Source organism: Sphingomonas faeni (genome assembly GCF_024273235.1).
Classification (GTDB): Bacteria; Pseudomonadota; Alphaproteobacteria; order Sphingomonadales; family Sphingomonadaceae; genus Sphingomonas; species Sphingomonas faeni_A.
In genome coordinates, this window is the sequence record NZ_JANBVH010000012.1 from 57,672 (window position 1) to 115,342 (window position 57,671).

At 65.6% G+C, this 57,671-nt stretch carries 44 protein-coding genes (2 of these 44 cut by a window edge); 22 read left to right on the forward strand and 22 right to left on the reverse strand.

The genetic code is table 11. The annotated features are described in order from the left end of the window. Both NLI89_RS08585 and NLI89_RS08590 read left to right on the forward strand, forming a co-directional pair. Positions 1-579, forward strand: partial view of an MFS transporter gene (locus tag NLI89_RS08585; protein ID WP_254686660.1) — the end only. The gene continues 804 nt to the left of window position 1, outside the view; only the last 579 of its 1,383 coding nucleotides appear in the window; its start codon lies beyond the left edge, outside the window; the stop codon is at positions 577-579. Further along, the gene (locus NLI89_RS08590; protein ID WP_254686661.1) at positions 569-1,600 is read left to right on the forward strand and encodes a Gfo/Idh/MocA family protein; all 1,032 of its coding nucleotides are present in this window, start codon (positions 569-571) and stop codon (positions 1,598-1,600) included. The genes NLI89_RS08585 and NLI89_RS08590 overlap by 11 nt, the downstream gene beginning before the upstream one ends. A gap of 233 nt (positions 1,601-1,833) precedes the next feature. On the opposite strand, the gene NLI89_RS08595 is transcribed toward NLI89_RS08590, so the two are convergent. From NLI89_RS08595 to leuC, 3 genes are read right to left on the reverse strand one after another with little or no spacing between them, the layout of a single operon-like run. Continuing rightward, positions 1,834-2,463, reverse strand: a complete 630-nt coding sequence (locus NLI89_RS08595) for an isochorismatase family protein (protein WP_254686662.1) — start codon at positions 2,461-2,463, stop codon at positions 1,834-1,836. Continuing rightward, positions 2,460-3,083: a 3-isopropylmalate dehydratase small subunit gene (gene leuD, locus NLI89_RS08600; protein WP_254686663.1), complete on the reverse strand. Its 624-nt coding sequence runs from the start codon at positions 3,081-3,083 to the stop codon at positions 2,460-2,462. Before leuD ends, NLI89_RS08595 begins: the two co-directional genes overlap by 4 nt. Next, positions 3,080-4,501: a 3-isopropylmalate dehydratase large subunit gene (gene leuC, locus NLI89_RS08605; RefSeq protein ID WP_254686664.1), complete on the reverse strand. Its 1,422-nt coding sequence runs from the start codon at positions 4,499-4,501 to the stop codon at positions 3,080-3,082. The genes leuD and leuC overlap by 4 nt, the downstream gene beginning before the upstream one ends. A 404-nt stretch (positions 4,502-4,905) precedes the next feature. Between leuC and NLI89_RS08610 the strand changes: the two genes are divergently transcribed. The 3 genes from NLI89_RS08610 to NLI89_RS08620 all read left to right on the forward strand — a co-directional run bounded on the left by NLI89_RS08610 (position 4,906) and on the right by NLI89_RS08620 (position 11,810). Beyond that, positions 4,906-7,146: a beta-glucosidase family protein gene (locus tag NLI89_RS08610; protein ID WP_254686712.1), complete on the forward strand. Its 2,241-nt coding sequence runs from the start codon at positions 4,906-4,908 to the stop codon at positions 7,144-7,146. A gap of 156 nt (positions 7,147-7,302) precedes the next feature. Then, the gene (locus NLI89_RS08615; protein ID WP_254686665.1) at positions 7,303-8,214 is read left to right on the forward strand and encodes an ABC transporter ATP-binding protein; all 912 of its coding nucleotides are present in this window, start codon (positions 7,303-7,305) and stop codon (positions 8,212-8,214) included. Positions 8,215-8,219: 5 nt separating this feature from the next. After that, positions 8,220-11,810: an ABC transporter permease/M1 family aminopeptidase gene (locus NLI89_RS08620; RefSeq protein WP_254686666.1), complete on the forward strand. Its 3,591-nt coding sequence runs from the start codon at positions 8,220-8,222 to the stop codon at positions 11,808-11,810. 192 nt (positions 11,811-12,002) lie between these two features. On the opposite strand, the gene nhaA is transcribed toward NLI89_RS08620, so the two are convergent. Together nhaA and NLI89_RS08630 are read right to left on the reverse strand one after the other, a co-directional pair. After that, on the reverse strand, positions 12,003-13,202 hold the full coding sequence (gene nhaA, locus NLI89_RS08625) for a Na+/H+ antiporter NhaA (protein WP_254686667.1): 1,200 nt from the start codon (positions 13,200-13,202) through the stop codon (positions 12,003-12,005). Positions 13,203-13,434: 232 nt separating this feature from the next. After that, a complete protein-coding gene (locus tag NLI89_RS08630; RefSeq protein WP_254686668.1) occupies positions 13,435-14,457 on the reverse strand; it encodes a potassium channel family protein in 1,023 nt (340 codons plus the stop codon). Between the two features lie 193 nt (positions 14,458-14,650). Between NLI89_RS08630 and NLI89_RS08635 the strand changes: the two genes are divergently transcribed. From NLI89_RS08635 to NLI89_RS08645, 3 genes are all read left to right on the forward strand, one after another. Further along, entirely contained in the window at positions 14,651-16,741 is a 2,091-nt protein-coding gene (locus NLI89_RS08635; protein WP_254686669.1) for a putative bifunctional diguanylate cyclase/phosphodiesterase, read from the forward strand. Between the two features lie 308 nt (positions 16,742-17,049). After that, positions 17,050-18,114 (forward strand): cupin-like domain-containing protein, encoded by a 1,065-nt coding sequence (locus NLI89_RS08640; RefSeq protein ID WP_254686670.1) that lies wholly within the window; start codon positions 17,050-17,052, stop codon positions 18,112-18,114. 398 nt (positions 18,115-18,512) lie between these two features. Continuing rightward, positions 18,513-21,905 (forward strand): TonB-dependent receptor, encoded by a 3,393-nt coding sequence (locus NLI89_RS08645; protein WP_254686671.1) that lies wholly within the window; start codon positions 18,513-18,515, stop codon positions 21,903-21,905. 85 nt (positions 21,906-21,990) lie between these two features. Here the strand turns inward: NLI89_RS08645 and NLI89_RS08650 are convergent, their stop codons facing one another. Further along, positions 21,991-23,196 carry an endo-1,4-beta-xylanase gene (locus NLI89_RS08650; RefSeq protein ID WP_254686672.1) on the reverse strand — a complete coding sequence of 402 codons (1,206 nt, stop codon included), beginning with the start codon at positions 23,194-23,196 and terminating at the stop codon, positions 21,991-21,993. 247 nt (positions 23,197-23,443) lie between these two features. On the opposite strand from NLI89_RS08650, the gene NLI89_RS08655 reads away from it, so the two are divergent. The 5 genes from NLI89_RS08655 to NLI89_RS08675 all read left to right on the forward strand — a co-directional run bounded on the left by NLI89_RS08655 (position 23,444) and on the right by NLI89_RS08675 (position 31,260). Next, a complete protein-coding gene (locus tag NLI89_RS08655; protein ID WP_254686673.1) occupies positions 23,444-24,145 on the forward strand; it encodes a DUF6445 family protein in 702 nt (233 codons plus the stop codon). A gap of 446 nt (positions 24,146-24,591) precedes the next feature. Then, complete coding sequence (locus NLI89_RS08660; RefSeq protein ID WP_254686674.1) at positions 24,592-27,798, forward strand: TonB-dependent receptor; 3,207 nt, start codon at positions 24,592-24,594, stop codon at positions 27,796-27,798. 146 nt (positions 27,799-27,944) lie between these two features. Continuing rightward, complete coding sequence (locus NLI89_RS08665; RefSeq protein ID WP_254686675.1) at positions 27,945-28,715, forward strand: SapC family protein; 771 nt, start codon at positions 27,945-27,947, stop codon at positions 28,713-28,715. After that, on the forward strand, positions 28,712-29,761 hold the full coding sequence (locus tag NLI89_RS08670) for a cupin-like domain-containing protein (RefSeq protein WP_254686676.1): 1,050 nt from the start codon (positions 28,712-28,714) through the stop codon (positions 29,759-29,761). The genes NLI89_RS08665 and NLI89_RS08670 overlap by 4 nt, the downstream gene beginning before the upstream one ends. An 8-nt stretch (positions 29,762-29,769) precedes the next feature. Beyond that, positions 29,770-31,260: a tryptophan halogenase family protein gene (locus NLI89_RS08675; RefSeq protein WP_254686677.1), complete on the forward strand. Its 1,491-nt coding sequence runs from the start codon at positions 29,770-29,772 to the stop codon at positions 31,258-31,260. A gap of 49 nt (positions 31,261-31,309) precedes the next feature. On the opposite strand, the gene NLI89_RS08680 is transcribed toward NLI89_RS08675, so the two are convergent. From NLI89_RS08680 to NLI89_RS08705, 6 genes are all read right to left on the reverse strand, one after another. Continuing rightward, on the reverse strand, positions 31,310-32,362 hold the full coding sequence (locus tag NLI89_RS08680) for a LacI family DNA-binding transcriptional regulator (protein WP_254686678.1): 1,053 nt from the start codon (positions 32,360-32,362) through the stop codon (positions 31,310-31,312). Between the two features lie 10 nt (positions 32,363-32,372). After that, positions 32,373-33,872, reverse strand: a complete 1,500-nt coding sequence (locus NLI89_RS08685) for a tryptophan halogenase family protein (RefSeq protein WP_254686679.1) — start codon at positions 33,870-33,872, stop codon at positions 32,373-32,375. Continuing rightward, a complete protein-coding gene (locus tag NLI89_RS08690) occupies positions 33,869-34,900 on the reverse strand; it encodes a cupin-like domain-containing protein (RefSeq protein ID WP_254686680.1) in 1,032 nt (343 codons plus the stop codon). Before NLI89_RS08690 ends, NLI89_RS08685 begins: the two co-directional genes overlap by 4 nt. Next, complete coding sequence (locus NLI89_RS08695) at positions 34,893-35,603, reverse strand: SapC family protein (RefSeq protein ID WP_254686681.1); 711 nt, start codon at positions 35,601-35,603, stop codon at positions 34,893-34,895. Before NLI89_RS08695 ends, NLI89_RS08690 begins: the two co-directional genes overlap by 8 nt. Then, on the reverse strand, positions 35,603-37,183 hold the full coding sequence (locus NLI89_RS08700) for a tryptophan halogenase family protein (RefSeq protein WP_254686682.1): 1,581 nt from the start codon (positions 37,181-37,183) through the stop codon (positions 35,603-35,605). Before NLI89_RS08700 ends, NLI89_RS08695 begins: the two co-directional genes overlap by 1 nt. A gap of 130 nt (positions 37,184-37,313) precedes the next feature. Continuing rightward, entirely contained in the window at positions 37,314-40,361 is a 3,048-nt protein-coding gene (locus NLI89_RS08705; protein WP_254686683.1) for a TonB-dependent receptor, read from the reverse strand. A 338-nt stretch (positions 40,362-40,699) separates the two neighbouring features. On the opposite strand from NLI89_RS08705, the gene NLI89_RS08710 reads away from it, so the two are divergent. Continuing rightward, a complete protein-coding gene (locus NLI89_RS08710) occupies positions 40,700-41,920 on the forward strand; it encodes an MFS transporter (protein ID WP_254686684.1) in 1,221 nt (406 codons plus the stop codon). On the opposite strand, the gene NLI89_RS08715 is transcribed toward NLI89_RS08710, so the two are convergent. The 4 genes from NLI89_RS08715 to NLI89_RS08730 form a co-directional block, all read right to left on the reverse strand. Continuing rightward, the gene (locus NLI89_RS08715) at positions 41,917-42,735 is read right to left on the reverse strand and encodes a glycoside hydrolase family 16 protein (RefSeq protein ID WP_254686685.1); all 819 of its coding nucleotides are present in this window, start codon (positions 42,733-42,735) and stop codon (positions 41,917-41,919) included. The genes NLI89_RS08710 and NLI89_RS08715 overlap by 4 nt on opposite strands. A 231-nt stretch (positions 42,736-42,966) precedes the next feature. Beyond that, entirely contained in the window at positions 42,967-43,638 is a 672-nt protein-coding gene (locus tag NLI89_RS08720; protein WP_254686686.1) for a DUF6445 family protein, read from the reverse strand. Positions 43,639-43,772: 134 nt separating this feature from the next. Then, positions 43,773-44,237 carry a hypothetical protein gene (locus NLI89_RS08725; RefSeq protein WP_254686687.1) on the reverse strand — a complete coding sequence of 155 codons (465 nt, stop codon included), beginning with the start codon at positions 44,235-44,237 and terminating at the stop codon, positions 43,773-43,775. A 74-nt stretch (positions 44,238-44,311) separates the two neighbouring features. Next, positions 44,312-45,484 carry a zinc-dependent alcohol dehydrogenase gene (locus NLI89_RS08730; RefSeq protein WP_254686688.1) on the reverse strand — a complete coding sequence of 391 codons (1,173 nt, stop codon included), beginning with the start codon at positions 45,482-45,484 and terminating at the stop codon, positions 44,312-44,314. Positions 45,485-46,094: 610 nt separating this feature from the next. Here NLI89_RS08730 and NLI89_RS08735 point away from each other — a divergent pair. Then, positions 46,095-46,652: an HAD family hydrolase gene (locus NLI89_RS08735; protein WP_254686689.1), complete on the forward strand. Its 558-nt coding sequence runs from the start codon at positions 46,095-46,097 to the stop codon at positions 46,650-46,652. A gap of 168 nt (positions 46,653-46,820) precedes the next feature. On the opposite strand, the gene NLI89_RS08740 is transcribed toward NLI89_RS08735, so the two are convergent. After that, entirely contained in the window at positions 46,821-47,042 is a 222-nt protein-coding gene (locus NLI89_RS08740) for a hypothetical protein (protein WP_187503705.1), read from the reverse strand. Between the two features lie 123 nt (positions 47,043-47,165). Then, entirely contained in the window at positions 47,166-47,408 is a 243-nt protein-coding gene (locus NLI89_RS08745) for a hypothetical protein (RefSeq protein ID WP_254686690.1), read from the reverse strand. A 193-nt stretch (positions 47,409-47,601) separates the two neighbouring features. On the opposite strand from NLI89_RS08745, the gene NLI89_RS08750 reads away from it, so the two are divergent. From NLI89_RS08750 to NLI89_RS08760, 3 genes are all read left to right on the forward strand, one after another. Beyond that, positions 47,602-48,297, forward strand: coding sequence for a hypothetical protein (locus NLI89_RS08750; protein ID WP_254686691.1), 696 nt, complete (start codon positions 47,602-47,604; stop codon positions 48,295-48,297). Positions 48,298-48,421: 124 nt separating this feature from the next. Continuing rightward, on the forward strand, positions 48,422-48,847 hold the full coding sequence (locus tag NLI89_RS08755; RefSeq protein WP_254686692.1) for a fasciclin domain-containing protein: 426 nt from the start codon (positions 48,422-48,424) through the stop codon (positions 48,845-48,847). Positions 48,848-48,918: 71 nt separating this feature from the next. Further along, positions 48,919-49,854: an NAD(P)/FAD-dependent oxidoreductase gene (locus NLI89_RS08760; RefSeq protein ID WP_254686693.1), complete on the forward strand. Its 936-nt coding sequence runs from the start codon at positions 48,919-48,921 to the stop codon at positions 49,852-49,854. Between the two features lie 9 nt (positions 49,855-49,863). Here the strand turns inward: NLI89_RS08760 and NLI89_RS08765 are convergent, their stop codons facing one another. The 3 genes from NLI89_RS08765 to NLI89_RS08775 all read right to left on the reverse strand — a co-directional run bounded on the left by NLI89_RS08765 (position 49,864) and on the right by NLI89_RS08775 (position 52,544). After that, positions 49,864-50,781, reverse strand: a complete 918-nt coding sequence (locus NLI89_RS08765; RefSeq protein ID WP_254686694.1) for a Brp/Blh family beta-carotene 15,15'-dioxygenase — start codon at positions 50,779-50,781, stop codon at positions 49,864-49,866. A gap of 37 nt (positions 50,782-50,818) precedes the next feature. Continuing rightward, complete coding sequence (locus NLI89_RS08770; protein ID WP_254686695.1) at positions 50,819-51,586, reverse strand: bacteriorhodopsin-like; 768 nt, start codon at positions 51,584-51,586, stop codon at positions 50,819-50,821. Positions 51,587-51,860: 274 nt separating this feature from the next. After that, positions 51,861-52,544, reverse strand: coding sequence for a PAS domain-containing protein (locus NLI89_RS08775; RefSeq protein ID WP_254686696.1), 684 nt, complete (start codon positions 52,542-52,544; stop codon positions 51,861-51,863). Between the two features lie 264 nt (positions 52,545-52,808). On the opposite strand from NLI89_RS08775, the gene NLI89_RS08780 reads away from it, so the two are divergent. Genes NLI89_RS08780 through NLI89_RS08795 form a run of 4 tightly spaced genes read left to right on the forward strand, consistent with a single transcriptional unit; the run spans position 52,809 to position 56,909 of the window. Further along, a complete protein-coding gene (locus tag NLI89_RS08780) occupies positions 52,809-54,578 on the forward strand; it encodes a tryptophan-rich sensory protein (protein WP_254686697.1) in 1,770 nt (589 codons plus the stop codon). Then, positions 54,575-54,934, forward strand: a complete 360-nt coding sequence (locus NLI89_RS08785; RefSeq protein ID WP_254686698.1) for a thiol-disulfide oxidoreductase DCC family protein — start codon at positions 54,575-54,577, stop codon at positions 54,932-54,934. The genes NLI89_RS08780 and NLI89_RS08785 overlap by 4 nt, the downstream gene beginning before the upstream one ends. Next, positions 54,931-55,425 carry a DUF427 domain-containing protein gene (locus tag NLI89_RS08790; RefSeq protein ID WP_254686699.1) on the forward strand — a complete coding sequence of 165 codons (495 nt, stop codon included), beginning with the start codon at positions 54,931-54,933 and terminating at the stop codon, positions 55,423-55,425. The genes NLI89_RS08785 and NLI89_RS08790 overlap by 4 nt, the downstream gene beginning before the upstream one ends. After that, positions 55,419-56,909 (forward strand): deoxyribodipyrimidine photo-lyase, encoded by a 1,491-nt coding sequence (locus tag NLI89_RS08795; RefSeq protein ID WP_254686700.1) that lies wholly within the window; start codon positions 55,419-55,421, stop codon positions 56,907-56,909. Before NLI89_RS08790 ends, NLI89_RS08795 begins: the two co-directional genes overlap by 7 nt. 194 nt (positions 56,910-57,103) lie before the next feature. Here NLI89_RS08795 and NLI89_RS08800 read toward each other — a convergent pair whose 3' ends face one another. Beyond that, positions 57,104-57,671: the end of an O-antigen ligase family protein gene (locus tag NLI89_RS08800; protein ID WP_254686701.1), read on the reverse strand. 779 nt of this gene lie beyond the right edge of the window; 568 of the gene's 1,347 nt are visible here — the last part of the coding sequence; its start codon lies beyond the right edge, outside the window — the gene reads right to left on this strand; the stop codon is at positions 57,104-57,106.

Genomic DNA, 57,671 nt, shown 5'->3' on the forward strand with positions numbered 1-57,671 from the left:
ACCGACGCGTTCGTGCAGATCGGTATCATCTCGACGATCATGGCCGTCGTCGTGATGACGGGGTCGCCGCTCTGGGTGTATGTCGCACGCAGGATCGGCAAGAAGAACGCGTACGTGGCCGCCGCTGCCGGTCATGCGCTGACGATGCTTCTCTGGTCTCTGTCGGCCGATGCACCGATCGGGTTGGTCTATGTGTTCGGCGCGGGTGTGGGCTTCTTCAATACCGGCTGGGGACTCGTCGTGCTGTCGTTGCTCGCCGACACGATCGCGCGGTCGCGCGCAGAGCGCGGCGACGATCGTGCAGGGTCGTTCTCCGCGGTGTGGACGATCATCGAGAAGTCCGGGATCGCTCTCGGCGGCACGTTGATCGCAGGTTTCGTGCTGTCGGCGATGGGGTTCAGCGCTGCGGTCGCCAGGCAGGGGGGTGTGCAGCCCGCCTCTGCGCTGGCTGGCATCGCGTTTGCGTATGGTGTCCTGCCCGGCATTCTCAAGCTGATCGCCGCGATGATCGTCTGGCGCTTCGTTCCCTCGGACGAAGTGACGATCTCTCCCGTCAGGGTGCACGTCCATGCCGGCTGATCCGATCCGCGTCGCGGTGGTCGGGTGTGGCCGGATCGCGGAGGCGCATCTTGCCGCGATCGCCGCGCAGCCTGACCACATGGTGCTGGTCGCGGTGGTCGATCCCGATCCCGCGCGGGCTACAACGGTAGCGGTGGAGCGCGGCGCGGCACATGCGTTCACGACGCTGGCCGAGGCGCTGGCGCTCGACGCAGTGGAGGCCGTGATCCTCTGTACGCCCAATGATTGTCACGCATCGCAAACGTTACAGGCGCTCGAGGCCGGCAAACACGTCCTCGTCGAAAAGCCGATGGCCGAAAACGCGGCGGATGCGGCGGCGATGGCGAACGCTGCCGTAGCGGCCGGACGTGTACTCGCGATCGGTCATACCTTCCGGCACGGCGCCGCGGTCCGCCATCTCCAGGATCATCGCGCCGATTTCGGCACTTTGCGCGCGATCGAGGTGTCGCAATGCGTTTTCTGGGACGGGCCGCAGGCCCCGTGGTGGGCGACGCGTGCGCCCGAGCAAGGCCTGATCCTGTCGCTGTTCGCGCCCCACGCGCTCGATTTCGTCCAACTCGTGATGGGCGATGATCCTTTGCGCGTCCATGTCGAGGCCGCGCGCCATCAAGACGGCTGGCGGGGCGAGGACGAGGCGATGATCCTGCTGGCCTATCCGGGCCGGCGGATCGCCAGCCTTCACCTGAGCTACAATCAGCCTCAAATAGTCGATCGCAAGACGTTGTTCTTCGACCGCGGCGTGCTGCGGATCGAGGATGGCGAGTATCTCTACTGGAACGACGTGCTGCTAGTGGAGCCCGATGCTGGCACGATCGGGGACCCGCGCAGCATGGGCGGGCGCGACCTGTCGGGCTATTTTCGCACGCAACTCCTCGAATTCGCGGCTGCGGTGCGTGGTCGGCCCCATCGCAGTCCGCTTCATGACGAGGGGCTGAGGCTGATCGCACTGATCGACCGCGTCCGCGCCTCCGCCCGAGCCAATGCCGCCGCCATGATCGACGGGCCCTTCCGGGGCTCGTAGACGTTCGGCCTTGCCGCAAATCCCCTGGGTGAAATCGTTACCTTCTGAGAATTTTGCAGGGGCCCTCGGTCGTGTCGCCCGACCGATCCCGTTTCCACACTATGTCGGAAATTCGCGCACATTGGTGCGGCCGTCGGCCCAATGATAGAATCTACTTTCCGTCGCGTGGATCTGTTCGGGCCTATTCCCCCCTCGACCACTTGCATCTGCCCGCTCTGACGGAGTGTCGGTGTTCAGCGTGTCAGGGTCTCCAGAAACGCCACCGCGTCGGTTTCACTCACCACGTCGGCGTATTTGGCGTTCATGTCGAACAAATTGGCCTCGTGCGGCGCGGCGTGACGATCGCCGCAGGCGTCGGCGATCACCGCGGTGCGGAAGCCGTGCGACATCGCATCGACGCAGCTGGCGCGGATGCAGCCGCTGGTGGTGAGGCCCGTCAACAACACGCTGTCGACGCCGAGCGCGGTCAGCGTCGAGGCAAGCGAGGTGCCGAAAAACGCGCTGGGATATTGTTTCGAGATCACCAGTTCGTCTGCTTCCGGCACCAGTCCTTCCGGCCAGGCCCCCATCGGGTTGCCCGCCACGAAATGGCGGAGTGGCGCGGCCTTTTCGAAGAAGCGCCCGCCGTCGATCGCGCTGGGATGATAGACGACGTTCGTCAGGATCACCGGTACGCCCGCCGCTCGGGCCGCAACCCGGATGCGCAGGGCCGAGGCCAGCGCATCCTCGACCCCCGAATACAGGTCGCAGGTCGGATCGAAATAGCCTTGGCAGAAGTCAATCATCAGAACCGCAGGCCGCGCGCCGAAGCCGATCCGCTTGCCGTAGACACCCGCATAGTTCGCCGCCAGATCGTCGCTCATGCCGCAGTCTCCGTGTCGTACAGCCAGGGCTGAATGCGCTTCTGTCGATCCTCGAACGCGGCGATGTCAGCACCGCGCGCGTTGAGGATCAGGTCGGTTTCGTCCCAGCCGTTGAGCAAGGCGAGCCGCTGTTCGGCGTCGATCGGGAAGGACAGCGTGGGCAAGCCCTCGCTCGCGATCACCTGTGCGTCGAGATCGACGACGAAAATCCGCCCGTCCTGCGCCGCCGCCATCAACGCGCCGACGACCGCCTCGGGCAGGACGATCGGCAGCACGCCGTTGCGGAAGCAATTGCCGTGGAAGATCTCGCCGAAGCTCGGTGCGATCACGCAGCGTATGCCGTGCCCGAGCAATGTCCACACTGCCTGTTCGCGGCTCGATCCGGAGCCGAAATTGGCCCCGGCGATCAGGATCGGCGAACCACGCCACGGCTGGCGGTTGAGTACGAACGTCGCGATCTCCGACCCGTCGGCGGCGAAACGCCGATCGTGGAATGCGTAGCGGCCGAGTCCGTGTCGCTCGGTGATCAGCAGGAAACGTGCCGGGAAAATGATGTCGGTGTCGACATTTTCCTCGGGCAAGGGCGCTGCGGTCCCGGTCAGGCGATCGAAGGCTATCATGCGCCATGCGCTCCCAAAGTGCGGATATCGACGAGATGGCCGGCAATTCCGGCGGCTGCGGCCATCGCAGGGCTCATCAGGTGCGTCCGGCCGCCGGGCCCTTGGCGGCCCTCGAAATTGCGGTTCGAGGTCGAGGCGGAGCGCTCGCCCGGCGCCAGCCGATCGTCGTTCATCGCGACGCACATCGAACAGCCGGCATGGCGCCATTCGAACCCGGCCGCACGGAAGATCGCGTCGAGCCCCTCGGCTTCGGCCTGATGCTTGGTCGCGGTCGATCCGGGTACGACGATCGCGCTAACGCCCTCGGCGACGTGTCGTCCGTCGACGACGGAGGCCGCGGCGCGCAGATCCTCGATCCTGCCATTCGTGCACGAGCCGATGAACACCCGGTCGATCGCGATCGCGTCGAGCGGCGTACCGGGCGTCAGGTCCATATAGGCGAGCGCCTTTTCGAGCCGCCGCCTGGCACTCATATCCTGTACCTTTGCGGGGTCGGGCACGCTGGCGGTGATCGGTGCGCAATCCTCCGGGCTGGTTCCCCAACTGACATGCGGGGCGATATCGCCGAGGTCGATCGCGACGGACGTGTCGAACACCGCGTCGGCGTCCGAGCGGAGCGTCCGCCAATACGTGACCGCCTGCGTCCAGCGCGTACCGTGCGGGACGAGCGGGCGGCCCTCGAGATACGCGAAGGTGGTGTCGTCGGGCGCGATCAACCCGATCCGGCCGCCCGCCTCGATCGTCATGTTGCACAGGGTCATGCGCGCCGCCATCGACAGGGCAGCGACACTTGGCCCGGTATATTCCACCGCATGCCCCGCCGCGCCCGTCGCGCCGATCCGGGCGATCAGCGCCAGTGCGAGGTCCTTTGTCGAGACATGCGGCGACAGCGTGCCGGTCAGTTCGACCCGCATCGTCCTGGCGCGTTTCTGCCTGAGGCATTGCGCGGCCATCACCGTCCCGCATTCGCTCGCGCCGATCCCGAACGCGAGCGCCCCGAAGGCGCCGTGCGTGGTGGTGTGGCTGTCGCCGCAAACCAGCGTAATGCCGGGCAGGGTGAAGCCTGCCTCGGGGCCCATGACGTGGACGATGCCCTGGCCGTCGCCATCGAACCGGCGATAGGGCACCGCGAACTGCGCGACGTTCGCTTCCAGTTCGGCGACCTGTGCGGCGGCGAGCGGATCGGCGATCGCGCCCCGGCTCCGCGTCGGCACCGCATGATCCGCGACGGCAAGATGCGTCTCGGGCCGCCGCAAGCGCCGCCCGGCGTCGCGCAATGCCTGAAACGCCTGCGGGCTGCTCACCTCATGGACGAGGTGGCGATCGATATACAGCAGCGCATCGCCGCCGGGTTGCTGGGGAGACAGGTCGGCGACGACGTGGCTGTCCCATAGTTTTTCGTACAATGTCCTTGGCATGACGTTTCCTAGACTGCGTCGCGCCGCAAGCGTCTCGGTCTGGAGCGGTTGTCCGCTTGGCGGCTAGGCTCCGCCTGTCCCGGCAGTCTCCCAGACCGCATCGAGAAGCATGCCCGGTGTGTCGAGCAGTGCCGATCGCCTCTCATGCCGAGCCCGTTCCCGAAGACCCTTGGGCCGCGGGTTTAGGCAGCGCGGGAGTGGTTTGAGCGACGGGACAATCCGCCTGACGATCATATGCACACCGGCCACCGCATGATTCCCGAGCATGCCTAGGCTGCGATCCAGGACGGCCGCCGGGACGCGGGCAGGGGCGGTAACCGTCGATCTGTCGCTCCCCCGCTGAAAGGGATCGAGACGTGAACAACCGGATCGCAGGATATCTGGCGGGCATCGCCCTGGCGACGATGCTGCCGATCGCCGCACGGGCGCAAACCGCGCCGGCTACCGCGCGGGCGTGGAGCGACACGTCGTTGTCCTCGGATGCGCGGGCCGCGCTGGTGGTGAAGGCGATGACCCTCGACGAGAAGATCGCGATGCTGCACGGGACGTTCGGATCTTCGGTGCGCAAGGCCAATCCGGCGGACAAGCGGGTCGGGGCGGGGCATGTCCCCGGCGTGCCGCGCCTCGGGATCACCGACCTGTACGAGACCGACGCCAGCCTCGGCATCGCCAATGGCGGCAGCATGCGCCCGGGCGACGTCGCCACCGCCTTGCCGTCCAGCCTGGCGACCGCAGCAAGCTTCGATCCGGCGATCGCCTATGCCGGCGGCGCTATGATCGGCGCGGAGGCGCGGGCGAAGGGCTTCAACGTGCTGCTCGCAGGCGGGGTCAATCTGACACGCGATCCGTGGAACGGTCGAAACTTCGAATATCTCGGCGAGGACGTGCTGCTGAGCGGCGTGCTGGCGGGCGAGAGCATTCGCGGCGTGCAGTCGAACGGCATCGTCTCGACGATCAAGCATCTCGCGCTGAACGCGCAGGAGAGCGGCCGCTATGTGCTCGATGCGCGGATGCCCGAGGCCGCGTTGCGCGAGAGCGATCTGCTGGCATTCCAGATCGCGATCGAGCGCGGTCGGCCGGGATCGGTCATGTGCGGCTACAACAAGGTCAATGGCGATTGGGATTGCGAGAACGATCACCTGCTCAATCAGGTGCTGAAACGTGACTGGGGCTTCAAGGGCTGGGTGATGTCCGATTGGGGCGCGGTCCATTCGACGGCGAAGGCCGCCAATGCCGGGCTCGACCAGCAATCCGGGCAGGAACTCGACAAGGCGATCTATTTCGGTGCGCCCCTCAAGGCCGCGGTCGAGGCGGGAACGGTATCGCGAGCCAGGCTCGACGACATGGTCGCACGTATCCTGCGGACGATGTTCGCGCACGGCGTGATCGATACGCCGTCGCCTGTCGTACCGCAGCCGATCGACTATGCCGCGCATGGCCTGATCGCGCAGAAGGCCGCGGAGGCGGGCATCGTCCTGCTGAAGAACGACCGTGACCTGCTGCCCGCCGCCAGGACCGCCAAGCGGATCGTCGTGATCGGCGGTCATGCCGATGTCGGTGTGCTGTCGGGCGGCGGCTCCTCGCAGGTCGCGGCGGTCGCCGGCACGCCGATCCGCTTGCCGATGCCGAACGGCCCGGCGAACCTGGGGTTCATCAAGGTGACCTATCACGGCTCCTCCCCGCTCGCCGCGATCAAGGCGCGCGTCCCGGATGCGGTAGTGACGTATCTCGACGGCAAGGACGTTGCCGCCGCCGCCGATGCAGCGCGGGCCGCCGATCTGGTATTCGTGTTCGCGACGCAGTGGCGGACCGAGGCGATCGATCTCGCGACGCTGGCGCTGCCGGATGGGCAGGATGCGTTGATCGAAACGGTCGCGGCGGCCAATCCGCGGACGGCGGTCGTGCTCGAAACCGGCGGCGCGGTGCTGATGCCGTGGCTGTCGAAGGTCGGCGCGGTGATCGAAGCCTGGTATCCCGGCGAGCGCGGCGGCGAAGCGATCGCGCGCGTCCTGTTCGGCGAAGTCGACGCGACGGGACGCCTGCCGCTGACCTTTCCGGCCAGCGACCGGCAGATGCCACGTCCCGATATTCCCGGCCTCGACAAGGTGAACGAAGCGGCGGCCCGGCAGGCGAGCAAGCCGCCCACCGTCGGCGCGACGACGATCGACATCAGCGGCGGCGTCGAGTCCTTCCCGGTCGACTATGTCGAGGGCGCCGATGCCGGCTATCGCTGGTATAGCCGCACCGAGGCCAAGCCGCTGTTCCCGTTCGGCTATGGCCTGTCCTACACGCGGTTCGCCTATTCGGACCTGACCGTGACCGGCGGCATCGCGCCGCGTGTGAGCTTCACGGTCACCAACGGCGGCAGGCGGGCAGGGTCGGATGCGCCGCAGGTCTATGCATCGGTTGCCGGCGCGGATGGCGTGTCGGTTCAACGGCTTGTCGGGTTCGAGCGGGTGACGCTCCGATCGGGCGAGAGCCGCAGGGTGTCCGTCTCGCTCGATCTCCGCCTGCTGGCACGGTACGATGTGACGAAGCCTGGCTGGCGTATCCCGCCCGGTGCGGTTCCGATCATGGTCGGCCACAATGTCGAGACTCCGACGTTGAACGGGATGCTGGACCGGCTTCCTCACCGCGTGAAATAGCAAGTGCTTCCGAACGGGCGATATTCGGCTCGGTCATGGTGCACGACCGCCCGGATAGCCCGTCCCTCGATCCCGGTCGCGGATCGATAAGCGAAATCTGGCTGCTTTACATCGGCAATACACCTGATAGCTTGGTCTCCGGATGGGGGATCAACGATGCTCGAACTTGCCAAGGTCACGCATGTGTACGCCAATGGTACCCGGGCACTCGACGATGTGACGCTCAGCGTACCCAACGGCATGTTCGGGCTGCTCGGGCCCAACGGCGCGGGCAAGTCGACGCTGATGCGGACCATCGCCACGTTGCAGACGCCGACTGCCGGCACGATCCGCTTCGGCGACATCGACGTGATCGCGAACCCCGAGGCGCTGCGCGAGACGCTCGGCTATCTGCCGCAGGACTTCGGCGTGTACCCGCGCGTATCCGCCTATGACATGCTCGATCACATGGCCGTGCTCAAGGGCATAGCCTCGGCGCAGGAACGCAAGGAGACGGTCGAGACGCTGCTCAACCAGACCAATCTCTGGAGCGTCCGCAAAAAGGCGATCGCGGGCTTTTCGGGGGGCATGCGCCAGCGCTTCGGCATCGCGCAGGCGCTGATCGGCAATCCCGCGCTGATCATCGTCGACGAGCCGACCGCAGGCCTCGATCCCGAGGAGCGCAATCGCTTCCTCAATCTTCTCGCGGAGATCGGCGAGAACGTCGTCATCATCCTGTCGACGCACATCGTCGAAGACGTCGCCGACCTGTGCCCCCGCATGGCCGTATTGGCGGCGGGACGGATCCAGCTCGAGGGTGCGCCGCTCGACCTGATCGAACGAACCCGCGGCAACGTCTGGGCAAAGACGATCGGACGGGACGAACTGGACGAAAGCCGGCAGCGCTACGAGGTGATCTCGACGCGGTTGTTCGCCGGCCGGACGATCATCCATATCCTGTCGCCGGACGATCCTGGCGATGGCTTCACGGCCGCGCGGGGCGGCTTGGAGGACGTGTATTTCTCCACGCTCGCACGATCGCGGCGTGAGCCGGCGACGGAAATCACCTCCTCGACCATCGCGGCCTGAACGCCATGTTCGGCCAGATCGCCCGCTTCGAACTCCGCTATCAACTGCGCAACCCGGTCTTCTGGACCGTCGCGATCCTGTTCTTCCTGCTGACCTTCGGATCGATGACGATCGACCAGATCAAGATCGGCAGCGGTGCGAACATCCACAAGAATGCGCCGGTGGCGATCGCGCAGGTCCACCAGATCATGTCGATCTTCTTCATGTTCGTGACGACCGCGTTCGTCGCCAACGTGATCGTGCGCGACGACGAGAGCGGGTTCGGGCCGATGGTGCGATCGACCCGCGTCGGAAAGTTCGACTATCTGATGGCGCGCTTCCTCGGCGCGTTCGCGGCGGCGGCACTGGCGTTCGCCGCGATCCCGCTGGCGATCTGGCTCGGATCGCTGATGCCGTGGGTCGATCACGAGACGCTCGGGCCGAACCGGCTGCACGACTTCGCTTATGCCTATTTCCTGCTGGCGCTGCCCAACGTCTTCCTGACCTCGGCGATCTTCTTCGCGGTGGCGACGATGACGCGGTCGATGATGTACTCCTATCTCGGCGTCGTCGTGTTCCTGATGCTGTATCTGGCGATGACCTCGATCCTGCGCGCCAAGCCGGAATGGCGGTTGACCGGCAGCTATTTCGAGCTGTTCGGGATCAGCGCATTCCGCGCGACGACACGGTATTGGACCGCAAGCGAGGCCAATGCCGGGATGCCCGTCTTTACCGGCGTGCTGTTGTGGAACCGCGTGATCACGATCGGCGTCGGGCTGGTGGCGATGACCGTTGCCTATGCGCGCTTCTCGTTTACCGAGCGGGGCGTGTCCAAGCGCCGATTGCGCAAGCAGCAGCGCGCCACCACGAAGCTGGCGGCGACGGCGCCGCTGATCGTCGAGCGCCTGCCCGCCGCCAGATCGAACGAGGCGAACTGGACGCGGATGATCGCGCGGTGCCGGTTCGAGATGGCGCTGGTGTTCCGCAGCCCCGCGTTCGTCGTGCTGCTGTTGATCGGGCTGTTCAACACGCTGGGCGGAATGCTGTTCGCCAACGAGATGTACGGTGCGCCGATCCGCCAGCTGACGTTCGCGGTGATCGCGACGCTGGAAGGCACCTTCAGCATCATCCCGCTGATCATCGCGATCTATTATTCGGGCGAACTGGTCTGGCGCGATCGCGAGCGCGGCATGCACGAGATCGTCGATGCGACCTCGCTGCCGAACTGGGCGTATCTGGTGCCGAAGGTGCTCGCGATCACCGGCGTCCTGTTCGCGACCGCGGTGACGGCGGCGCTGACCGCGTGCGTCGTCCAACTGGCACGCGGGCAGACAGACCTCGCGCTCGGGCATTATCTCGCCTGGTGGGTGCTGCCGATGACGGCGGACGCGGTCATCCTTGCGGTCCTTGCGGTGTTCGTCCAGGCGCTCAGTCCCAACAAATACATCGGTTGGGCGATCATGGTCGTCTATCTCGTCGGCACGATCACGCTGACGAACATGGGCTTCGAACACCCGCTCTATCAATACGGCACCGCCGGTGAGGTCCAGCTGTCCGACATGAACGGTGCGCAGATCGGCGGACCCCGCGCATGGTGGCTCAGGCTCTATTGGGGCTCGGTCGCGCTGGCATTGTGCGTCTTCGCGCATCTGCTCTGGCGGCGCGGTACTGAGACTCGGCTCAGGGTCCGCCTCGCGCAGGTCCCACGCCGGTTGCTCGGGGCGCCTGGCCTCGTGTTGGCCGGCGCGCTGATCGCGACGGCGGCAAGCGGTGCGTGTCTGTATCACGACATGAACGTCATCAACCGCAATCGCACCACGCAGGACGGCGAGGCGCGGCTGGCCGCGTATGAGAAGAAGTATCTCCAATACGCCAAGCTGAAACAGCCCTCGGTCACCGACATGCGCCTGACCGTCGCGCTCTATCCCGATCAGCGTCGGATGCAGTCGAGCGGCACCTATGTCTTCGTCAACGATACCGGCGCGCCTTTGTCCGACCTGCACGTCCGGCTGATGAACGACCAGACGCGCCTTGGCAAAGTCGTCATTCCCGGCGCGCGGCTGGTGATGAACGACGGCGACCTGCAATATCGGATCTACCGGTTCGCGTCGCCGCTCGCGCCCGGCGCACGCGGCACGATGGCGTTCCAGGCGACGCGGTGGCAGCGTGGGCTGGTCGCGAACAACGACGATACCCGCGTCGTCGGCAACGGCAGCTTCCTGCAGAACAGCGAGTTCGCACCGCAGTTCGGCATGGACCAGAACGGCCTGTTGCAGGACCGTGCCAAGCGGCGCAAATACGGCCTGACGCCCGAACTCCGCCCCGCCAAGCTGGAGGATCGTTCGGCGCAGGCGCGCAACCTCATCAACAACGCGCCGTGGGTCCGCTCGGACATCACCGTCTCGACGATCGCCGGCCAGGTCCCGGTGGCGCCGGGCCGCAAGGTCTCGGACACGACGGCAGACGGACGCCGGACGGCGCGGTTCGTATCGACCGCACCGATCCTCGCCTTCTTCTCGGTCCAGTCGGCCGCCTATGCGGAGCGCTCGCGGGCCGTCGACGGCACGCATTTGACGGTGTTCTACGACCCCCAACACGCCTTCAACGTCGATCGCATGCTCGACGCGATGCAGCGCTCGCTCGCCTATTACCGCGCCAATTTCGGGCCCTATCAGTTCGACTATGCGCGCATCCTCGAATTCCCGGGCTATGCGAGCTACGCGCAGGCGTTCGCGGGGACGATCCCCTATTCGGAACGCATCGGTTTCGTCGCGGACACGCGGGACCCCGACAAGATCGACTATGTCAGCTATGTCACCGCGCACGAGCTGGGGCATCAATATTGGGGCCACCAGCTGGTCGGCGCCGACATGCAGGGCGGAACGATGCTGGTCGAGACCATGGCGCAATATTCCGCGCTGATGGTGATGAAGCACCAATATGGCGACGACAAGATCCGCCGTTTCCTGAAATACGAGCTCGACATCTATCTGCGGTCGCGCGGCGGCGACGTGGTGGAGGAAATGCCGCTCGATCGGGTCGAAAACCAGGGGTACATCCATTACCGCAAGGGCTCGCTGGTCATGTACCTGTTGCAGGACCGCCTGGGCGAGGCGCGCGTTAACGCCATGCTGCGCGGTCTGCTCGCCCGCTATCGCTTCAAGGGAAAGCCCTATCCGCGGTCGCTCGATCTGGTCGCCGGCTTCCTCTCGCTGGCTCGCACGCCCGCCGAACGGCAGCTCGTGCTCGACCTGCTCGATCGCATCACGGTGTACGACCTGAAGACGACCGGCGCGACCACGCGGATGCTGCCCGACGGCAGTTTCGAGACGATACTGACGATCGACGCCGCCAAGGCCTATGCGAACGGTACTGGCGTCGAGAAGCCCGCGCCGCTGGCCGACACGATCGACGTCGGCGTGTTCGACCAGCGCCCCGGCCTCGGCAGCTTCGCCGCACGGGACGTGATCCTCAAGGAACGCCGCCCGATCGTCTCGGGCGTGCAGACCGTCCGTATCGTAACGCGCCGCAAGCCGGCCTTTGCGGGGATCGATCCGTACAACATGTATGTGGATCGTAACGGCGACGACAATGTCGTGGCCGTCACATCCTTGTGAGGACCTGCTCGTCGTCGGCTTTCGCCGACGACGTTAGCCTTTTGTATCTTTCCCCCTCGATCGAGTACGATCTCTCGTGTTGCAGTCCTGAGACGGACGCACGGATCGAGGGGTGCGATGTCCCAGCCTGCAAGACATCACCGTAGCGAAAGGCGGCGACCCGCGCCGCCGATCGACCCCACCAGGACTGACTTACACCGATCGGAGTACCGGGCTTGCCTTTGGCGGGACGGTGCTGACGCTCCGAAGCAGCAAATAGCCCAGCAACCCCGATACGAACGAGCCGGCAAGGACGCCCAGCTTTGCTTCCGCCTGCAGGATCTGGCTGCCTGGGAAAGCCAGCAAAGTGATGAAGATGCTCATCGTGAAGCCGATCCCGCACAACAGGGCGAGGCCGAGCAATTGCCGCTTTCCCGCATGGGCCGGCATATCCGCCAGGCCGAGCCGCACGGCCAGCATGGAAAAGCCGAACACGCCGGTTACCTTTCCGATCAGCAGCCCCAGCGCGACCCCCAGCGTGACCGGCGCGACCAGGGCTTCGGCAGGCAATGCGAGCACTGCCACGCCGGCATTGGCGAGGCCGAAGATCGGGACGACGATAAACCCGACCGGCAGGTGCAGCGCATGCTCGAGTCTGTGCAACGGGCTATCCGAGTCCCCGTCCGGACGGCCGGGCGTGCACTGCATCGGGATGGTGAAGGCAAGGACGACCCCGGCCAGCGTCGCGTGGATGCCCGAACGGAACACCAGCACCCACAGGATCGCGCCCACCAGCAGATAGGGCGTCAGGCGACGGACGCCGAGGCGGTTGAAGCTCACCAGGACCATGATCGCGACCGCTGCCCCGGCCAGGTCCGGTATCGATAGCTTCGCCGTATAGAACACCGCGATGATCAAGACCGCGCCGAGGTCGTCCAGGATCGCCAATGCCGCCAGGAACACTCTCAGCGATGCGGGAACACGGTTGCCGAGCAATGCGATCACACCGAGCGCGAAGGCGATGTCGGTGGCCGCCGGTATCGCCCAACCCGCTGCGGTCGGACCTTGGTTCAGGGCGAGATACACTAGGGCGGGAACCAGCATGCCGCCAGCCGCGGCGATTCCCGGCAGGACACGCCGCGGCCAAGTCGAGAGCTGGCCGTCGAGCATCTCGCGTTTGATCTCCAGGCCGACGAGCAGGAAGAACACGGCCATCAGCGCGTCGTTGATCCAATGCCCGACCGACAATGGCCCGACATATGCGTGGAGAATGGTTTCGTAGCGTGGCCCGAGCGGCGAGTTCGCCAGCACGAGTGCCAACGCGGCGGCCCCCATCAGCACGATGCCGGCCGAGGATTGGCTCTCCAGAAAACGGCGAATGGCGCTTGGCCGTTCAAGGCGCAAATGGCCCATAGCTGATGTCTCCAGACACGGAATTCCGCCGCTGGCGGCCCGACCAACGCAAAAACCTGCCCGCACATCAACGAACACCCGAGCGGCTCTATGGCATCCCGGTTTTGCCCGAACAACCCGGATTGCCCGAAGTCTTTCCCGACATGTCGCCCGACATGTCGCCCGACATATCGCCCGACATATCGCCCGACATATCGCCCGACATATCGCCCGACATATCGATTGCACCGGTTCAGCGGCGGGGAATCACCTCGACGATCAGGTCGCCTGCTTCCAGGCGGTTCGCTTCGGGCTCCCAGAAGCCGAAGCTCTGCTGCCCGCGGTAGATGCGGTGGCCCAGCCCGGTCGCGATCCCGGATAGCGGCCTGCCGACTTCGTCCGCGGTGACGATGCGCTCGTGCAGCGCCACCCGGCCGCCGGTCGCCGCCAGGTCGGCCATGTAATCGGCTATGCGCGGACCGTGCGTCGAACCGGCGAGCAGCAGCCCGGCGAAACTGGCCGGGTTGATGACCACGGTCGCGCCCGCCTGATGCGCGATCGCTTCATTGTCCTCGGACCGGATTACCACGCTGATCGGCAGGTCGGGCGCGATCCGGCGCGCCGTCAGCACGATCAGGATCGAAGTGTCGTCACGGCCCGCAGAGACGATCAGCGCCCGCGCGCTGGCGATGCGGGCGGCTTCGAGCGCGACGTTGCGCGTCGCATTGCCCTCCATCACGGTGGTGCCACATGCCTCGGCCGTGCGGAGCGCCGCGGCATTCTCGTCGACCACGACGATCATGCCCGGATCGGCGCCGCGCCTGACCAGTTCGCTGACCGCCTCGGACCCGCTCGTGCCGAAACCCGCGACCACGACATGGCCCTTGAGGTGTCGCTGGATCACCGACATGCGCCATTTCTCCCAAACACCCTTGAGCAGGAAATCATACGCCGTTCCCAGAAAGATGAGCCACACGAACAGCCGGATCGGCGTGACCACGAAGGTATCGAACATCCGCGCCTGCTGAGTCACCGGCACGATGTCGCCATAGCCGACCGTCGTCACGGTGATCATGGTGAAATACAGGATGTCGGCGAAGGTCACGGGCGCACCGGAATTCTGCCGCAGTCCTTCTCGGTCGAACCAGTGGACTGCCAGCGCGATCCCGATCAGACCCAGCGCGACCAGCGCACGCCAGGACAAGGCGAGCCAGGCCGGGGTCCGGCTCTGGCGACGCAGGCGGTAGTGCACGGTATCGGCATCGTCGGCGGGCATCCGGTGCTTCTGCTACGCCGGGGGTCTGTTGTGAAGCCACTCGGTACCGGAAGGATTGTTCGGGAAATCTGCGACGATCCTGCCGGGCGCCCCGGTCGTCGAACGAACGACGGCTTGTCATGAGATGCGCGACGTATCCGGTTCTAACCATTACGTAACGCTTTGCCGTCAATCGGGATTTGAGGAGGAGCCTGTGCGACTATCGATATCCGCGCGCGTCTCTATTGCCTGTACGTCGGTCATCCTGATGGCGTTGACCGTGCTCGCCACCGGCCTTTCGGTCGGTAACAAGATCCATGACGCCGATCTGCGCATCACGCTCCTCAGCGAAGCGCTGCATCTCGAGAACCGGCTGGATCAGATGCAACGCCAGCTGCGCCAGGACATCGGTCGCGTGACACGCGACGCCGAGCGCGGTGCAGTGGTATCCGCCGTGCGCTGGGGGGAGTTGAACGATGGGATTGCGGCATTCAGGCAGCGCTCGTCGTCCACGGCCCAATTCCTCGCGAGCAGGCCGGAGGCGGGATGGGTCCCCGTGCGGGAGACGCAACGAGCCGCTGCCGATTTCGCCACGGCGGCGGATCGGCTGATCCAGATCGGTCGGACCCGGCCGTCCGGGATCAAGTCTGCCATGCCGCGCTTCCTGAGCGCGCTGACGGCCCTGGAGAACAGCCGAAGCCGCGCGCGGCAGGACCTGACCTTCGCCATATCGAAGGCCGCCGAAAGCAACCGGCGAGAGAGCCGCCGGGATATCATATCGGTGCTCCTGGGCGGCCTCGTGATCGTCGCGATCATATTCAGCATGACCATCTGGCTCCGTCGCAGGCTGGTATCGCCGATCACCATCCTGGCCGCGCGACTGCGTGAATTTCGGGTCGGCGACAGCGATGGCGACATTCCCGGCGTGGAGCGTGCCGACGAGCTGGGTGACCTGGCGCGCGGATTGTACGAATACCGGAACGCCGTGGAGAGCCGCCGGACTGCCGAGCGCCGTGCCGAGTTCCTGGCCAACCACGACATGCTGACCGGGCTGGCGAACCGGCTGCTCTTCGAGAACCGGCTTGCCCACGAACTTTCGCGCAGCGGGCGGACCGGCGACGTCGTCGCGGTGTTCGCGATCGATCTCGACGCGTTCAAGGCCATCAACGATCGACTGGGGCATGCGGGCGGCGACCGAGTGCTCAAGCGCACCGCACGACTGCTGTCGTCGTCGGTCCGCGGCGATGATCTGGTCGCGCGGATCGGCGGGGACGAATTCGCCATCATCCAGGTGGCGCATGCCCAGCCGGCCGCCGCGGAAGCGCTCATCTCGCGCATCTTCAAGACCGCCTCCGCCCCATCGGACGAGGGCGTCGCGATCCGGATGAGTGTCGGGGTCGCCCTGTCGGAACCCGGCCAGACCGGCGACGAGCTTCACGAACTGGCCGACCTCGCGCTGTATCGTGCCAAGGCCGACGGACGGAACACCGCGCGCATCTTCAACAAGCACCTGAAGGACGAGGAGAGCCAGCGTGTGCGGCTCGGCCGGGACCTCGAAGATGCCGTTTCGGCAAACGAACTCCACCTGGCGTTCCAGCCGATCGCCGATACCGCCTCGCTGGAGATCGTCGCGTATGAGGCGTTGCTTCGCTGGCGGCATCCCATCCTGGGCGACATCCCGCCGGACGTCTTCGTACCCATCGCCGAATCCACGGGACTGATCGGGACGATCGGTTCCTGGGTGATCGACCAGGCCCTTCGTGCCGCATCGGCCTGGGATCCGAAGCTGTCGCTGGCGATAAACCTGTCGCCGATCCAGTTCCGCTCCGCCGGGCTCGCAGACGAGATATGCGACGCCGCCCGCCGTTGGGGCGTGACGTTCGACAGACTGGAACTCGAGGTTACCGAAGGCGCGACCCTGTTGGGTTTTCAGCGCGACAACGTTCTCGCCACGCTCAAGACGTTGCAGGAATACGGCGCCCGGGTCGTGATGGACGACTTCGGAACGGGGCATTCCTCGCTCAGCAATCTGAAGGAATTCACCTTCGACAAGATCAAGATCGACCGGAGCTTCGTCGCGACGATGCACAGCCATGCGTCGTCGTCGTCGATCGTCAAGGCGACGATCGGTCTGGGTCAGAGCCTGGGTCTCACCATCGTTGCCGAAGGGGTCGAGGCCGAGAAGCAACTGGCCGATCTGCGCCGATGGGGGTGCGATCAGGTTCAGGGGTTTCTGATCGGCAAGCCGGCGGATGGCGGGGTGATCCGGCAGGCTCGGATGCCGGCCCACGGGATTGACCGGTAATCCACCCCGCGTAGGAAGAACGAAGCACCCGGTTTTGGCGGTATCCTTCTCCGACAGGCAGCTCTGTCATCCCCGCGGAGACGGGGACCAGATGCTCAAGAGACGCGGTTATGTCGCGGGGTTTGCCAGTATAGGTTCCCGGCTGCGCGAACGGCTGCGGGGCACAGCCCGGAGCGAGTGCAAAACCGGCCGTCGGAAAGTGCAGCCCGCTGCCGACCACCGCGCATTCCGTAAATTTGCCCTTCCGATCAACATCTTTCGGAGCGTGACCCGTTGGCACCGGGCTTTGGGTTGGGTAGCCTGTGGTTATGAAGGACCGGATCAGTGGCGCCGCCAGCGCGAGCTTTAGTGCTGAGGCCAGCACCCGTGTCGAGGAGCGCGACTGCGTCGATTCGGCGACGTTCGCGCGCGAAGTCGCCACCCGATCGACGCCTTTGGTGCTGCGCGGGCAGGTCGGGCACTGGGCGAGCGTAGCGGCGGGGCGATCCGGCGACCAGGCGATCGCCCGGTATCTGATCGGGCTCGGCGATGCGGGCCGACCGCTGGACGTGTTGGTCGGCGGCCCGGAATTCGGTGGTCGCTTCTTTTATCGCGGCGACAACCTGGAGGGGTTCAATTTCCACCGCGAGAAGGCGCCGCTGAAGCTGCTCCTCGGCGAACTTCTCCGTCTCGCCGCCGTACCGGAGCGCGAGCGGCACATCCTCTATGCCAACGCCGCAACGGCGAACGAGCATCTGCCGGGATGGGCCGCGGCCAATCCGCTCGACCTGCCGCTCGGGGGCGCGGCGCCCCGGTTGTGGATCGGCAACGGATCCCAGACCGCGACGCATTATGACGGCTCGACTAATCTTGCCTGCGTCGTCGCCGGACGGCGCCGCTTCACGCTGTTTCCGCCCGGGCAGGTGGGCAACCTGTATATCGGCCCGCTCGATCGCACGCTGGCCGGCCCGCCATCGAGCATGGTCGATCCACTGGCACCCGATTTCGACGCGTATCCACGCTATGCCGAAGCCCTTCGGCATGCGCTCGTCGCCGACCTGGGTCCGGGTGATGCGCTCTTCATTCCGGCGATCTGGTGGCATCATGTCCAGGCGTTCGGCACGTTGAACGTGCTGTGCAACTATTGGTGGGCATTCGATGCGAGCGTCTCGCCATTCCACGCGATGGTGCACGCGATGATGGCCGTACGCGACCGCCCCGCCGCGGAAAAGGAAGGCTGGCGGGCATGGTTCGAGCATTATGTGTTCGGCGACGATGCCCCCGCGGCGGGTGATCACCTCCCCGAAGCCGCGCGCGGCGTGCTGGGGCCAGCCAGTGCCGAACGCACCGAACGGATCCGAGCCTATCTGATGAAATCGCTACAGCGCCGCTGATCGGTCGGCGACCGTCGAGACAGGTGGCTCGCGGGCGATCGGCCCAGTCGTGGATACCCGATCTTTGATCGGCGGCCCCGCTCGATCCAAGGTTGGCCACGCCGTCGACCGCACGATCGATCGCGCCGGCCGTGATCGAGATTAGTGGGGTAGGTGCTTGCCGGGAAACCGGCGGCAGGCCTCACCATTGCGGTACCGCCACCAAAAGTGGAGTGGCGCGGTGACCTTGACCATTCGCGACCACTTTGATGACAGTGTTGTAACAAAGCCACGGTCGATTAAATCAATCAAAAACTAGTATTTTCCGCCTAGCTGCAAACACTAAGCCTCGCTACCACTTCGGGCAGATAAAGCGCATCGACAAATGATAGCGCTAACAAAAGGGGAGGCGGGGCGTTATGCGACAGTCCGACATCATCGTTAACGGACGGCGTATCAGCATTCTGAAGGGCGGGGCGTCGCTGCTCGCGGTTTGCCTGGCAACTGCACCGCATGCCGCCTTTGCCATGCAGGCCGATCCCGCCGTCGGTCAAACCACGCCGACGCCGAATGCCGTGAAGCGTACCGCACCTTCAGATCGCGCCGAGCAGGCGGCAGCGGCAGAGCCGCAGACGGGGCAGCCACAGACCGGGCAGGCACAGCCCTCGGCGAACGCCCAGGTGCCGACCGGCGGTGCCGAAGTGACCCCGGCCGAGCAGGCGACCGCCACCCCGCAGGATGAAGCTGCGGATCAGGACATCGTCGTCACGGGTATCCGCCAGAGCCTGCAAAGCGCGCAGGCGATCAAGCGGAATTCGGAAGTCGTCGGCGACTCGATTTCTTCGGAAGATATCGGTGCTCTGCCCGACAGGTCGGTCACTGAAGCCTTGCAGCGCGTTCCCGGCGTGTCGATCAGCCGGTTCGCGGCAGGGTCCGATCCCGATCACTTCGCGACCGAAGGCTCGGGCGTTACGGTCCGCGGCCTCAGCTATACGCGATCGGAGATCAACGGCCGCGACTCGTTCAGCGCCAACAACGGCCGCGGCCTGTCGTTCGCCGACGTCCCGGCGGAACTTCTCGGCGGCGTCGACGTGTTCAAGAGCCCGTCGGCGGACATGATCGAGGGTGGCATCGGCGGGTCGGTCAATTTGCGCACGCGTCTGCCGTTCGACTCCACCGGCCTGGTGCTCGGCGGCACGCTCGAGAATAACTACGGCGATTTCGTCAAGCGGTCGGCGCCGACCATCTCCGTCCTCGCCAGCGATCGCTGGGAAACGGGCATCGGCGATTTCGGCCTGTTGGCCAGCTTCGTCCGGTCGCAGGTGCGCAGCCGCGCCGACAGCGTCCAGATCTCGAACTGGGGAGAGCGGGTGATCAGCGCGGACGGCTCGCTGCTCCAGCCGGTCGACACGACGACGGGCGTCGTTAACACCGGTCGGACCGTCTACGTCCCGCGCGGCGCCGCGATCCGCAGCCAGGATTTCAACCGCACGCGCTATGGATATTCGGCCGCAGGCCAGTGGCGCAGCCCCGACAAGTCGATGACCGCGACTGCACAGTTCCTGCGCACCGATTCGCGCGAAGCCTGGACCGAGAACTCGATCGAGGTCGCGACCGACAACGTGTTGGCGGCGGGCGATTCACAGCCGTTTCCCGGCACCGATTTCACCTATGACGACGACAATGTCTTCACGAGCGGGCTGATCACCGGACCCAATGGCTACCGCGCCGACAACGTGGAGGGCGGCGACTTCCGAAGCCCCACCAATGGCTTGCAGAGCAACAACATCGCACGCGGCAACCAGTCGCGGTTCCGGACCAACGATGCCAGCTTCAACCTCAAATGGCAGGCGACGAACCGCCTCGGCATCAACGTCGATTATCAGCATGTCTGGTCACAGGTGAAGGTCACCGATCTGACGGTCTGGGGAACGACCTACCAGAATGCGGACATCCGACTGAACGGGAACGACCCCGCATTCGTCAATTTCATTCCGGTGACGAACGGCGCGAACAATTATCAGAATGCTGACCACCCAAGCTATCTCGATCCGTACAACACCTTCTACCGGTCGGCGATGGATCACATCGAGGACAGCAAGGGCAACGAGGACGCCGCGCGGATCGACCTCGATTATTCCTTCCCGGAGGATAGCTGGCTGACGTCGGTTCGGGTCGGCTACCGTTTCGCCGATCGCCAGAACGAGGCGCGGTCGAGCGCGTACAACTGGGGCGTGCTGAGCGAAATCTGGGGCGGTGGCGATGGCAGCGGTGCCGGCGCGGGGAATGCGGGCGGTCCTGTCTGGTTCGACCGGCCGATCGATGGAAACCCGAGCACGCGGACCAGCGGCACCCCGGGACCGCAGCAGGCGTTCCTCTACGACAACTTCTTCCGCGGGCAGGCGAACGACGCCTCGAACGGCGGTCGCGTGTTCGTGCCCGGTTCGTTCCTGCAGGATTACGGCGCAGCGACGCAGGCGATCAGCCAGATCGCGCGCGAATGGCGCAATTTCACGAGCAACCTCTCGGGCGCGGACTCTTGGGTGCCGCTCGCCCAGCGCGCGGGCGTCATCGCCGGCACGCCGTTCCTGCCGGGCGAGGTAAACCCGGTCAGCGAACGCAACAACGCGGTCTACGCGATGGCGCGGTTCGGTAACGACCTATCGAACGGCTGGAATCTCAGCGGCAACATCGGTGTCCGCTACACCAAGACGCGACGCGTCTCGTCCGGGTTCTTTGCGTTCCCGCAACAGTCGTTCAATTGCGTGCCACCCGCCGATGGACAGGCGGTGTCACGCTTCTGCGCCCTGCCGCAAAGCGTTCGCGACTCCGCGGCGGCGTTCCAGAACGGCGCCCTGATCGCCAACGACGCCAAGCTGACATATGATTACTTCCTGCCGAGCTTCAACGTGAAGCTGGCCGTCGGTGGCGGGCTACAGTTCCGCGGCGCCTTCACCAAGAGCGTCGCGCCGCCCGAGTTCGGCCTGACGCGCTCGTTCTACAATGTCGGCCTGACCACCAACGACCAGACGATCCTGTTCAACGGCGCACCGGTCGCCATCTTCCAGGTCGGCAATCCGTATCTGAAGCCGGTGCGCGCGGACAATTACGACGTCACGGCCGAATGGTATTTCTCGAACGTCGGACAGCTGACGTTGTCGCTGTTCAAGAAGAACCTCTACGGCGTCCAGACCAACAGCCTCCAGCGGCAGAACTTCACCAACAATGGTGCGACGTTCGAAGGCATCATCACGACGCCGCTGAATTCGACCGAAACCGGGCGGGTGAAGGGGTTCGAGGTCGGCTATCAGCAGACCTACGACTTCCTGCCCGGTGCGTTGAGCGGCTTCGGTCTGGCGGCCAACTTCACCTATGTGAAATCGTCGGGCGTGTCCCAGCAGAACCTCGACCAGGACGATCCGAACGTCGCTGCGGGGATCATATCGAACGTCGATACCAGTGGGTTGCCGCTGCAGGGCCTGTCGAAATACCAGGTCAATTTCGGGCCGTTTTATCAGGCGAACGGCCTCGAAATTCGCGCAGCCTATAACTGGCGCTCGAAGAACCTGCTGACGATACGCGACGTGATCGTGCCCAATTCGCCGGTCTATGCGGAGGCCTATGGACAGCTCGACGCATCGATCTTCTATGCGATCACGCCGTCGATCAAGATGGGGTTCCAGGGCGTCAATCTGAGCAATTCGATCACGCGGACGTCCTATGTGATCAACGACGACCTGCTGACGCGTCCGCGCAACTGGTTCATCAACGACCGGCGCTTCACCTTCTCGATACGCGCGTCGTTCAAATAGGCGAGTGCAAATAGGCGAGCGGCGCTCGGCTATGTCCAGTCGACAGTAAGGGCGCCCCGCTCCGGTGGGGCGCCCTTTCTGGTTTTCAGCGCCTCGCCGGAGCGGCTGCGAGCGCCGCCGCAATCGCGCTACGCATGGGCTTCGGCGCGAAGGCATCGTCATAGGGGCAGGGGCGGCGCCGGGCCTTGTCCGGGCACGGTTCGAACCCCTCGATCCAGCTGTATCGATCGCTCATGCCCCATAGCAGCACGTCCTTGAGCGACGGATAGGCGAACATCAGGTCGAGATAGCCCTTCGTGAAATCGGCGACGGCGCGATCGCGCGGGGCGATGTCTGCAGGCAATCCGTTGTCGCGAACGTCGAGTTCGGTGATGACCAGGTCGTATCCCATCGCCGTCACGTCATCGAGGAACCGGCGCCAGTCGCCTTCGAGTGCGGCGATGCTGCCGCGGGTATCCGGCGATTGCGTGACGATATGCGACTGAACGCCGAGCGCATCGACGGGTATCCTGCGCGCCCTGAAGCCTTCGAGCAGCCTCAGCACGCCGGCGCGGTGCTTCGCGTTCCCCGGCTCCCAGCTCATATAGTCGTTATAGACGAGTTGCGCCAACGGTGCCGCCGCGCGCGCCGTGTGGAAGGCGAGGTCGAGCGTCGCCTCGGGCCCACCCAGCGCACGCGACAACGCGGTCTGGTACAGGGTCGAGTCGGTAGGGTTCACCGCCTCGTTCACGACGTCGTAGCTGGCGATCTTCGTTCCATATCGTCGGCAGACCGTGTTGATATGGTCGACCAGCAGGCGTTCGGCCGCCTGTCTGGGGTTCGCGCCGAAATCGTGGTTCTCCTCCCAACGCGGCATCCACTTCGGCTGGTGCCAAAGCAGGTTGTGGCCTCGCATTGGCAGGTCGTTCGCCACGGCCCACGCCATGATCGCATCGAACCGCGTGAAGTCGAAGCTGGTGGCCGTCGGTCTGAGCGCCTGCCACTTCATTTCGTTTTCCGCCACGAGCAGGCCGCAATCGCGCTTCAGCAACGCGGCATAATTCGGATTGGCAAACGATCCGCGATCGGCGCCGTCCGCACCCCAAGCGACGCACGACCCTATGCGGAGACCCTTCGATCGCGCGACCGCCTGAAGGCTGTCGGGCGCGACTCCGGAGGGGGGCATCGAAGGCGAGGCGGGCGAGGCGGGCAAGGCGGGCAAGGCCAAACCCGTGGTGCCGCCCGCGCTGGCGCACGCCGATACGGCAAGACCGGCAAGCATCGTCAGTCCGCTGCGCCGCGTTATTTCCATGATGACCTCGCCTGTCCTTTTTTGTAGCGTTAACATCGACATAGGCCGCGGTGATGTCAATTTGTCTTTGGCGAGTACGGATATCGATGTGCATCGGCATCTTGCCGCGTACGCGGTTAACTGCTTGTTCGGAGGAGTTTCTTTCGCGGTTAACGCTCGACCAGCAGATCGGGCTGTCTTCTCGGGAGAAACGATCTTACGCTCCGACGGCCATGACAGACGAGCGACACACTCAAAGCTATTCGTCGTGACCGCCTTCACGCTGGCCCGGCGCTCGAAATTGACCGCGATGTATGTCGGAGCCGAGGGCGAGGCGGTGCTGGAATCCCCCGCTGCTTTCGAGCATCCGGAGCATCTGGTCGATCTCGCCGCCTCGATCCCATTCGCCCCGGCCTACACCTCCACGGATGGCTACCCAGGCCTGAGGGCGAGCCTGCCGGACTACTATATAAGGACGGTCGTCGAGGCTCTTGCGGGCCCCATTTCCGAGGCGTTTTCACTGGGGCGTATCCGACCCGTCAAGGCGGAAGGCGCGTTCTCGCTGGTGACCCTGCCCGGCGATGCGCTCTCCACTGCGCAGCGCGCGCCGCACGTCGACTCGACCAACCCACACCAGTTCGCGATCCTCCACTATCTCTGCGACGAGGCTTTTGGCGGCACCAGTTTCTTCCGGCATCGTGCGACGGGCTTCGAGACGTTGAGCGAGCACCGGCTGGCGACGTACAGGACGCACAGAGCGACCGAGGGCGTGGCCGCCGGATATGTCGACGACGGCGCTCCCTGGTTCGAGCCGACGGCACGGGTCTCGGCCGGTTTCAATCGACTCGTCGCGTACCGAAGCTGCGTGCTCCATTCGGGACACGTGCCTGCATCGACGATGCTGAGCCCGGATCCCCGGTCGGGCCGACTGACCGCCAACGTGTTCGTGACGTTCGCCTCGGTATCCTAGCCGGACCGGTCCGTTCGATCATCACGCCGACATCGGCCAACACGCCATTCTTGCAGCCTGCCTGTAACCCTCTTCGGTTCCAGTCAAATAGTACGTTTGGAGGGCTGGCGACGCCGCAACGATGCCGACCGCGCAAGGCTTAATCGAGATTAGTAAGCAATCCTTACCTGACATTTATAAGACATATCAGGTTGCCTCTTGAATAGAGAGACATAGCACGTCTCGCTTACTCAACAGGTGAAAGTCGCTGCCCAAACGAAAACTGCACTGCGTGTCGCTCGCCATCTATAGGCAGTGACGTATTATTGCATGACTGAGTCAACATTGGTTCATTGTTGTCGCAAATATGATTGACAACTCATACCGATGCGGTAGCGGTAACACGAGCCGGGAAAACACCGGCCGCATACTTGGCGACAGGGCCGCCGCAAAAGGGGAGAGGATTTATGAGGGGACGCACGTTTTTAGTCGCGCTCGGATGCACGACTTCGGTTGGCGCGATGTCGTTGTGCTTGGCGGTGCCTGCGATGGCGCAGTCCGGGGCCGGCATCGATACGAACGCACCGGCCACCAATGCGCAGCCGGGCAGCGAGAATTCACCCGCGGTCGCGCAGGTCAATGCGCCGAGCGACGCGGGATCGACGGTTGATACGTCGACCGACATCATCGTCACGGGCGTCCGCGCCTCGCTGAACCGCGCGATCGACATCAAGCGCAACTCGGCAGGCGTCGTCGACGCGATCTCGGCCGAGGATATCGGCAAGTTCCCGGACACCAACCTCGCCGAGTCGCTCCAGCGCATCACCGGCGTGTCGATCAACCGCGTGAACGGCGAGGGATCTCAGGTCGCCGTCCGCGGCTTCTCGGGCGACTTCAACCTCGTGACCGTCAACGGGCGCCAGATGCCCGCTTCCAACGTCGACACCAGCGGCGGCAACGCGTTCGCGCGAGGCACCGGCCGGTCGTTCGACTTCCAGAACCTCGCATCGGAAGGCGTGAGCACGCTCGAGGTCTACAAGACCGGCCGTGCAACCGTGCCGTCGGGCGGCATCGGCGCAACCATCAACATCGTCACCCGCAAGCCGCTCGACTCGCGTGAAGCCGGCTTCTCGGGCTCGATCGGCGGCAAGGCGCTGTACGACAGCTCGGTCGAGGATGCCGAAAGCAAGAAGCATCGCGTGACGCCCGAGGCGTCGGGCATTCTCAATTGGAAGAACGAGGCCGGTACCTTCGGTGCCGCCGTGTTCGGCAGCTACCAGCTCCGTGAATCCGCGTCGGTCAGTTCCAACCCGAACTATTGGAACGTCGTTCCGACCGCGACCTTCTTCGGCAGCACGACCTATGTCACGCCCACGACGGTCATCACCAACCGGCCGACGACGCCGTACGTGCTGATCCCCAACGACAGCCGCTATGCCCTGTCCGAGAACCGTCGCGAGCGCATCAACGGCCAGGCGGTGCTGCAGTTCAAGCCGACCGAAACGCTCGAATTCACGCTCGACGGACTCTATGCCCGGAACAAGCTGCGCGAGCAGCGCAGCGAGCAGACCAACTGGTTCAACCGGCCGTTCAACCAGGTGACGTTCGACAACAACACGCAGATGGCGAGCGCCGTCTTCATCCAGGAGAACGAAAATCCCGTCAAGGACGGGGGTTTCGAGCAGCAGCAATATGCGACGCAGACCGAGCTGAAATCATTCGGCGGCAATGCGAAATGGGGGTTCGCCGATAATCTCACGCTGACGCTCGACGGGCATCACTCGACCTCGAAGTCGACCCCCGACAACAGCAACGGCACGTCCGCGACCTTGCTGTCGCTCGGCGCACCGGTCATCGCCTCGCATTCGGTCGATTTCACGACCGGGTTCCCGCAACAGGCGATCACCATCAACGACCGGGTCAAGGGCAACGGCAACGGCGTCCTCGACGTCGGCGACGTCGGCACCCAGGTCGCGCGTACGGTCACGTCGCGGCAGAGCCAGCGCATCAACGAAGGCCGTGCGCAGATCAGTTGGGATCTCGGCGAGGGCAGTCGTTTCGACTTCGGCGGCAACTATATCGACACGAAGATGCAGTCGAGTAGCCAGCAGACTCAGCAGACGCTCGGCGACTGGGGTATCGGCGATACAGGTGTTCCCGAACAGATCGCGGGCGATCTTCTCACGACCTATTGCCTGACGTGCAAGTTCGACACGTATAACCCGAACTCTTCGGGCTCGTCGCTTACGGCATTTCGTGGCAATGCGGTCGACCTGCTGAACATCTTCCAGCCCTATTATCTGGACATCGATTCCAAGCTTCCGGCGGGCGCCGCCAAGGTGCATCAGGTCAACGGCAGCGGCAACGTGAACGACACGGTGCGGGAAAAGACCTGGGCGGTCTTCGGCCAGTTGACCTGGGCTGGCGAGATCGCCGGTCACCGGGCCAATCTGTTGATCGGTGCACGCTATGAAAGGACCAAGTCGCGCTCGACCGCACTCCAGGCCGTGCCGACCGCGGTGATCTGGACGGCGGACAACGACTTCTTCGTGCAGGTGCCTAGCGAGACCAACGCGGTAACCGGTCGCGGCGGCTACAGCAATCTGCTGCCGTCCGTCGACTTCAACATCGAGGTCATGCGCAACGTGAAGGCCCGTGTGTCGTTCGGCCGGACGCTTGCGCGCGCGCCCTACGGCAATCTGTTCGCAACGGCGACCGTCCAGCAGCCGCCGCGCCCGGTGGCACTCGGTGGCACCGGTGGTGGCACTGCCCAGAATCCGGCGCTGCTTCCGCTGCTCTCGGACAATTTCGATGCGTCGATCGAATGGTACTACAAGCCCTCGAGCTTCGTCTCGGTCGGTTTCTTCGACAAGCGCGTTCGAAACTTCATCGGCACCGGCATCACCAACCAGAACCTGTTCGGGTTGCGCGATCCAAGCTCCGGTACGGCCGGCACGCTTTCCGGGACCGCGCTCTCGCAGTTGAGAAACGGTAATTTCGACCAGTCCGACGTCAATCTGTTCACCTACACCGCGCTGCTCGTGCAGAACGGCGGCAACGTGGCGGCGGCGGACGCGACCTTCCGGGCAAACGCCACGGGGACGACTGTCAATCAGCAGTTCGCCGATGCGATATCGGGCGCCGTGGACATCACGGCGAATGCAAACGATCCGTTGCTCATCCTGGCCGTGTCTCAGCCACTCAACAACCGCGAAGGCAAGATCCACGGCTTCGAAGTGGCCTGGACGAACTTCTTCGGCGACACCGGCTTCGGCTTCGCGGCGTCCTACACGAAGGTGGACGGCAATGTGAACGTGGATCCCTATGCGGATCCGACCGTGAACATCTTCGCGCTGACCGGCCTCGGCGACAGCGCGAATGGCACGCTGATCTACGACAAGAACGGGCTTTCGGCACGCATCGCGTATAACTGGCGTGCCAAATACCTGCAGGCGACCAACCAGGGCGAAGGGCGAAACCCGCTGTTCACGGCGGCATTCGGGACGCTCGACGCGAACATCAGCTACGACATCAACGAAAACATCGCGTTGTCGCTCGAGGCGATCAACCTGACAAGCGAGAGCGTTCGGCAATATGGGCGGACGAAGGAGAACCTCGTCTTCGCGCAGGAACTCAAGCCGCGTTACCTGCTGGGTGCGAGGTATCGCTTCTGATCGTCGGCGAATGAAAGGGAAGGGGTCGCTGTCGATAGCGACCCTTTTCTTTTGGAACGCAGCCGATGCCGTGCTGTAACACCCTGCCAGGCGGCTGTAATCGCGCCGTTACTCCAGCAAGCGATAGCGGATAGATGAATCCCGTAATGTCGAACCCAACATCGTCGAACCCAACATCGACCAACCCAACATCGACCAGCCCGGTATTGTTGAACAACGTCGAGCACGCCGACCTGCGGGTCGCGATCCGCCCCGGCGCGGACTATGGCGATAGCGTAAACCAGCTCCCGATCTACCCGTCGGAGTTCGAGGAGGCCCAGCGCTCGTTCCCGATCGTCTTTCGGCGAGAAGAGGGCGGCATTCAGGCCTATGCCCTGCTCGGCCTCGATCGCGACGAGAATCTGTTCCTGGAGGATGGCCGCTGGACCAGCGACTATGTCCCGGCCGTGCAGCGACGAGGGCCCTTTTCCGTCGGCATAGACGCCAGCCGGTCCGATGGTGAGAGCCAGGGCGATCCGTTGGTCTATATCGACCTCTCGGATGCGCGGGTCGGCGCAGTCGACGGCCTGCCGGTGTTTCTCGAACACGGCGGCAACGCGCCGCTCCTCGACCATATCGCCAGCGTGCTGCGCGTCCTTTATGAAGGCGTGACCACCGCGCCGGCGATCTATGCCGAGTTCGAGGATGCCGGGCTGCTGCAACCCGTCAATATTCAGATCAGCCTGAGCGAGGAGGACGGCTACGAACTGCCCGATCTCCTCACCATCGATCAATCCGCGCTCGCCGACCTGTCCGGGGAATCGCTCGAGGCTCTTCATCGGAGCGGCCTGCTCCGGGCCGCGACGATGGCGGCATCCTCGCTGGGCAATATCCAGTATTTGATCGACCGCAAGAATCGCAAGCGGCTGCTGGCATGACATCATTCGGCTTCGACCGGTCAATCACGCAGCGCAGCGTGCGGGAGATCGACGCGCGGGCGGTCGGCGCCGTTGATTTTGCGGCGCTGATCGCCGGCAACGAGCCGGTGGTCGTGCGCGGGCTGGCACGGGACTGGCCGCTGGTCGAGGCAGGGCGTCGCACGCCCCCGGCGGCCGCGGCGTATCTCCTGTCGTTCTACAACGGCCGTCCGGCCGCGGGCTACACCGCACCTCCCGAAGCCGGCGGACGCTATTTCTACGACGACACCCTGACGAAGCTCGCTTTCGATCGCGAACGCGTTCAGCTCGACGCGTATCTCGGCCGCATGCTCGCCGAACTCGGCCAAGCCGACGCCCCGTCCTATTATGTCGGCTCGACCGATCTGGACGGCTATTTCCCCGGCTTCACCGGCGCGGGCAACGATCTGGCGCTGACCGATCCCTGCTTTGCGCGCGTGGTGAAAAGCATCTGGATCGGAAACCGCACGACCGCGGCGGCGCATTACGACATGTCGAACAACATCGCCTGCGTGGCGGTCGGCGCGCGGCGCTTCACGCTGTTCCCGCCAGAGCAGGTCGCGAACCTCTACCCCGGTCCGCTGGAGCCAACGCCGGGCGGGCAGGTGGTCTCGCTGGTCGATTTCCGCGATCCCGACTTCGCCCGCTTCCCGAACTTCGCCCGCGCCGTCGAGGCGGCCCAGGTGGCGGAACTCGGACCCGGCGACGCGGTCGTCTACCCCGCGCTCTGGTGGCATCACGTCGAGGCGCTCGCCGACTTCAACGTGATGGTCAATTTCTGGTGGAACGATGCGCCGGCCTATCTGGATTCGCCGATGACCACAGTGCTTCACGGCATGCTCAGCCTGCGGGACCGGCCCGATACCGAGAAGCGGGCTTGGGCGGCGCTCTTCGACTATTATCTTTTCGGCCCCGCGGATCGGCCGTCCGCGCACCTGCCGGACGCGGCGAGGGGGCCGCTCGCTCGCCTCGACGAAACCGGCGCGCGGCGGCTTCGGGCGATGCTGCTCTCGCGGCTCAACCGGTGATGGAGACGATGCGCGTGGACAATCGGGGCGTGCGGAGGGTGGTGATCGCCGGCGGCGGCACGGCGGGCTGGATCGCGGCGGCGGCGCTGGTCAAGCAACTCGGGCCGCTGCTCGAGATCACCCTCGTCGAGTCCGAGGAGATCGGTACGGTCGGCGTCGGCGAGTCGACGATCCCGACCTCGCGCACCTTCCACAATTTCCTCGGCATCGACGAACAGGCATTCATGCGCGCCACGCAGGCGAGCTTCAAACTGGGGATATCGTTCGAAAACTGGGGCCGTGCGGGCGAGCGCTACATCCACTCCTTCGGCACGATCGGGCGGGCATCGACCTGGATGGGTGATTTCCACCATCTATGGCTGCACGCCCGCGAGCGTGGCCTCGCCGCCCCCCTCGGCGACTATTGCTTCGAACTGAGGGCGGCCGACGCCGAGCGTTTCGCGACTGGAAAAGACGCCCGGATCAACTACGCGTACCACCTAGACGCCGGGCGCTATGCCCGCTTCCTCCGCGAACTGTCCGAACCCGCCGGCGTTCGCCGCGTCGAGGGCAAGATCGAACGGGTGGAGCAGAATGCCGAGACCGGCTTCGTCGAGGCGCTGGTGCTGGAGTCCGGCGTGCGGATTGAGGGCGATCTGTTCCTCGACTGCACCGGCTTTCGCGGCCTGCTCATCGAACAGGCGCTGCAGACCGGCTATGACGACTGGACCCAGTGGCTGCCCACCGACAGCGCGATCGCGGTGCAGACCGCCTCGGTCGGACCGGCCGTGCCGTACACCCGCGCCATCGCGCACGAGGCGGGGTGGCGCTGGCGCATCCCGCTCCAGCACCGCGTCGGCAACGGCATCGTCTATGCCCGCGACTGTCTGTCCGACGACGAGGCGCGCGCAAAGCTGCTCGCCGACGTCGAGGGCGAGGTCCTGACCGAACCGCGCGTGATCCGCTACCAGACGGGCGCGCGACGCAAGGTGTGGAACAAGAACGTCGTCGCGCTCGGCCTTTCCAGCGGCTTCGTCGAGCCGTTGGAGTCGACCAGCATCCACCTCATGAAGATCGCGGTCACGCGGCTGATCCAGCTCTTTCCGTTCGACGGGATCGACGACGCGCTGGTCGCTCGCTTCAACGCGATGTCGCGCCGCGAATCCGAAGGCGTGCGGGATTTCATCATCCTGCATTATCACCTGAACCAGCGCGACGAGCCGCTCTGGCGCCGATGCCGCGAGATGCAGCTCCCCGACACGCTCGCCGAGCGGATCGCGCTCTTCCGCCAGGATGCGCAGGCGTATCAGGCGTCGGAGGACCTGTTTCGCGTCGACAGCTGGGTGCAGGTCATGCTGGGCCAGAACCTCGAACCCCGCGCATTCCACCGCATGGGCCGCATGATCTCCGACGCGAACCTGACCCGCGCGCTCAGGGACATCCGCACCGACGTCGCCAGTCGCGTCGCCAAGCTCCCGTCGCACCAGGATTTCCTGAACCGCTACTGCGCTATGGCCTGAGGCGACGGGACGCGTACGTCAGGTGCGCGGTGTCGTCTCCAACGTCAGCTCATCGACGGACTGCGCACGTCGAGTTGCGCAGAGTTAACAATGCGGGCACCGTTTCGGGTGTCGGCGTCCTGCACCCGTCCGCGAGATCCGCGATGATCAGGCTGACCGCCCGCGCGGTCACTTTGGCGATCGGTTGGACAATGGCGGTCAGTGGCGGATGCGCAAGGCGGATGATCGGGGTGTCGTCGAAGCTAATCAGCGACAAGTTGTCCGGGACTGCGAGGTTCCGCTCGCCGGCCAGTTCGAGCGTCGCGAGCGTCATCTGATCGTTGCTCGCGATGATCGCGGTCGGCGGCTCGGCCAGCGCCAGCAAATGTGCAGCAGCCGAGCGTCCCGACGCGTGGCTGAAGTCGCCGACCGCCAGCAGACCGTCGTTCGCAACGCCCGCCGCCTGCATCGCCGAGCGCCAGCCATCGACCCGCCACGCGCTGAGTTCATACTCCGCCGGCCCGGCGATGAAGCCGATCCGCCGGTGGCCAAGTTCGAGCAAATGCTCGGTCGCGATCCGCGCCGCCCGCGTATCGTCCATGATCAGCCGGATGCCGGGCCCGTCGGTCAGCGAGCCGATCCGCGCGAAGCTGATCCCCTGCGCCTCGAGCAGGTTGATGATCAGCGGATTGCCCGAATGCGGCGGCGTCAGGATCACGCCGTCGGGTTGCAGCGCGGCGATCGCCGCCATCAGCTCGCGCTCGATATGGTCGCTATGCGTGTCGACCAGCTCGACGATCAGGCGGTAGCCGTGCTCGGCGCAGGTCAGCATCCCGCCCAGCATCATCTGGTCGAACCAGTCGGTGCCCTGCCGCGCACGCCAGTCGGCGATGGTCCGCTCGCGGTCGTTGAGCGCGAGGATCAAATACGAGCGCGAGCCGCCCATGCGCTGCGCGGCGATCGACGGGACATAGCCGAGCTTGTCGATCGACGCCTGCACGCGTTGCATCATCTCGGGCCGGACGCCCGAATCCTTGTTCACCACGCGACTGACGGTCTGGAGCGAAACCCCCGCATCCGCCGCGACATGCTTGATCGTTACCGCCTGACGCCGTCTTGCCATCCTGGTCGGCTCACGCCGCGACCGGACGGGCGGTGGCGCAATAGCGCGCGACGTAATCGGCATGCTCGGGCAGCCCCGCCACCGTCGCGTTGGTGCCGTCGCGCAAGCCCCCGAGCAGCCGCGCCAGTTCCTCGTCGCGCAGCTTGGTCGCGATCGGGTGATAGCTCCGCGGCACGATCCCCTGGCCGAGCATCACCTGCACCCAGCTATTCTCCGCGAACAGTTCCTCGTTCTTGCGGAACACGCGGGCGGTCTCGCGGAACAACTCGATCTTCTGCTCCAGCGAGGCGGGGATCGGCATCGCCGCGCATTGCCGCCAGAACGCGCTGTCGCGGCGGTTCGTGGCCTTGTAATGCAGGATCAGGAAATCGCGGATCTGCAGCATGTCGGTATGCTGCTGGTCGTTGAATTCGGCGACGTCGCGCGGACTGACCGCGCCCGACGGGAACAGCCGCAGCAGCCGCAGCACGGCGCGCTGGATCAGGTGGATGCTGGTCGATTCCAGCGGCTCCATGAACCCGCCCGACAGGCCGATCGCGATGCAGTTGCGATGCCATTGCTGGCGCCGCGCGCCGGTGACGAAGCGGATCACGTTCGGTTCGGTGAGCGTCTTGCCCTCGATATTGCCGAGCAGCCGGTCGAGCGCGGCGTCGCGGTCGAGATAGCGGCTGCAATAGACGATGCCATTGCCGGTGCGATGCTGCAGAGGAATGCGCCATTGCCAGCCTGCGTCGTGCGCCATCGCGCGGGTGTAGGGGAGGGCAGGGCGGACGCTCTCGGTCTGGATCGCGATCGCGGAGTCGCACGGCAAATAATGCGTCCAGTCGTCGAACCCGGCGTGCAGCGCGCCCTCGATCAGCAACGCGCGAAAACCCGTACAGTCGAGGAACAGGTCGCCCTCGATCCGCGCGCCGGACTCGAGCACCAGTGCGGTGATGTCGCCACTATCGCCGTTCAGCTCGACCTGCGCGATCTTGCCCTCGAGACGGCGCGTGCCGTCGGCTTCGGCCATCCCGCGCAGATATTTCGCATAGCGCGTCGAATCGAGCTGATACGCATAGTTCATCCGGTCGTCGGGCAGATGCGCGAACTTGCCCTGCAACGCGGCGCGCAGTTCGAGGCAATAGTCGTCGTAGGGCTGGTCATGCCCCTTGGTCAGGCCGTGCAGCCAGAAATGCTGGAAGCCGGCGGACCAGTGATCCTTGCCGGTGATCCCGAACGAGTGGAAATAGCGTTCGCCGCGGTCCTTCCAGTCGTCGAACAGGATGCCGAGTTTGAACGTCGCCTGCGTCTCGCGCATGAACTCGGCTTCGTTGATGCCGAGCAGGCGGTTGAAGGTGATCATCGGCGGGATCGTCGATTCCCCCACGCCGACCGTCCCGATCGCGTCGGATTCGATCAGGGTCAGGTCGATCGTGCCGCCCATCGTGCGGGCGATCGCGGCGGCGGCCATCCAGCCGGCAGTGCCGCCACCTGCGATCACGACGCGGCGAACAGGTGTGTTTGTCATCGGCTGAGCGCTCTCAGGAGGAAGGCGCGGAGGCGACCCGCGGTGTCGGTGGTGAGCGGCGCGAGCACGCCGCGCGCCGCCTCGGGAATATGGTCGACGACGTCGGGACCGTTGGCGAAGACATAATGGTCGAACATCTCGCGCCAATGCTGCTTCTCGTCCGCGGGCAGATCGCGGATCGCCAGCATCGCGTGATTCAGCGCATCCTGCGGCTGGCCGAGCCACCGCGGCGTCTCGCGCCACCAGTAATTCACCAGCACGTTGAAGTCGGACAGCCCCTCGACATGGTGCCACCACATCGCCGGGATATAGAGCGCGTCGCCCGCCTCCAGCTCGGCGACCTGCGCATGCTCAAGCGCCTCGCGAAACCGGGGATGTGCGGCGAAGTCGGGATCGTGGAAATCGACCATGCTGACCGCGCGACCTGCCGGCGTGTTGTCGACCGGGCCGAGATAGAGATTGCGGAACTGGTCGCGCGGGAAGACCGTGAAGCGCCGCCGCCCGACCGCGACGCACGCGAGATTTTCGGGCACGTCGTTATGCGCGGCGATCCGCGTGCGCGTGCCCATCCAGATGCTGGCGAGCGGCGTGCGGTCGCCCAGCGCGACAGGGTTCGCCTCGTGCAGGCCGGTGAAGAACTGGTGCAGGTCTATCGACGCGAGATAGATCGCATGCGCGTCGGCGGCGCCTTCGTTGGCGTCGATCCGTGCGAAGATCTCGGGCAATTTCGCACGTAGCATCTGGAAGTTCATCGCGTGCGCGGCGTCGTAGAACAGCCGACCGCCGCTGTCGGGCATCGCGACGGAGACCGCGAAGGGGAGGTCGCGTGCATGACGCTGGATATAGTCGCGCGCCGCCCGCGCGGAGTGCAGCCCGGCCTGTACCATCGGCCAATCCGCGATCAGCCCGCGCACGATGAACGGCGTGGTCGCCCCGCGCAGCTGCACGTCGAGGTCCGCGGGATCGCCGATCGCGACCTCGCGGATCCGCGGCATGGTCGCGAAGATGCCGGGCTCCGCGTCAGCCACGCGCCACCCGCCGGTTCTTGCGCGCGACGAGATCGCCGATATTGCCGAGCGAGGCGAGCGCCATGAAGATCGGCATCATGTGCCCAGACGCGTGCAGGTCCGCTACCGCAACGCCATCGAGCGCGACCAGCCGATCCTCGTCGATCACGTGATAGCCGACCAGCCGGTTCTTCGACCCATCGTCGAGCGTCACGTCCATCGTCAGCGGCTCGAGTAGCTCGTAACGGCGCAACGCGGCGAAGAAATCGGCCGACGCGACATAGTCGGTGTCGAGCGCACGCAGCTGATCGGCGATCCGTTCCAGATACGGCGTCGGCCGGCCGGTATCGTCGAATACGCGGACGCCTTCGCCTGCGCCGATCCGGGGGCTCGCCATGTCGATATGGACCTGGCGGACGTCGCCGTCGCCGCGCCCGACCAGGAACGGCTGGCTGTCGATCGCGAGCGGGCGATAGCGCGCGTCCCATCCGGCGTCGGTCAGGAACAGGTTCTCGCCCGGCTCGAACCCGAACATCGCCAGCGCAGTGAAGCTGTCGCGCGTCTGGTCGAGCTGGAACAGGATCGGGTAATGTGTCTGGACTCGCCGGAACTCGCTGGGGACGGTGATGCAGGTCATCACCGCATCGCCCAGCTCTGAAGAACGCTCGGTGCGGATGCGCAGGTCGCGGTGGTCTTCGGCTGTGAGGATGACGTGGTCGGACATCAGGCTGACAATTCCATAACTTGGGCGGTCGCGTGCCGCAGGGCATCGAGATAGGCGCGATTGGTCGGCAGGCCGGCGGCCAGCATACGCCTGCGCTGATCGACCTGTGCGAGCAAGGTTTCCGTGCGTGCCCGGTCCGCCGTCGCGATCGGTCCGCGCGTCGGCGGCGGAAAACCCATGCCGTACAGGACATACTGATAGCTCGCGGCCGGGAAGATCTCGTCGATCATCGGGAAATCGGCGCGCGACGGCGGCTGGTGCCGCCATAGCGTCAGCAGTTCGGCAAGGCGCGGCGGGATCGATGCGGCGTCGCGGTGGTCGCGCCAATAGGGTTCGTCGCGTTCGCTCAGCACGTAATGCAGCTTCAGGAACTCTACGATCCGATCCCAGCGATACCGGAACAGCGCGTTGAAGCGCGTCGCGTGGATATCCATCGTGCCGCGCGTGGAGGGGAAATTGTCGAGCAGCGCATCGACCGACAGTTCGATCAGGACGATCGCCGACGCTTCGAGCGGCTCCAGGAACCCGGCCGACAACCCGACCGCGAGGCAGTTGCGTTCCCAGAACCGCGCGCGGTGGCGCGACTGGAACTTGAGCTGGCGGAAGGTCGGCAGCGGGGCGTCGGGCGCGGTGGCGCGGATATAGCGCTCGAGCGTTTCCGCCGCGGCATCGTCGCTCAGATGCGCGGAGGAATAGACGTAGCCGACGCCGCGCCGGGTCGGCAGGCAGATGTCCCAGATCCAGCCCGCGGCGTGGGCGGTGGCGTTGGTCTGCGAGGCGATCGGGCTGCCGTCCGCGACCGGCACCTGCACCGCGAGCGCGCGGTCGTTGAACAATTCGCCGCCGCGGTCGATCGTGCCGATCCCGTAATGCTCGCCGATCAGCAGCGCGGCGTGCCCGGTGCAGTCGAGGAACAGGTCGCCGGCGATCGCGCCCGACGCGCGCGTCCGCACCGCGGCGATGTCGCCGCCGTCGGTCGCATCGATCCCGACGACGTGATCGCGGACATGGCGCACGCCGAGCCGCTCGGTCGCGTGGCGCATCAGCAATCCGGCGAGCTTGCCCGCGTCGAGATGGTAGGCGTAATTCAGCGTGCCCGCATAATCGGGCATCGCCCGCTGGCGGGGTGCGAGGCCGCGGTGGCAGATCTCGCCTTGCGCACCGACCATGTCCGCGAACTTACCGCCGTTCTCCGCCCAGGCTGCGACGAGATCGCGCGGGTCGCCATCGACGGGCGCGGTGAAGGGGTGAAGATAGCTGTCGTCGGCAGCGCCTGTCCGCCACCCGTCGAACCGCGACCCCTGCTTGAACGACGCGTCGCAGGCGAGCAGGAAGTCGGTCTCGGCGATGCCGATCCGTTCGAGCGTGCGGCGCATCGTCGGCCATGTGCCTTCGCCGACGCCGATCGTCGCGACGTCGGGGGATTCGATGAGGGTAACGGAGAGCGGCCGGTACGCCCCGCGATCCGCGCGCGCCGCGACCAGGCAGGCGGCGAGCCAGCCCGCCGTACCGCCGCCGACGACCACGATGTTCGTGATCGGGTGGTCACTCGTTGCTTCGGGGCCGGTATCCGTGGCCATCGTCCGCTGCCTATTCCCTCGTTCGAGTGCGTCCCGACTTGCCCTGCCAGCGCCGGCAACGCCACCTTTTCCCGGTCGTTGCGGTCGCTTCAATCCTCCCCCTTGCGGGGGAGGATTCCAAACATCCGCCTCAGAAGGTGAAGCGCATGCCCGCCGAGTAGCGCGCATACCCCGGTTGCGCGAAGGTCACGAAATTGTCCGAGCGGCGATGCCCGCGCCGACCCTGGCCGGTGAGGTTGATCGCCTCGACGAACACCGCCAGCCCCTTCTTCACCTCGGCGCTCGCACTCGCATCGACCTGGCCGTACGCCTCGACATAGGTCGGGTCGAACGCGCCGCCGGCATAGAACTCGCCGCGCCAGTTATACGCGACGCGCGCCTGGATGCCGTTCTTGTCGTAATAGGCGACCGCGTTGGCGCTGTCGCTGAGGCCGGTCAGCGCGAACTGGCCGATGTTGGGATCGATCGTGTTGTCGTATTTCGCGTCGCCGTTGACGATGGTGTAGTTCAGGATGACGCCGAAGCCGGTTTCCCACAGCCGGTGCTGGATCGCGAATTCCCAGCCGTTGATGTTGGCGGTCTGGTCGCTGTTGAACGGCTGGCTCAACTGGAAGTTGAACAGATCGTCCTCGGGCAAGCCGAAGATGTTGCCGTTCAGCAGGCCGGAATCGCTTGTGCCCGTGACCTGCGACGAGGCCGGGAAGTTGCGCAGGATGTAATCGCGCACGCGGAGGTTGTCCGTCGTGCCCAGCGCCGCCACCGCCTGGCGATAGCGCGGGCCCGAGCCTGGGTTGCGCAGGTCGAACGCAGGCGTGTTGATCTGGTTCGTGCCGATGAAGTTCTTCACGTCCTTGTTGAAATAGCCGACCGAGATGTAGCTTTCGGGGCCGTAATACCATTCCGCCGACAGATCGATGTTCTTCGATTTGAAGGGAAGCAGGTTCGGGTTGCCTTGGCTGCCGGTGCCGCCGCCGATGCGCGGGTTGGAGTCGATGTTCAGGCCACCCTGCAGGCTGCCGTAATCCGCGCGCGTGATGGTATGGCTGTACGAGGCGCGCAGCTTGACGTTGCGGAGCGGTTCGATGTCGAAATCGACCGCGGGTAGCCAGTTGTTGTATTTGCCCTTCAGCGAGGTGAACGAATTGGCCCCGTAGGTGAGCGCGAATTCGTTCGCGCCAGTCCAGCGCGTCCCGTTCGGGATGGGCACCAGCGCCGAAGAGTTCACTTGCGTTTCGTCGTAGCGAATGCCGCCGATGATGTGCGCCGGCATGTCGAACACCGAGAATTTTGTGTTGAACTGGATGAAGGGCGAGATCGTCTGTTCGCGGATGCGGCGATCGTTGGTGTAATTGGCGAGGCACGTACCGGGCGCTGCGACACCAGTCTGCGGCGCGCTGCAGATGTTGTACTGCGAGCGCAGCAATTCGGCCATCTGCTCGAAGTTGAAGGTGTAGATCGACGCCGGCAACGCGGGATCGTTCGATCCGGCGACGCCCTTGAACTTGTCGGGCAGGCTGGTGAGGTTGAAGAAATCGTCGGGCACCGCGGCTGCGCCGAACGAGGCACCGCGCGGGTCGATGCCGCCCCAGGTCTCGTTCTGGATGAACCCGTAGGCGGACCGCACCTTGTTGTCGACGTACGAGAAGCCCCAGTCGATGCTGCTCAGGAAATCGCCGTCGTGGTCGTAATGCCCCTTCAACTGGAGCTGGTTGATCTCGTCCTTGAAATACGCGTTGCGGAACGCGTTGCCGGTCGGCGTGATCAGCGACGCGTTCAGCGGGTCGATACCCGGATACATCTGGTACGAAATGATCGGCAGGTCGTTCTCGAAATTGATGCTCTGCGACTGGACGCCGAAGATCGCGCCACCGATCGACGTGCTGCTGCCGTAATCGTTGGTCGGCTTGGAGACCGCGGTCGAGTGATGCGCGTCGAGCGACATCGTGACGTTGCCGGGCGCTTCCCAGGTCAGATTGCCGCCGAGCGACTTGTTCTCGGACTTGTTGGCGCTCAGCGCGCTGCTGTACGACAGGTCCTTGCCGGGCGCGAAATTCTCGGAATAGAAGAGCGGGCCGGCCGAGGGGCCGTCGGTCCAGGCGCTGCGCGTGTCGCCGAAGTTGAACCAGATGCCGACGCTGCTGTCGCGCACCTCGACCTTGTTGCTCGAATAGGTGAAGTCCAGCGTCGCGGTCAGCGTGTCGGTCGGCTTGGCCTGCAACACGAGCTGGCCGTTGATGCGCTCGCGGTCGATGTCGACGATGTTGTAGTTGGCGCTTTGCGGGATTTCATAGACATCGGTCGGGCCAGGGCGATTGGTGATGTTCGCAGCCCCCGGCGTACCCGGCTGCGCGAGCGTACCCCAGTTGTTCTCGGCGCCGAGGAAACCGTCGCGGAAGCCGACGCCCGACGAGTTGTTGCTCGCCTTGCGCCGCTGGTACGAGCCGCTGAACAGGACGCCGATCCGGTCGTCGGCGAAGGTCGTGGACAGGATGCCCGACACTTCCGGCGTGATCGGGTCCTTGCCGTTGCGCGAGGTGTCGAGCACGCCCTTCGCGGCGACGCTGCCGCGGGTGCCCGGCTTGTCGAGCGGGCGCGGGGTGCGGATGTTGATGCTCGAACCGATACCGCCCGACGGCACGGCGGCCCGGCCGGTCTTGTAGACCTCGACCGCGGCGACGCCTTCGGACGCCAGGTTGGCGAAGTCGAACGAGCGCGACGCGGGCGCGCTGGCGCCGTCGCCGAGCGTCGAGGTCGGCATCTGCCGACCGTTGAGCGTGACGAGGTTGTATTCGGGGCCGAAGCCGCGGACGGTGACGGTCGAGCCTTCGCCGTTCGAGCGGTCGATCGACACGCCGGTGATGCGCTGGAGCGACTCGGCGAGGTTGGTGTCGGGGAACTTGCCGATGTCCTCGGACGAAATCGCGTCGACCACGCCCTGGCCGTTGCGCTTGATGTCGATCGCCTCGCGCAGCGAAGCGCGGATGCCGGTCACGACGATGTCGTCGGTGGTCTCGTTCGGATCGGCGGGTGTGGCCTGCGGTGCGATGTCCGAGGGGCCGGGATTGCCGACCGTGGCGGCGGCGTCCTGCGCCATGGCGATACCGGGCAGACCGACGAGCGCCAGTGCCGAAGTGCCGATGATGAAACGCGAAAGCGAGCGAGCTGCGAAGCCACGCATGATAGTCCTCCCCTGTAGACGGCGCTATGCGTTGCGCCTTCCCGTGAACGTTCACTTCGCATTTTGTAACACTGTGTCAAGCAAGGTAGCGCTACACTTGTGAACGTTCTCAAATTTGACTCTCGATAGTGGCTATGACGCAACAGGGGGGCGATCCACGCGGTTGAGGCCGGTCGGGCCTGAGGTGGCGCAAGGCGTGTTTCCCCGCGAAGGCGTAGATCCAGACTGCGCTACCGTCTTTGCGTGAGAACGAGATCCGGTCACGACGATCCATGTGCCCGTCCGAACCAACGGCGGAGCAGTTGCCTGTCCGGCCCGCCGCAGCTTAGGGTTGCGGTATGGCGCGCCCTCCCGTTTCCCGCGATCCAGCGCCCCGCCGCGATCGTCGCTCGACCGCGTTCCTGCTGGTCTTCGCGCTCGCCTATGCCGGCGGGGTCGTCGGCTACCTCCCGCTGCTGACGCTGTTGCTGCCGATCAAGGTCGACGCGGTCGCTGGCGCAGCCCGGTTGGACGTCCTCACCGCGATCGTCGTCGCGGGCGCGGTGGCGGCGAGCGTGTCGAACATCGCGTTCGGATGGCTGAGCGATCGATCGGTCGCGCGGGGTGGAGGACGCCGGGGATGGCTGGCCGGTGGGGTCGTCGCCACGGCACTGTCCTACGCGGCGATGACGACGGCCGCGACGCCCCGCGCGCTGATCCTCGCGGTCGTCGCGTTCCAGGTCGCGGTGAACGCGGTGCTGGCGCCACTGCTCGCGATCATGGCCGACGAAGTGCCCGATGCGCAAAAGGGCGTGGCCGGCGGATTGCTCGCGATGGCCTGTCCGGCCGCGTCCGCACTGGCGGCGATGCTGATGGCGACGGCGTCGCTGGACGACGCGGCGCGCCTGTCGATCGTGCCGCTCGTGATGGCCTGTGGCATCGTGCCGTTATTGCTGACCAGGTCGCGGCCGGTGGCGCGGATCGAGCCGACCTCGCCCGTGAAGGCCATGCTCCGCCGAGATCTCGCGCTCGCCTGGAGCGCCCGGCTGTTCGTCCAGGTCGCGGGCAGCGCGCTGTTCGTCTATCTCTTCTATTATCTCGAAAGCGTCGCGCCGACACTGGCGGCTGGCACGATCGCGGCGCGGATGGGGACGGTGATGCTCGTCGCCTACACGCTGCCGCTGCCGATCGCGGTGCTGGTCGGCCGGTTCGCGGATCGGTCCGGGCGGACCAAGCCGTTGCTGTTCGCGGCCACGATCGTCGCGGCGGCCGGGCTGGTCGGGATGGCCGTCGCGGACGACTTCGAGGGCGGGGCGGTCGCGTTCTGCCTCTACACGACGGGTGCGTCGGTGTTCCTGGCGCTGCACGCGTCGTTCGCGATGCAGCTGCTGCCGAATCCCCTGCACCGGGGGCGCGACCTGGGGCTGCTGAACCTGACCAACACGCTGCCCGGGCTGCTCGGGCCGACGCTCACCTGGGCGCTGGCGACGCCGACCGATTTCGATGCGGTCATGCTGGTACTCGCCGCCCTGACCCTGTGCGGCGGAGGGACGATCCTCGCGGCGCGCGGTCGGCGTTAGCGCGGCTGCCAGTACCGGACGTAATCGACCGTCATGCGCTGTGGGAACGCGGCATCGTCGATCCCCTTCTGGCCGCCCCAATCGCCGCCCACCGCGAGGTTGAGGATCAGGTCGTAGGGGCGCGTGAACGGCCACGCCGCCTTGCCGCCGGGCTGGTCGTTCGCGACACGCATGATCGCGCGGCCATCGACGCCGATGGTGATCGTGTCGGCGCGCCAGTCGAGCTGATAGCGATGATACGCGGTGCACGCTGTCGCGATCTTCGTCTGGGCGCCGCGCTGCGTGCCCTTGACGTGGTTGAAGGCACCGCTGTGCAGCGTCGCGTGGACGGTGCCGGCGTCCCAGCCGACCATCTCCATGATGTCGATCTCGCCCTCGTCCGGCCACTTGCCGCCCGACGGGAGCAGCCAGATCGCCGGCCAGCTGCCCCGTCCGCACGGTAGTTTCGCGCGGACCTCGTAAAAGCCGTAGCCGCGAGGCTTGCGAGAGACGAGCTTGGCCGAGGTATACGCCTGGCCGCCCCAGTCGGCGAACCGCGTCTTGGTGAGTTTCTCGCGCCGCGCCTCGATCACCAGCGCGCCATCCTCGATCCGCGCGTTCTCGGCGCGGTCCTTCGCGTAGTATTGGCGTTCGTTATTGTACCAGCCCGCGGCGTTGCGCGACACGTCGTAGCGCCATTTGGTCTGGTCGATCGCCTTGCCGTCGAACTCGTCGGCAAAGCTTGGCTTCCCCTTCGGCGCAGGCATGGGCGCATCGACGCTGTAGTTGGTTGCGCCCAATGTTGCGGCTTGCGCGGCGAGTATCAGCAGGATCATCGCAGGGCTCCTAGATCCAGGGGAATGGCGTCAGCGTCTCGCGAACGAGCGGCGGCATCGATATTATCGACCAACGGCAATGCTGGTTCCGCCAAGGCCCTCGTCAAAACCAGCAGCATATGGTTCAAGGTAATCCTCCCCGATAGTCGCTCCGGAGTCGTCGCCGCGTCGTGCAAACCCGATCCGATAGCGCCACCGGATTAGGCCACGCACACACTTACCTCAACCGCCTCATTCGATCGCGAGGAACGCGGTGACGGTCAGTCGCCCAACGGCCGGATCCGGCGAGAGTAAGGCATCGGGCGTGATCGCGCCGCTGTGCAGGACGTAGCTGCGATACAGCAATGCGCGGTTATATTCCGCGTCGATCACCGCAGTGCGTTCGAACAGGGCGGTATCGTCCGCGATGTACCCCTCGGGCGGTATCGCCTCGACCTCGCTGCCGAGGCGCGAGAAAAACGCCGGCGCGCGCGTCTCGTCAATCGTCTCGAACCCTGTGCCGCGATGCCGGAAGAACGCGGTGCCGTCGCGATGCGTAGGCGACAGATAATGGATCAACGCAATTCGATCGCGGCCATAGGCGTCGACATGCGGCACGCGTTGTCGGATATCGAGCGATTCAGGCGCAATCGTGACGATGGAGAATTGCGCGTCAACGACTCGGATACGGCGACACGGTCCAAAGTCGCGGCCCAGGGCGCGCGCGACGAGGGGAAGCTGATCGCGCAGGTACGCATCGGGAAGATCCGCGCGGACACCCGGATAATGTTGCCCCGCGGATGCAAAGACAGCTTCAGCCGCCGCCCTGCGCAATACCTCGGGTTCGCGGGAGAAGCCGTCGATGACGACGAGCGGTTCCGCCTCGCTGCCGATGCGCGCTCGGGTGACGCTGTGCAGGATCAAAATCGGTCTCCGCCCATGCCGAACCGATGCCATGGAGCGGAAGCAAAGTCTTCACCGGACTGCCAAGTGAACTCGTCTTTGTGCGCCGGGCGACATACTCGGGCTAACGTAAAAGAGTGAATTCGGCCGGAACGTCAGCCCGAGCCGGGATGCTTCTGCTCGTCCTCGTAGGTGTCGTCGGTGCCGACCTTGCCACCTGCCTCGGCTTCGGCGATGCCCGAGGTCTCGACGACATCGATCGAGCCGCCATCCCCTGCGAGGCCGCGCGAGGTACGATCCGCATCGGGGTCGGCGGCGATCGTCGATCCCGGATCGCCGTCCGATCCAGCGACGCCGTTGGGCGTGCTGCCGCCGTCTTCGCCGGCCTGACCGCCACCGTGATAGGCGATGTCGCTCTGGCCGCCATGCGCCATGAACCCGGTGTTCGTCGCGGCCTTGCCTGCGTGCGGATTGGGATAGGCGCCGCCGCCGCTCTCTCCACCGGCAGACCGGCCGTGCACGTCGCCGCCGCCCTTGCCTGCGGGTGATGCGCCGACACCATCGGGGGCGCCCTTGGTATCGGGATTGCCGCTTACCGGCATCGGGACCTTGTCGCTCATGGCGTATTCCTCACCGTATCGAGGGGGGGCAGGTGAGGGACGAACCGCCACGCGCGTTTCGTCCCCCAGGTGGGTCAAGGCCGCAGCACGACCTTGATGACGCCGTCCTGCTTGTCGCGGAACTTCTGGTACATCTCGGGCGCATCCTCGAGGCTGGCCGGGTGCGTGACCACGAAGCTCGGGTCGATATCGCCCGCCTCGATCCGCGCGAGCAGCGGCTTGGTATAGGCCTGGACGTGCGTCTGGCCGGTCTTGATCGTCAGCCCCTTGTTCATCATCGCGCCGATCGGGATCTTGTCGCCCATCCCGACATAGACGCCCGGGATCGACACCGTGCCGCCCATCCGGCAGCTCATGATCGCCTCGCGCAGGACATGCACGCGGTCGGTCGCGAGGAACGTCGCAGCCTTCACCTTGTCGATCACCGCGTCGACGGCGCCGTGGCCCGAGGCCTCTGCGCCCACCGCATCGATGCAGCTGTCTGGGCCGCGGCCCTTGGTGCGAAACTGAAGTTCGTCATAGACGCTGTCGACTTCGGCGAAGTTGATCGTCTCCGCGCCGCCGGCCTCGGCCATCGCGAGGCGCTCGGGCACTTCGTCGATCGCGATCACGCGACCGGCGCCAAGCATCAGCGCGGAGCGGATCGCGAACTGCCCGACCGGGCCGCAGCCCCAGATCGCGACCGTGTCGCCCTCTTCGATGTTGGCGTTCTCGGCGGCCATATAGCCCGTCGGGAAGATGTCAGAGAGGAACAGCGCCTGGTCGTCGGTGACGTTGTCGGGCACCTTGATCGGCCCGATATCGGCCATCGGCACGCGCAGATACTCGGCCTGGCCACCGCAATAGCCGCCCAGCATGTGGCTGAACCCGAACAGGCCGGCGGGCGAATGGCCCATCGCCTTGATCGCCATCTCGGCGTTCGGATTGGTCCGCTCGCACGCCGAGAACAGTCCCTTGCGACAGAAGAAACAGTCGCCGCAGCTGATCGTGAACGGCACGACGACGCGGTCACCGATCTTCAGGTTGGTGACTTCGGAGCCGAGCGCGACCACGACGCCCATATTCTCGTGACCGAGGATGTCGCCCGCCTGCATCGTCGGCTGATACCCGTCGAGCAAATGCAAGTCCGAGCCGCAGATCGCGCAGGCCGAGACCTTGATGATTGCATCGCGGGGGTGCTTGATTTCGGGGTCGGCAACAGTGTCGACGCGGACGTCGCCTTTGCCATGCCAAACGAGTGCGCGCATGAGGGTCTCCTTAAAAGGTAAACTGAAAATAGTATCGATGATACGGCACTGTGCGACTGATCGCGCAAGTCGAGTAACCAGTGGTCCGTGAAATAAGGTGCTCGGTAACTAGAAAGATAAAATAATATCTATCAAAATATTATCACTATGAGTCCAGTGCGATTTATATAGTTCGATATAGACCTGAAAATCCGCAGTCAGATACGCGGCATTACTGAAAGCTCGGCCCGTTCTCTCGGATCGTTGAATTCCATAGCGATCGAAGGGCTGACATCGTTCCTTGATGATCTATTTAGCCGCCCAGTTTTTCACTGATCACGATCAAGATTTGTATATTGATCGACGATATCGATCGCGATTCTCACAAATTCTCGATCAGGAGCTCGCAAGATATTGATATTGATCATGACGATTTACGTTCCGATAAGCCGTTTGATCGTAAAGACTTAGAGACGGTGCGCCATACGATTGCAGAGGCGGGGGCACTATACGGGACCGAACCGGATCTTTGGCCGTTTCAACTTGTCGCAACCGCTGCCGTCCAGCAGGCGCCGATCACGGCCGCCTGGACGGGCAGCGCCATCCGCTCAGGCAAATTTGGAGCCCACCGATGCAGATCAACGCCATTCTCTTCGATATCGACGGCACGCTGGTCGATACCAACGACATGCACGTCCTCGCCTGGGAGGAAGCGTTCGCGGGCGTCGGTGCGACGTTCGATCGACAGGTCATCCACGACCAGATCGGCAAGGGCACCGACATGCTCGTTCCGACCCTGCTGCCCGATGCCGACGAGGATCAACAGGACGCGCTCGGCGAACGGCATGGCGAAATCTTCAAGGCGAAGTACCTGGATACGGCCAAGCCCTTCGCGCAGGCGCACGCATTGTTGGCGCACGCGCACGGATTGGGACAGCAGGTCGTGCTGGCGTCATCGGCGTCGGAAGCGGAACTCGAGCAGTATATCGACCTGCTCGGCGCGCGCGACCTGATCGCCGCGACCACCAGCAGCGACGACGTCGAGAACACCAAGCCCGCGCCCGACATTTTCGCTACCGCACTGAAGAAACTGCCGGGGATCGAGCCGGGCAGCGTCATCGTCGTCGGCGATACGCCCTATGACATCGAGGCGGCGGCCAAATGCGGGATCGCCGCGGTCGCGGTCTGATCGGGCAAGTTCAAGGACGCGCAACTGCAATCGGCGGGCGCCGTCGCGATCTACGACGACGTGGCGGCGTTGCTCGCCGGCTATGCCACGTCGCCATTGGGACGCTGAAAGCGCCGACAAGCCTGAGCTAGTGGCGGACCAGACCGACGTACGACCGCCCGATATAGGTCAGCCGGGAATGCCCCAATTGGCTTCCTCGTTGGCGGCTGCGGCGGTGCGGACGAGATGCTGGACATAGTTCTGGAACACCGGAACCGTGAACGTGACCAGGGTCGGCTCGCCCTGTGGCTCCTTGAACGTCAGCACGACGAAGCGCTGGCCGTCCTCGTCGAGGATCAGTCCGGCTTCCATCGCTCCGGGGCCGCTGGGCGTGATGACTGTCGCTACCATGATGCATTCTCGCTGTGCCGGGTTCCAGCGTGGCCTTAACGGCGCACGTTCCGGTGTCCAGGTCCGGCCGAGGTTCGACGCGCAGTTTGGCGACTACGCGCATCACCACCGGTGCCGGCGCCGCTATCGCCGGCCTGCGGCGGCGGTCTCGTCCGTATGGCGCAGGTCGCGAATTTCCTCCCAGGTGATCGGCCGGTCGCGGCCGGCGCATTTGATGATCAGGTTCGCGGCTTCGGCGTCGTCATAGTCGTCGAACGCCCGAACCATGTCCGCCAACGATCCGCTGGCGACGGGCTCATGCGCGTCCTCGTCGTTCGCCGCCTCCTCGCGCCAGACCTTGGCGGGCATGTTCCACATGGTCTTCAACACAGTCACTTACTCCGGGCCCCCGGTGTGTGGCGTTCGTGGCCCGCGGCTCGTCATGCGTCCAGAGGATCGGCAGCCCGGATGCGCCCGTCATACTCGGCAATGCGACGAGCCGCGCCAACGGGGGCGAACCTAGCGATGGCACCGTGCCAGCCATCGGACGTTGATGGCCGTGACGTGAGAGGATCATCGTGTGCGCGGTCTCGATTTCAGTTCCTGGCAGAATCTGCTCGTCACGGTGCTCGGGCTGGTGCTCGTCACGTTGCTGGGAGTCGGCATCCGCCTGCTGACGCAGATGACCTTCCAACAGCGTCGCGAGCGCATGAACCGGCAGATCAACGAGCGCCTGCGCACGCTCATCGCGGCCTACAGGACGCTGGGCGGCTCGTTCACCGGTGATCTCTCCGTCGACCCTGCGCACAAGCGCGACCTCAGGCGGCGTGGCCTGGACGAAACCGCGACCGAACCGATGGCCGCCCTCGATCTCACCGCGGAAAGCGCGTCGCGGTCGGATCGTACGCGCCGCATTCGCGATGCGGTCGAGGCGGCGCTGTCGGACATCATCCTGCTGGGAACTGAGGACCATGTCCGCCTTGCAGACCGCGCCGTCCGCGAACTCGTCGCCGGGCACCCGGTCCACACGCATGACCTGGTCGTTTCGCTGAGGGCGTTCATCCGCGAGGCGCTCGATCTCGATCCCATCCCGGCCGACCTCGCCATCCCCATGCAGGGCCCGACGCGTCCGGCCGGCGCCGGCGGGGGCAGGGGCGGTGCCAAGGAGGACGGCAGCAAGGGTGGCGGCGGCGGCGGCATGGGCGGGGGCGGCATGGGCGGTGACATCGGCACCGGCGCGGAGGGCCCTCTCCAGGATCCGCGCCACCTGGCCTGACACGACGGCCCCACGCGGGTGTCGGCGAGGCCATACGACCCAAAGGTCATATCGCGCGGCCACGGGCTTGATGGGAAGGACGCGCGCCGGACACCGGCATCAGCCTCCGATTTCAGGATAGACCATGACCGATACCAAGCATGACATCGTCGACACCGCGGTTGCCGCGGGATCGTTCACGACACTGGTCGCCGCCGTCGGCGCGGCGGGCCTCGCCGATACCTTGAAGGGCGAGGGTCCGTTCACCGTCTTCGCGCCCACCGACGCGGCGTTCGCGGCGCTGCCGGCCGGCACCGTCGACGACCTCGTCAAGCCGGAGAACAAGGAGAAGCTGACGGCGATCCTGCTCCTCCACGTCCTCCCGGGCGCGGTCATGGCCGACGATGTGAGCGGCAAGGTGCTCGATCCCGCCACCGCCGGCGGTTCGACCGTGCATGTCGACGGCACCGACGGCGTCACCGTCAACGGCGCACGCGTGATCTCCGCCGACATCGCCTGCACCAACGGCGTGATCCACGCGATCGACGCGGTCCTGCTACCAACCGGTTGATCGCCCAGCGTAATTGATATGTACTCGATACCGGGGCTTGATCGTCCCGGTATCGTTGTTCGGAGACATGCGTGAAGGTTGCGATCGTGGGTGCGGGTATCGCGGGATTGTCCTGTGCGGTGCGTCTCCAGCAGGATGGCTGCGCGGTGACGCTGTTCGACAAGGGCCGTGGTGCCGGTGGTCGCATGGCGACGCGGCGCTCCGACACCCCCGCCGGCGAGACAGCCTTCGATCATGGCGCGCAATATCTGACGATGCGCGACCCGGACTTCATCGCCGCGATGCACGCGTGGAAGTCGGCCGGAGTCGTCGCGCCCTGGCCCGCCGCGGGCCCCGATGCATGGGTCGGCACGCCCGGCATGAACGCCATCGTCAAGCATCTCGCCGCGCAAACCGACGTGCGCTGGAATTCTCGCGTCACCGACGTCCGCAGGACGGCCGAGGGCTGGGCGGTCGACCCGGATACGACGGGCGCGTTGTTCGACACCGTCGTCATCGCAACGCCCGCGGAGCAGGCCGCGCCGTTGCTGGCACCGCACGACCCGGCGATGGCGAGCGAAGCGTTAGGCTGTCGGTCGGCACCCTGCTGGACGGCGATGTTCGCCTTCGACGCGCCGCTGACGATTTCGCACGACGTCCTCAAGGATGCCGGGATCATCGGCTGGGCGGCGCGGAACAGCGCCAAGCCGGGGCGCAAGGGCCCGGAATCCTGGGTCGTCCAGGCAACGCCGGACTGGTCGAACGAACATCTGGAACAGTCCGTCGATATCGTGGTCGATCGGTTGCAGGCGGCGCTGGCCGAGCACGCCGTGGGAGTACTACCCACCCCGATACTACGCACCGCCCATCGTTGGCGCTACGCAAAGACGGCAGGGCTCGATCTCGAGTCGCTCTGGAACGCCGGCGAGCAGATCGGCGCGGCAGGCGACTGGCTGCTGGCCCCGCGGATCGAAAGCGCCTGGCTATCCGGCCGACACCTTGCCGAGCAGATTCTTGCCCACTCCTGACGGCGTACGTCAGGTCGGGCAAAGTTCGCAATCGCCCCGCGCCAGTCGCCGCTCGATCCATTTCGAAAACGCGAGATGCGGCACCGCGACGGTCGCGAGCAACTGGAACGCCTGCGCGGTCAGGTCGGCGGGCAGGGACCGTCCAAGGCTGGTCGCGAACACGACCCAGGCGCCGATCGCCGCCACCGACAAGGCCGCCCCCGTCGCCAGCCACCGCCGCTGCGAGACCCCGCCCAGCGTGATCCGCGCATCGGCCAGATGACGCGGCGAGTGCAGGAACACGAAGAACAGCGCGAATCCGGCCACCGGCGGCGCGATGACCAGGCCTAAAATCGCAACCGCCGTTGCCGCTGCCCATTCGCGCGCACCGTTCCGCCAGGCGTCGCTGATGCCGACGATCGTGACCAGCAGCGCGACCGGCGCGACCGCGATCAGCGACCGCGCGACCGTCTCGCCGCCGGGCCCGCCGACCATCGCAACAAACAGCCGCGCGACCTCGGTAGGGTGCCCGATTGCGGGCGCAGCGATGATCGCGGTCCCGGCCGCGACCTTGAGCAAAGGCTCGTCGATCATCGTCCAGTCCTCGCCGAAATGGACAGAGGCGACCGCGACGAACAGGACCAGCGCGACCAGCGGGCTCACCACCCACATCACGGCCATCGCGACCGCGATCCCGACATAGCCACCGACCGCAAGCGCAAGGCCGTGCCGTCCGAGGCGACCTGTGCGCGCCAGCAACGCGATGTCGTAGGCACCATGCGGCATGCCCCCGCCGATGAAGACGATCGTCGCGATCAGCGTCGCGATGGGGCCATCGAGCGACAGCCCCGCCGCCATCGCGGTCGCGAGGTACGCGGCAGCCAGCCAGAAGCCGGGATGCACGAAGCCGCCGCGCCCCGAGGGGACGCGGCGGTCTGAGCTCGTCACGGCAATCGATGCCGCGACCCGAGCGGGAGCGTCGGTATCAATGATTGTGGACGGCGACGCCATGCGCCTCGACCTGCGACTTGCGGACGGAGATCATGTAGATCAGCACGCCGACGCCGGCCTTCGCTACGATGTCCGCGATCGTGTAGCCGAGCTGGATGACGGTCGTCGCGGTCGCACCGCTGATCCCGGCATAGGGCGCCATGTAGACGATCGGGTAGAAGCCCCACGACGCGAAGGTCAGCAGGCGGGCCTTGCGGACCAGGTCGCGCGCGACGGCCGGCTGCTGCTCGATCGAGTCGCCGAGCCCGCGGAACAATTCCCAGACGATGTAGATGAACGGGATCGCCGACAACGTACCCCAGAGGGCGCGGGTCGGGATGTCGGTCGCGATCTCGCCCGGATAGCCCAGCACGATCATCAACGCCGCGGCCGAACCCAGCCGGACGGTCTTCGACGAGGTCTGCTCGGGCGACAGGCGCATCACCAGCACCAGCTCGATCAGCAGAAGCGGCACGGTCAGCAGCCAGTCGACGTAACGATAAGCGTCGTTGAACGCGAACCCGGTGCCCGAGATGATCCCGTCCTTGAGCGAATAGGTCTCGTTCCAGCTCTCGAAGATCCGCAGGTAGTGATAGGCGGCGATCGCGGTCACCAGCCCCGAGATGGTGACGGCAGTACGATATGCCGGCGCGACTTGGGATCGGCACAGCCACAGGAAGGCGGTCGTCGCGGCCATCGTCGCGAACGTGAATGAAAACGCGTTATATACCAGCGAGAACTGGAACGGGGTTATGCTGTCCATGAAGGTCTCCATCACCTTGCTGTGCCGCGCCCGCTACGCTGGCGAACCGGCCTTGTTGCGGGAGAGCGAGGGCCGACGGAGTGATCGGTTTCGGTCCACCCGGGGATGGCGCCACAGCGACTTGAAAGGGTAACGGAGGGAATTCCACCCGAGCCGCGGAACCGATGGCTAATACGGTCCGAGACCCAGCCGCTGTGACGACCAAGGACTGGATACGCCTGGGTGGGGCAGGGGGCGATACGGACCTTGGCCCATATGCGGCGTCCGATATGGCTTAGAGCCCGGCCTCGACCGCGAGCCGGATCAGGTCCGCGGTGGTCGTCAGGCCAAGCCGGTCCATCAGGATCGCGCGGTGCATCTTCACCGTCTTCTCGGCCAGCCCGAGTTCGGCGGCGATCTGCTTGTTGAGCAGGCCCTGCGCGACGAACTTGAGCACCTGGCCCTGGCGCGGCGACAGCGCCTTGACCATCTCCGCCGCGCGGATGCGTCGCATGCTGGTCGGCGGCGCGGCGTTGGTATCGATCTCGACCTGCGAGCCGAGGAAATACAGCAGCCGGTCTTCCTCGTCGTACAGCGGCGCGACCAGCACGGCGTTGCGGAACGGCTGTCCATTGCGTTTGTAGTTGAGGATCTCGACCAGCACCGGCTTGTGCTCGCGCACGCCGCGGCGAATCTCTTCGGACAGCCAGGGCTCGGTCGCCGGCCCCGACAGAAACCGACAATTGCGTCCGATCACCTCGTCCGCGGGATAACCGGTCAGGTCGCAGAACGGCTGGTTGCACGCCACGATCGGGTTGTCGGGCAGGCGGGGGTCGCTGATCACCGACGGGATCGGGCTGTCGGTGACGAGCCGCACGAGCCGCTGGTTCGACCGCGCATCGGCGCTATCGGTCGAGACGATGGCCGCCGAAATGCCGGCGGTCGAATCGCTGGCAGCCGAAATGGTGTCGATGCTCATCTCCCCTCGATCTCCCAGGCTCTGGGCCCCACGGTTCTTGGACGCTTTGCTCCACTGTTCCGTGAACGATACCATGGTTCCGTACCACATCCCTAAAACCATGATCGCAGGCGGCAGCAAAAATCAATCGGGTCGCATTGCGGGCCGAGCAAGCGCATTGCGCAACGCGAACGCTGATCCAATCTCTGCACCACCTCGCCTCGGCACGAAGGCAGGCGACTTAACATCGGCTCGCCCGTTGTGCGGTGCAGAGGAGAGCGTTTCATGGCCCGCCATATCCTGATCACCGGTGCCAGCGTCGCCGGCAATACCGCGGCGTGGTGGCTGGGTCGCGCCGGGTTCGACGTGACGGTGGTCGAGCGCGCGCCGGCGTTCCGCGAGGGCGGCCAGAACATCGACGTCCGCGGATCGGGGCGCGAAGTTCTGCGGCGGATGGGACTGGAGCAGGCGGCGCTGGACCACGGCACCGGCGAGGAGGGCACGGCGTGGGTGGATGCCGATAACCGGATCGCCGCGCAGTTCCTGGTCACCGATTCCGCCACCGAAGGCATGACTGCGGAGATGGAGATCCTGCGCGGTGATCTCTCCCGCCTGCTCTACGAACCTGCATCGCAGCATGCGACCTATCGTTTCGGCGACAGCGTGACGGCGATCGAGCAGACCGAGACGGCGGCCTCGGTCACCTTCGCCAGCGGCCGCACGGCGCGCTACGACGCGGTAATCGTCGCCGAGGGCGTCGGCTCCGCGACGCGCGCGCACGTCTTCCCGAACGAGAACGACCCGCGCTGGATGGACCTGACCATCGCCTATTTCACGGTTCCCCGTACGCCCGACGACGATCGGCTCTGGCGGTGGTACAACGCGACCGAGGGCCGCAGCGTGTCGTTGCGCCCCGATCGGCACGGCACGACGCGCGCCATGTTGTCCGTCCAGCAACCGCCACAGGGCGAGCAGGACTGGAGCATCGCTGACCAGAAGGCATGGCTCCGCGCGCAGTTCGCCAATGCAGGGTGGAAATCGCAGCGCGTGCTCGACGGCATGGACACGACCGACGACTTCTACTTCGACGTGCTGCGACAGGTGCGGATGAAATGCTGGTCGAAGGGCAGGGTGGTCCTGACCGGCGACGCGGCCTGGTGCGCCACGCCGATCGCCGGAATCGGCACCGCGCTGGCGGTCACCGGCGCCTATGTCCTCGCCGCCGAGTTGGCGCGGACCGACGACATCGCCGCCGCCTTCGCTGCCTATGAGCAGGCGATGCGCCCGATGGTCGAGGACGCGCAGGGCGTGCCCAAGATCGCGCCGAAGATGATGAACCCGCAGACCCGCACGGGCATCCGCCTCCTGCACACGGCGCTGGACGTCGCGAGCAAACCCGCCGTTCGCAGCGTCACCGGCAAAATATTCGGCGGCCGCTCGAAAGCCCCCGACCTCTCCCGCTACAAGGACGTAATCATGGCGCACGACGCTGACATGACGCATTTGGGCTCGCCGCTCCCCGCCGAGACGCCCCCTCCGACCGGGCTTTCGCCATTGCTGGCGCTGGGAGCAGTCGGTCTCGTGCTCGGCGCGAGCGCGCTCGTCGGCCGACGCAATGCACCCGATCCGTCGCATCCGCGCATTCGCCGCTGGTATCGCCGGCTCGACAAACCGGAGTTCACGCCGCCCGACGCCGCGTTCGGCGCGGTCTGGCCGGTATTGGAGACGGGGCTCGCGGTCGGCGGCTATCGGCTGTTGCGGCAGCCATCGGGCCCGGCGCGCAATACCGCGGTCGGGCTATGGCTGCTGAACACCGCGATGGTCGGCGGCTGGACCCAGCTGTTCTTCCGCGAGAAGAAGCTGGGCGCGAGCGCGGTGGCGTCGGCCGCGATGGTCGCCTCCAGCGCCGCCTATGTCGCGACCGCCGCCAAGGTCGACAAGCCGGCTGCCGCGACCGGCGTGCCGTTCGTGGCGTGGCTCGGCTTCGCGACGCTGCTCGCCGAACGCATCTGGCGCGATAATCCGGCCGACAAGATGCGAGGTCCCAAGACATGAGCCGCGTGACCGTCTGGCATGACGGCAACTGCCCCCTGTGCCGACGCGAGATCGCGATCATGCGACGGCTGGACCGGCGTGGCAGAATCGATTTCATCGACGCGACGGGCGCAGAATCCTGCCCGATCGACCGCACCGACCTGCTCGCCCGCTTTCACGCGATGGAGGATGGGCGCCTTCTGTCTGGCGCCGCGGCGTTCGCCGCGATGTGGCGCGCGATCCCGCTGCTGCGGCCGTTCGGGCTGCTCGCGCGGCACAAGCCTGTGATCGACCTGATGGAACACGCATATCTGCGCTTCCTGAAAGTCCGTCCGCGCCTGCAACGCTGGTTCGGCAGGCAGGAGGTCCGACCATGAGGCCGCGGCCCGATCCGGTAGCCCCCGGCCAGGAAAGCGTCTGGCAATATCCGCGCCCGGCTGTCGCGCAGCCGAGCGACCGGCATATCCGCATCACCCATGCCGGCATCGTCGTCGCCGACACGCGCGCCGCCGTGCGGACGATCGAAACGAGCCACCCGCCCAGCTGGTACATTCCCCCGGACGCGATCGCACCCGGCCTGCTCCGTCCCTCGCCACGTCGGTCGTTCTGCGAATGGAAGGGCGAGGCGCGCTATTGGCATGTCGAGATCGGCGGACAGGTCTTCAACGACGTCGCGTGGAGCTATCCCAATCCGACGCCCGCGTTCGCGATCCTGCGCGATCACGTCGCCTTCTACGCGGCCCCGTTCGATCTGTGCACGGTCGACGGCGAGCGCGTCCGCCCACAGCCGGGTGGCTTTTACGGCGGATGGATCACGTCCGACCTCGCCGGCCCATTCAAGGGCATACCGGGCAGCATGGGATGGTGACCGCCATGCTGCCACCCGGCCTGTCCGACTGGCGTGAGGCGCCGCGCGTCCGCGTCATGAACAACAGGCAGCTCGCCTCGGACGGACGATACGTCCTGTGCTGGCTCCAGCAGGCGTTGCGCGCGCGGGACAATCCGGTGATCGATGCCGCCGTCCGGCTCGGCAATGCGCTCGGCGTGCCGGTGCTCGTCTATCACGGCGTGCGCGAGGATTATCCTTACGCCTCGGACCGGCTGCATCAGTTCATCCTCGGTGCGAGCCGCGACCTCGGCATCGGCTGCCGCGAGCGCGGGCTTGCCTGCGTCCAGCACGTCGATCGTGAAGGCCACCGTGAGAAGGGCCTCGTCTACCGTCTGGGTGCCGACGCCGCGGCGCTCGTCGTGGAGGATCAGCCGACCTTCGTCGCGCGCTGGCAGGTCGATCGCGTCGCGGCGCGGATCGCCGTGCCCGTCTATGCGGTCAACGCGGCGTGCCTGGTTCCGCCCGCCGTGCTCGGCGAAAATGTCGGCAGCCGGTCGGCGTTTCTGCGGCGCCACGAACCGGCGCGTGCGGACTGGACGGACTCCCAGGACGAAACGACCGACCTCATTCCCTTCGACGGTGCGCTGCCGTTCACGCCCGATCGTCTAGACGAGATCGACCTGGATGCGCTGGTCGCCGGGCTGACCATCGACCACAGCCTCCCGGTGAGCCCGGCCTTTCCCGCAGGTCGCGCCGCCGCCGAAGCCCGCCTGCTCCGTCTGGCGCAGGAGGTGCTGCCGACCTACGCCACCGCCCGCAACGACGCGATGCGCCCGGAAGGCGCCAGCGGCCTCTCCGCCTACCTCCATTTCGGCGTCCTCGGTCCGCGCGAGGTCATGCAGGCCGTGAACACCGCCTCAGCCGGCGCCAAACACACGACCAAATTCGCCGATGAGCTGCTAGGCTGGCGCGAATGGTTTCATTATCAGGCTCGCGCGCTGAAGGCACCCGAGACCTATGATCGCGTGGCAGCTTGGGCACGTAACACACTGGCAGACCACGCGAACGATCCAAGACCGGACGCAGAAGATTTGTCGGCATTGCTGCGGGGCGAGACCCGTGACGAGACCTGGAACGCCTGCCAACGCCAGTTCGTCCGGTTCGGCTGGATGCACAACAACCTGCGGATGTACTGGGCCAAACGCCTGATCGCCATGACGCCCGATCCCGAGACGGCATGGGCGACCGCCTGCTATCTGAACGACCGGCTGAGCCTCGATGGTCGTGATCCGTCCACCTACGGCAACATCGCCGCGATGTTCGGCGGCGCGCCCGGCGATCGCGATCGTCCCGTCTATGGCCGTGTCGCCACCCGCAGCGACGGCTCCACCCGAAGCCGCGATGGCGGTGCAGAATGGCTCGCCAAGGCGGCATCGAGACCAGTGCCCGAGATCACGATACCGGCCGACCTGCCACGCGACCGGTATCTTGCGAATCCGACCCGGGGTGTTGCGAATGGCTAGCGATCCGCGCCAACGCGGTGGCCCTACTTCTTCCTTGTTCTCCCGCGGAGGCGGGAGTCCAGTCTTGAAACCCGCCTTCGCGGAGAAACATGTTTTGCGCGAGGCGATTTCGGATCGATCGCGATCGCGATCGCGATCGCGACCGCGAATGGCAGGATGGCAATTCGTTCTCGGCGCTGCCCGCCTGCATATCTCTACAAGCTGAGATGACGGGCTGTGGAGGCCTCCCGGCTCCGCCGAATGTAGGGGCGGGCGCCGGCCATTAGACCGAGGCAGGCCGCGAAGACAGCCGACAGGGCGGCGGTGCGCAACGGATAATCGACCAGGCTGTGCAGCATGATCGTGGCCGTCGCGATCGCCGCGGCTTGCGCGAACGGGTCGTGGATGTCCGCCCGCCAGATCGCACGGACACGAGCGATCCACCACGCCAGGAACAAAGCGGCGAAGGCGATACCCGCTGCCCCCGTCTCCAGCAGCAGTTCGAGCCAGTCGTTATGCGCGTGGTTCATGAAGGTCGTGCCCACGGACGCAAGCGGCTCCTGCATATGATAGACCTGTTGGAAACTGCCGGTCCCCGAGCCGACCGGGAAATAGGTTCGCGCCGCCTGAAACGTCAGCGCGAACGAGGTCTGGCGCGACAAGGCGACATTGGTTCTCTGCTCGCCGAACAAATTGTTGCCGAACGGGCCGACGGCGATCGTGACCATCGCTGCGAGCGACACCAGCACGGTCGCGGCCACCAGGGCGCGGCGGATAACCGGG

What these genes read in the sequence shown, in the direction of transcription:
- NLI89_RS08590 (WP_254686661.1), top strand. Translation starts at nt 569, where the DNA reads ATGCCGGCTGATCCGATCCGCGTCGCGGTGGTCGGGTGTGGCCGGATC.
- NLI89_RS08595 (WP_254686662.1), bottom strand. Translation starts at nt 2,463, where the DNA reads ATGAGCGACGATCTGGCGGCGAACTATGCGGGTGTCTACGGCAAGCGG.
- leuD (WP_254686663.1), bottom strand. Translation starts at nt 3,083, where the DNA reads ATGATAGCCTTCGATCGCCTGACCGGGACCGCAGCGCCCTTGCCCGAG.
- leuC (WP_254686664.1), bottom strand. Translation starts at nt 4,501, where the DNA reads ATGCCAAGGACATTGTACGAAAAACTATGGGACAGCCACGTCGTCGCC.
- NLI89_RS08610 (WP_254686712.1), top strand. Translation starts at nt 4,906, where the DNA reads ATGCTGCCGATCGCCGCACGGGCGCAAACCGCGCCGGCTACCGCGCGG.
- NLI89_RS08615 (WP_254686665.1), top strand. Translation starts at nt 7,303, where the DNA reads ATGCTCGAACTTGCCAAGGTCACGCATGTGTACGCCAATGGTACCCGG.
- NLI89_RS08620 (WP_254686666.1), top strand. Translation starts at nt 8,220, where the DNA reads ATGTTCGGCCAGATCGCCCGCTTCGAACTCCGCTATCAACTGCGCAAC.
- nhaA (WP_254686667.1), bottom strand. Translation starts at nt 13,202, where the DNA reads ATGGGCCATTTGCGCCTTGAACGGCCAAGCGCCATTCGCCGTTTTCTG.
- NLI89_RS08630 (WP_254686668.1), bottom strand. Translation starts at nt 14,457, where the DNA reads ATGCCCGCCGACGATGCCGATACCGTGCACTACCGCCTGCGTCGCCAG.
- NLI89_RS08640 (WP_254686670.1), top strand. Translation starts at nt 17,050, where the DNA reads ATGAAGGACCGGATCAGTGGCGCCGCCAGCGCGAGCTTTAGTGCTGAG.
- NLI89_RS08645 (WP_254686671.1), top strand. Translation starts at nt 18,513, where the DNA reads ATGCGACAGTCCGACATCATCGTTAACGGACGGCGTATCAGCATTCTG.
- NLI89_RS08650 (WP_254686672.1), bottom strand. Translation starts at nt 23,196, where the DNA reads ATGGAAATAACGCGGCGCAGCGGACTGACGATGCTTGCCGGTCTTGCC.
- NLI89_RS08660 (WP_254686674.1), top strand. Translation starts at nt 24,592, where the DNA reads ATGAGGGGACGCACGTTTTTAGTCGCGCTCGGATGCACGACTTCGGTT.
- NLI89_RS08665 (WP_254686675.1), top strand. Translation starts at nt 27,945, where the DNA reads ATGTCGAACCCAACATCGTCGAACCCAACATCGACCAACCCAACATCG.
- NLI89_RS08670 (WP_254686676.1), top strand. Translation starts at nt 28,712, where the DNA reads ATGACATCATTCGGCTTCGACCGGTCAATCACGCAGCGCAGCGTGCGG.
- NLI89_RS08675 (WP_254686677.1), top strand. Translation starts at nt 29,770, where the DNA reads ATGCGCGTGGACAATCGGGGCGTGCGGAGGGTGGTGATCGCCGGCGGC.
- NLI89_RS08680 (WP_254686678.1), bottom strand. Translation starts at nt 32,362, where the DNA reads ATGGCAAGACGGCGTCAGGCGGTAACGATCAAGCATGTCGCGGCGGAT.
- NLI89_RS08685 (WP_254686679.1), bottom strand. Translation starts at nt 33,872, where the DNA reads ATGACAAACACACCTGTTCGCCGCGTCGTGATCGCAGGTGGCGGCACT.
- NLI89_RS08695 (WP_254686681.1), bottom strand. Translation starts at nt 35,603, where the DNA reads ATGTCCGACCACGTCATCCTCACAGCCGAAGACCACCGCGACCTGCGC.
- NLI89_RS08700 (WP_254686682.1), bottom strand. Translation starts at nt 37,183, where the DNA reads ATGGCCACGGATACCGGCCCCGAAGCAACGAGTGACCACCCGATCACG.
- NLI89_RS08705 (WP_254686683.1), bottom strand. Translation starts at nt 40,361, where the DNA reads ATGCGTGGCTTCGCAGCTCGCTCGCTTTCGCGTTTCATCATCGGCACT.
- NLI89_RS08710 (WP_254686684.1), top strand. Translation starts at nt 40,700, where the DNA reads ATGGCGCGCCCTCCCGTTTCCCGCGATCCAGCGCCCCGCCGCGATCGT.
- NLI89_RS08715 (WP_254686685.1), bottom strand. Translation starts at nt 42,735, where the DNA reads ATGATCCTGCTGATACTCGCCGCGCAAGCCGCAACATTGGGCGCAACC.
- NLI89_RS08725 (WP_254686687.1), bottom strand. Translation starts at nt 44,237, where the DNA reads ATGAGCGACAAGGTCCCGATGCCGGTAAGCGGCAATCCCGATACCAAG.
- NLI89_RS08730 (WP_254686688.1), bottom strand. Translation starts at nt 45,484, where the DNA reads ATGCGCGCACTCGTTTGGCATGGCAAAGGCGACGTCCGCGTCGACACT.
- NLI89_RS08735 (WP_254686689.1), top strand. Translation starts at nt 46,095, where the DNA reads ATGCAGATCAACGCCATTCTCTTCGATATCGACGGCACGCTGGTCGAT.
- NLI89_RS08740 (WP_187503705.1), bottom strand. Translation starts at nt 47,042, where the DNA reads ATGGTAGCGACAGTCATCACGCCCAGCGGCCCCGGAGCGATGGAAGCC.
- NLI89_RS08755 (WP_254686692.1), top strand. Translation starts at nt 48,422, where the DNA reads ATGACCGATACCAAGCATGACATCGTCGACACCGCGGTTGCCGCGGGA.
- NLI89_RS08770 (WP_254686695.1), bottom strand. Translation starts at nt 51,586, where the DNA reads ATGGACAGCATAACCCCGTTCCAGTTCTCGCTGGTATATAACGCGTTT.
- NLI89_RS08775 (WP_254686696.1), bottom strand. Translation starts at nt 52,544, where the DNA reads ATGAGCATCGACACCATTTCGGCTGCCAGCGATTCGACCGCCGGCATT.
- NLI89_RS08780 (WP_254686697.1), top strand. Translation starts at nt 52,809, where the DNA reads ATGGCCCGCCATATCCTGATCACCGGTGCCAGCGTCGCCGGCAATACC.
- NLI89_RS08785 (WP_254686698.1), top strand. Translation starts at nt 54,575, where the DNA reads ATGAGCCGCGTGACCGTCTGGCATGACGGCAACTGCCCCCTGTGCCGA.
- NLI89_RS08790 (WP_254686699.1), top strand. Translation starts at nt 54,931, where the DNA reads ATGAGGCCGCGGCCCGATCCGGTAGCCCCCGGCCAGGAAAGCGTCTGG.
- NLI89_RS08795 (WP_254686700.1), top strand. Translation starts at nt 55,419, where the DNA reads ATGGTGACCGCCATGCTGCCACCCGGCCTGTCCGACTGGCGTGAGGCG.